This window comes from Serratia sp. CMO1 (genome assembly GCF_015689115.1).
Taxonomy (GTDB): Bacteria; Pseudomonadota; Gammaproteobacteria; order Enterobacterales; family Enterobacteriaceae; genus Serratia; species Serratia marcescens.
Window position 1 is genome coordinate 2,611,242 of sequence record NZ_CP065032.1, and the last position, 57,671, is coordinate 2,668,912.

Annotated in this window: 51 protein-coding genes, 1 pseudogene and 1 other annotated feature (2 of these 53 cut by a window edge); of the genes and pseudogenes, 26 read left to right on the plus strand and 26 right to left on the minus strand. The window is 58.4% G+C overall.

The features are described 5' to 3' along the window. Together sapD and sapF are read left to right on the plus strand one after the other, a co-directional pair. Positions 1 to 754, plus strand: partial view of a putrescine export ABC transporter ATP-binding protein SapD gene (gene sapD, locus IT763_RS12430; protein ID WP_016927551.1) — the 3' portion only. It extends 239 nt beyond the left edge of the window; the window shows 754 of its 993 coding nt (coding positions 240-993); its start codon lies beyond the left edge, outside the window; it ends in the stop codon at positions 752 to 754. A gap of 1 nt (position 755) precedes the next feature. Next, positions 756 to 1,568 carry a putrescine export ABC transporter ATP-binding protein SapF gene (sapF, locus tag IT763_RS12435; protein WP_016927550.1) on the plus strand — a complete coding sequence of 271 codons (813 nt, stop codon included), beginning with the start codon at positions 756 to 758 and terminating at the stop codon, positions 1,566 to 1,568. Positions 1,569 to 1,714: 146 nt separating this feature from the next. On the opposite strand, the gene IT763_RS12440 is transcribed toward sapF, so the two are convergent. Further along, positions 1,715 to 1,972 carry a hypothetical protein gene (locus tag IT763_RS12440; RefSeq protein ID WP_049299383.1) on the minus strand — a complete coding sequence of 86 codons (258 nt, stop codon included), beginning with the start codon at positions 1,970 to 1,972 and terminating at the stop codon, positions 1,715 to 1,717. A 17-nt stretch (positions 1,973 to 1,989) separates the two neighbouring features. Here IT763_RS12440 and IT763_RS12445 point away from each other — a divergent pair, with 17 nt between their 5' ends. Both IT763_RS12445 and IT763_RS12450 read left to right on the plus strand, forming a co-directional pair. Beyond that, positions 1,990 to 3,174: a carboxymuconolactone decarboxylase family protein gene (locus tag IT763_RS12445; RefSeq protein WP_049299384.1), complete on the plus strand. Its 1,185-nt coding sequence runs from the start codon at positions 1,990 to 1,992 to the stop codon at positions 3,172 to 3,174. 462 nt (positions 3,175 to 3,636) lie between these two features. Further along, on the plus strand, positions 3,637 to 4,185 hold the full coding sequence (locus IT763_RS12450; protein WP_015378018.1) for an inclusion body family protein: 549 nt from the start codon (positions 3,637 to 3,639) through the stop codon (positions 4,183 to 4,185). A gap of 87 nt (positions 4,186 to 4,272) precedes the next feature. On the opposite strand, the gene IT763_RS12455 is transcribed toward IT763_RS12450, so the two are convergent. Together IT763_RS12455 and dacD are read right to left on the minus strand one after the other, a co-directional pair. Beyond that, positions 4,273 to 5,178: a LysR family transcriptional regulator gene (locus IT763_RS12455; RefSeq protein ID WP_004930593.1), complete on the minus strand. Its 906-nt coding sequence runs from the start codon at positions 5,176 to 5,178 to the stop codon at positions 4,273 to 4,275. Positions 5,179 to 5,243: 65 nt separating this feature from the next. Continuing rightward, entirely contained in the window at positions 5,244 to 6,413 is a 1,170-nt protein-coding gene (gene dacD, locus IT763_RS12460) for a serine-type D-Ala-D-Ala carboxypeptidase DacD (RefSeq protein ID WP_206194757.1), read from the minus strand. A gap of 282 nt (positions 6,414 to 6,695) precedes the next feature. On the opposite strand from dacD, the gene IT763_RS12465 reads away from it, so the two are divergent. After that, positions 6,696 to 9,002: an FdhF/YdeP family oxidoreductase gene (locus IT763_RS12465; protein ID WP_016927545.1), complete on the plus strand. Its 2,307-nt coding sequence runs from the start codon at positions 6,696 to 6,698 to the stop codon at positions 9,000 to 9,002. 15 nt (positions 9,003 to 9,017) lie between these two features. On the opposite strand, the gene IT763_RS12470 is transcribed toward IT763_RS12465, so the two are convergent. Further along, entirely contained in the window at positions 9,018 to 9,872 is an 855-nt protein-coding gene (locus IT763_RS12470) for a LysR family transcriptional regulator (protein ID WP_033640155.1), read from the minus strand. Positions 9,873 to 9,971: 99 nt separating this feature from the next. Between IT763_RS12470 and gloA the strand changes: the two genes are divergently transcribed. Both gloA and IT763_RS12480 read left to right on the plus strand, forming a co-directional pair. Then, a complete protein-coding gene (gloA, locus tag IT763_RS12475; RefSeq protein WP_016927543.1) occupies positions 9,972 to 10,499 on the plus strand; it encodes a lactoylglutathione lyase in 528 nt (175 codons plus the stop codon). A 187-nt stretch (positions 10,500 to 10,686) separates the two neighbouring features. Next, complete coding sequence (locus tag IT763_RS12480; protein WP_206194758.1) at positions 10,687 to 12,621, plus strand: exoribonuclease II; 1,935 nt, start codon at positions 10,687 to 10,689, stop codon at positions 12,619 to 12,621. Between the two features lie 76 nt (positions 12,622 to 12,697). Here IT763_RS12480 and IT763_RS12485 read toward each other — a convergent pair whose 3' ends face one another. Continuing rightward, positions 12,698 to 14,008: an MFS transporter gene (locus IT763_RS12485; protein ID WP_049299387.1), complete on the minus strand. Its 1,311-nt coding sequence runs from the start codon at positions 14,006 to 14,008 to the stop codon at positions 12,698 to 12,700. Positions 14,009 to 14,038: 30 nt separating this feature from the next. After that, on the minus strand, positions 14,039 to 15,202 hold the full coding sequence (locus tag IT763_RS12490; RefSeq protein WP_206194759.1) for a M20 aminoacylase family protein: 1,164 nt from the start codon (positions 15,200 to 15,202) through the stop codon (positions 14,039 to 14,041). A gap of 385 nt (positions 15,203 to 15,587) precedes the next feature. Between IT763_RS12490 and IT763_RS12495 the strand changes: the two genes are divergently transcribed. Further along, the gene (locus IT763_RS12495; protein WP_049299390.1) at positions 15,588 to 17,654 is read left to right on the plus strand and encodes a carbon starvation CstA family protein; all 2,067 of its coding nucleotides are present in this window, start codon (positions 15,588 to 15,590) and stop codon (positions 17,652 to 17,654) included. A gap of 48 nt (positions 17,655 to 17,702) precedes the next feature. On the opposite strand, the gene fsa is transcribed toward IT763_RS12495, so the two are convergent. Further along, the gene (gene fsa, locus IT763_RS12500) at positions 17,703 to 18,368 is read right to left on the minus strand and encodes a fructose-6-phosphate aldolase (RefSeq protein ID WP_015378028.1); all 666 of its coding nucleotides are present in this window, start codon (positions 18,366 to 18,368) and stop codon (positions 17,703 to 17,705) included. Between the two features lie 149 nt (positions 18,369 to 18,517). Here fsa and IT763_RS12505 point away from each other — a divergent pair, with 149 nt between their 5' ends. The 4 genes from IT763_RS12505 (at position 18,518) to osmB (ending at position 23,141) form a co-directional block, all read left to right on the plus strand. Beyond that, the gene (locus IT763_RS12505) at positions 18,518 to 19,417 is read left to right on the plus strand and encodes a glycyl-radical enzyme activating protein (protein WP_049299393.1); all 900 of its coding nucleotides are present in this window, start codon (positions 18,518 to 18,520) and stop codon (positions 19,415 to 19,417) included. A gap of 4 nt (positions 19,418 to 19,421) precedes the next feature. Continuing rightward, positions 19,422 to 21,854, plus strand: a complete 2,433-nt coding sequence (locus IT763_RS12510) for a formate C-acetyltransferase/glycerol dehydratase family glycyl radical enzyme (protein ID WP_049299395.1) — start codon at positions 19,422 to 19,424, stop codon at positions 21,852 to 21,854. A gap of 50 nt (positions 21,855 to 21,904) precedes the next feature. Further along, positions 21,905 to 22,651, plus strand: a complete 747-nt coding sequence (locus IT763_RS12515; protein WP_004930631.1) for a DNA-binding transcriptional regulator YciT — start codon at positions 21,905 to 21,907, stop codon at positions 22,649 to 22,651. A 271-nt stretch (positions 22,652 to 22,922) separates the two neighbouring features. After that, positions 22,923 to 23,141 carry an osmotically-inducible lipoprotein OsmB gene (gene osmB / locus IT763_RS12520; RefSeq protein WP_004945176.1) on the plus strand — a complete coding sequence of 73 codons (219 nt, stop codon included), beginning with the start codon at positions 22,923 to 22,925 and terminating at the stop codon, positions 23,139 to 23,141. 188 nt (positions 23,142 to 23,329) lie between these two features. Here the strand turns inward: osmB and yciH are convergent, their stop codons facing one another. Both yciH and pyrF read right to left on the minus strand, forming a co-directional pair. After that, positions 23,330 to 23,656, minus strand: coding sequence for a stress response translation initiation inhibitor YciH (gene yciH, locus IT763_RS12525; protein WP_049299396.1), 327 nt, complete (start codon positions 23,654 to 23,656; stop codon positions 23,330 to 23,332). Between the two features lie 10 nt (positions 23,657 to 23,666). Continuing rightward, complete coding sequence (gene pyrF, locus IT763_RS12530) at positions 23,667 to 24,395, minus strand: orotidine-5'-phosphate decarboxylase (protein ID WP_028127463.1); 729 nt, start codon at positions 24,393 to 24,395, stop codon at positions 23,667 to 23,669. A gap of 329 nt (positions 24,396 to 24,724) precedes the next feature. Here pyrF and IT763_RS12535 point away from each other — a divergent pair, with 329 nt between their 5' ends. Together IT763_RS12535 and IT763_RS12540 are read left to right on the plus strand one after the other, a co-directional pair. Further along, positions 24,725 to 24,985: a YdgH/BhsA/McbA-like domain containing protein gene (locus tag IT763_RS12535; protein ID WP_016927533.1), complete on the plus strand. Its 261-nt coding sequence runs from the start codon at positions 24,725 to 24,727 to the stop codon at positions 24,983 to 24,985. A 173-nt stretch (positions 24,986 to 25,158) separates the two neighbouring features. Beyond that, entirely contained in the window at positions 25,159 to 25,458 is a 300-nt protein-coding gene (locus IT763_RS12540) for an Arc family DNA-binding protein (protein ID WP_004930644.1), read from the plus strand. 68 nt (positions 25,459 to 25,526) lie between these two features. Here the strand turns inward: IT763_RS12540 and lapB are convergent, their stop codons facing one another. From lapB to pgpB, 3 genes are all read right to left on the minus strand, one after another. Continuing rightward, entirely contained in the window at positions 25,527 to 26,699 is a 1,173-nt protein-coding gene (gene lapB / locus IT763_RS12545) for a lipopolysaccharide assembly protein LapB (protein ID WP_016927532.1), read from the minus strand. A 6-nt stretch (positions 26,700 to 26,705) separates the two neighbouring features. Then, complete coding sequence (locus IT763_RS12550; RefSeq protein ID WP_004930650.1) at positions 26,706 to 27,008, minus strand: LapA family protein; 303 nt, start codon at positions 27,006 to 27,008, stop codon at positions 26,706 to 26,708. Between the two features lie 298 nt (positions 27,009 to 27,306). Next, positions 27,307 to 28,071 (minus strand): phosphatidylglycerophosphatase B, encoded by a 765-nt coding sequence (pgpB, locus tag IT763_RS12555; protein WP_197758325.1) that lies wholly within the window; start codon positions 28,069 to 28,071, stop codon positions 27,307 to 27,309. Between the two features lie 279 nt (positions 28,072 to 28,350). On the opposite strand from pgpB, the gene ribA reads away from it, so the two are divergent. Further along, positions 28,351 to 28,944, plus strand: a complete 594-nt coding sequence (gene ribA, locus IT763_RS12560; protein ID WP_004930678.1) for a GTP cyclohydrolase II — start codon at positions 28,351 to 28,353, stop codon at positions 28,942 to 28,944. 56 nt (positions 28,945 to 29,000) lie between these two features. On the opposite strand, the gene acnA is transcribed toward ribA, so the two are convergent. Beyond that, complete coding sequence (gene acnA / locus IT763_RS12565) at positions 29,001 to 31,673, minus strand: aconitate hydratase AcnA (RefSeq protein WP_206194760.1); 2,673 nt, start codon at positions 31,671 to 31,673, stop codon at positions 29,001 to 29,003. Between the two features lie 301 nt (positions 31,674 to 31,974). Between acnA and IT763_RS12570 the strand changes: the two genes are divergently transcribed. From IT763_RS12570 to IT763_RS12580, 3 genes are all read left to right on the plus strand, one after another. Then, the gene (locus IT763_RS12570) at positions 31,975 to 32,832 is read left to right on the plus strand and encodes a DUF6216 family protein (protein WP_143779057.1); all 858 of its coding nucleotides are present in this window, start codon (positions 31,975 to 31,977) and stop codon (positions 32,830 to 32,832) included. A 152-nt stretch (positions 32,833 to 32,984) separates the two neighbouring features. Beyond that, positions 32,985 to 34,151, plus strand: a complete 1,167-nt coding sequence (locus IT763_RS12575) for a site-specific integrase (protein WP_223307149.1) — start codon at positions 32,985 to 32,987, stop codon at positions 34,149 to 34,151. Between the two features lie 174 nt (positions 34,152 to 34,325). Further along, positions 34,326 to 34,574, plus strand: coding sequence for a hypothetical protein (locus tag IT763_RS12580; protein WP_206195458.1), 249 nt, complete (start codon positions 34,326 to 34,328; stop codon positions 34,572 to 34,574). A gap of 124 nt (positions 34,575 to 34,698) precedes the next feature. Here the strand turns inward: IT763_RS12580 and IT763_RS12585 are convergent, their stop codons facing one another. The 7 genes from IT763_RS12585 to topA all read right to left on the minus strand — a co-directional run bounded on the left by IT763_RS12585 (position 34,699) and on the right by topA (position 43,312). Then, a complete protein-coding gene (locus tag IT763_RS12585) occupies positions 34,699 to 35,316 on the minus strand; it encodes a hypothetical protein (RefSeq protein WP_176602515.1) in 618 nt (205 codons plus the stop codon). 77 nt (positions 35,317 to 35,393) lie between these two features. Further along, positions 35,394 to 35,765, minus strand: a complete 372-nt coding sequence (locus IT763_RS12590) for a hypothetical protein (protein ID WP_141240937.1) — start codon at positions 35,763 to 35,765, stop codon at positions 35,394 to 35,396. 1,162 nt (positions 35,766 to 36,927) lie between these two features. After that, entirely contained in the window at positions 36,928 to 37,821 is an 894-nt protein-coding gene (locus tag IT763_RS23360; protein WP_241005472.1) for a hypothetical protein, read from the minus strand. Positions 37,822 to 37,841: 20 nt separating this feature from the next. Next, complete coding sequence (locus tag IT763_RS23365; RefSeq protein ID WP_241005473.1) at positions 37,842 to 38,990, minus strand: tape measure protein; 1,149 nt, start codon at positions 38,988 to 38,990, stop codon at positions 37,842 to 37,844. Positions 38,991 to 39,378: 388 nt separating this feature from the next. After that, positions 39,379 to 40,353, minus strand: coding sequence for an HTH-type transcriptional regulator CysB (gene cysB / locus IT763_RS12600; protein ID WP_004930690.1), 975 nt, complete (start codon positions 40,351 to 40,353; stop codon positions 39,379 to 39,381). Positions 40,354 to 40,574: 221 nt separating this feature from the next. Then, a complete protein-coding gene (locus tag IT763_RS23450) occupies positions 40,575 to 40,709 on the minus strand; it encodes a hypothetical protein (protein ID WP_255253503.1) in 135 nt (44 codons plus the stop codon). A gap of 5 nt (positions 40,710 to 40,714) precedes the next feature. Then, positions 40,715 to 43,312, minus strand: a complete 2,598-nt coding sequence (gene topA, locus IT763_RS12605) for a type I DNA topoisomerase (protein ID WP_004930691.1) — start codon at positions 43,310 to 43,312, stop codon at positions 40,715 to 40,717. A 427-nt stretch (positions 43,313 to 43,739) separates the two neighbouring features. On the opposite strand from topA, the gene IT763_RS12610 reads away from it, so the two are divergent. Next, a complete protein-coding gene (locus IT763_RS12610) occupies positions 43,740 to 43,991 on the plus strand; it encodes a YciN family protein (RefSeq protein WP_004930700.1) in 252 nt (83 codons plus the stop codon). Between the two features lie 51 nt (positions 43,992 to 44,042). Here IT763_RS12610 and sohB read toward each other — a convergent pair whose 3' ends face one another. Then, the gene (gene sohB, locus IT763_RS12615; RefSeq protein WP_016927527.1) at positions 44,043 to 45,089 is read right to left on the minus strand and encodes a protease SohB; all 1,047 of its coding nucleotides are present in this window, start codon (positions 45,087 to 45,089) and stop codon (positions 44,043 to 44,045) included. Between the two features lie 359 nt (positions 45,090 to 45,448). Here sohB and IT763_RS12620 point away from each other — a divergent pair, with 359 nt between their 5' ends. Together IT763_RS12620 and cobO are read left to right on the plus strand one after the other, a co-directional pair. Next, on the plus strand, positions 45,449 to 46,210 hold the full coding sequence (locus IT763_RS12620) for a YciK family oxidoreductase (protein WP_016927526.1): 762 nt from the start codon (positions 45,449 to 45,451) through the stop codon (positions 46,208 to 46,210). A gap of 13 nt (positions 46,211 to 46,223) precedes the next feature. After that, a complete protein-coding gene (cobO, locus tag IT763_RS12625) occupies positions 46,224 to 46,814 on the plus strand; it encodes a cob(I)yrinic acid a,c-diamide adenosyltransferase (RefSeq protein WP_016927525.1) in 591 nt (196 codons plus the stop codon). Between the two features lie 39 nt (positions 46,815 to 46,853). On the opposite strand, the gene rluB is transcribed toward cobO, so the two are convergent. The 5 genes from rluB to IT763_RS12650 all read right to left on the minus strand — a co-directional run bounded on the left by rluB (position 46,854) and on the right by IT763_RS12650 (position 50,884). Then, entirely contained in the window at positions 46,854 to 47,750 is an 897-nt protein-coding gene (gene rluB, locus IT763_RS12630) for a 23S rRNA pseudouridine(2605) synthase RluB (RefSeq protein WP_015378049.1), read from the minus strand. 162 nt (positions 47,751 to 47,912) lie between these two features. Then, positions 47,913 to 48,710, minus strand: a complete 798-nt coding sequence (locus IT763_RS12635) for an alpha/beta fold hydrolase (RefSeq protein WP_033640137.1) — start codon at positions 48,708 to 48,710, stop codon at positions 47,913 to 47,915. A 149-nt stretch (positions 48,711 to 48,859) separates the two neighbouring features. After that, the gene (locus tag IT763_RS12640) at positions 48,860 to 49,219 is read right to left on the minus strand and encodes a Rap1a/Tai family immunity protein (RefSeq protein ID WP_016927523.1); all 360 of its coding nucleotides are present in this window, start codon (positions 49,217 to 49,219) and stop codon (positions 48,860 to 48,862) included. A 115-nt stretch (positions 49,220 to 49,334) separates the two neighbouring features. Next, positions 49,335 to 49,955 (minus strand): L-threonylcarbamoyladenylate synthase, encoded by a 621-nt coding sequence (locus IT763_RS12645; RefSeq protein WP_016927522.1) that lies wholly within the window; start codon positions 49,953 to 49,955, stop codon positions 49,335 to 49,337. A 47-nt stretch (positions 49,956 to 50,002) separates the two neighbouring features. Continuing rightward, on the minus strand, positions 50,003 to 50,884 hold the full coding sequence (locus IT763_RS12650; protein ID WP_049299405.1) for a PHP domain-containing protein: 882 nt from the start codon (positions 50,882 to 50,884) through the stop codon (positions 50,003 to 50,005). 239 nt (positions 50,885 to 51,123) lie between these two features. After that, positions 51,124 to 51,227, plus strand: a sequence feature (Trp leader region). A gap of 24 nt (positions 51,228 to 51,251) precedes the next feature. Between IT763_RS12650 and IT763_RS12655 the strand changes: the two genes are divergently transcribed. From IT763_RS12655 to trpA, 5 genes and pseudogenes are all read left to right on the plus strand, one after another. After that, a complete protein-coding gene (locus IT763_RS12655; RefSeq protein ID WP_060444691.1) occupies positions 51,252 to 52,814 on the plus strand; it encodes an anthranilate synthase component 1 in 1,563 nt (520 codons plus the stop codon). Continuing rightward, positions 52,814 to 54,410, plus strand: a pseudogene (trpD, locus tag IT763_RS23370) (bifunctional anthranilate synthase glutamate amidotransferase component TrpG/anthranilate phosphoribosyltransferase TrpD). Before IT763_RS12655 ends, trpD begins: the two are co-directional and overlap by 1 nt. 3 nt (positions 54,411 to 54,413) lie before the next feature. Beyond that, positions 54,414 to 55,775, plus strand: coding sequence for a bifunctional indole-3-glycerol-phosphate synthase TrpC/phosphoribosylanthranilate isomerase TrpF (gene trpCF, locus IT763_RS12670; protein WP_206195459.1), 1,362 nt, complete (start codon positions 54,414 to 54,416; stop codon positions 55,773 to 55,775). A 41-nt stretch (positions 55,776 to 55,816) separates the two neighbouring features. Beyond that, entirely contained in the window at positions 55,817 to 57,007 is a 1,191-nt protein-coding gene (trpB, locus tag IT763_RS12675) for a tryptophan synthase subunit beta (RefSeq protein ID WP_016927517.1), read from the plus strand. Continuing rightward, positions 57,007 to 57,671 carry the 5' portion of a tryptophan synthase subunit alpha gene (gene trpA, locus IT763_RS12680; RefSeq protein ID WP_016927516.1) on the plus strand. Its footprint extends 142 nt past the window's final position, so 665 of the gene's 807 nt are visible here — the first part of the coding sequence; the start codon lies at positions 57,007 to 57,009; the stop codon falls past the right edge of the window. The genes trpB and trpA overlap by 1 nt, the downstream gene beginning before the upstream one ends.

Consider the following 57,671-nt stretch of genomic DNA (forward strand, 5'->3'; position numbering starts at 1 on the left):
GCGCGAGCGGCGCAAGCTGGTGGGCCACAACGTCTCAATGATCTTCCAGGAGCCGCAGTCCTGTCTCGACCCTTCCGAGAGCATTGGCCGCCAGCTGGCGCAGGCCATCCCGGGCTGGACCTACAAGGGCCACTGGTGGCAGCGCTTCAACTGGCGCAAACGCCGCGCCATCGAGTTGCTGCACCGCGTCGGCATCAAGGATCACGACGACATCATGGGCAGCTTCCCCTACGAGCTGACGGAAGGCGAGTGCCAGAAAGTGATGATCGCCATCGCGCTGGCCAACCAACCGCGCCTGCTGATCGCCGATGAACCGACCAACGCCATGGAACCGACCACGCAGGCGCAGATTTTCCGCCTGTTGGCGCGTCTCAACCAGAACAACAACACCACCATTCTGCTGATCAGTCACGACCTGCAGATGATGAGCAAGTGGGCCGACCGGGTGAACGTCTTGTACTGCGGGCAAACGGTGGAAAGCGCCCAGTGCGAAGAACTGCTGGCGGCGCCGCACCACCCTTACACCCAGGCGCTGATCCGCGCCATGCCGGACTTCGGCCGCTCGCTGCCGCACAAGAGCCGTTTAAACACGCTGCCGGGCGCCATTCCTTCGCTGGAACACCTGCCGATCGGCTGCCGCCTGGGGCCGCGCTGCCCTTACGCACAGAAGAAGTGCATCGAAACGCCGCGCCTGCGCCCGGTCAAAAACCACTTCTTCGCCTGCCACTTCCCGCTGAACATGGAGGAGCAATAACATGGAAACGCTGTTGGAAGTGCGCAACCTGAGCAAAACCTACCGCTATCGCACCGGGCTGTTCCGCCGCCAGCACGTCGAGGCGGTGAAATCGGTCAGCTTTACCCTGCGCGAAGGCCAGACGCTGGCGGTGATCGGCGAGAACGGCTCCGGCAAATCCACGCTGGCGAAGATGCTCTCCGGCATGGTGGAGCCGACCGCCGGCGAGCTGTTGATCGACGATCATCCGCTGGCGTTCGGCGATTATCGCTATCGCAGCCAGCGCATTCGCATGATTTTTCAGGATCCGAGCACCTCGCTCAACCCGCGCCAACGCATCGGCCAGTTGCTGGATGCGCCGCTGCGGCTGAACACCGATCTGGAACCCGCCGAGCGCGAGCAGCGCATCAACCAGACGCTGCGCCAGGTCGGCATGCTGCCGGATCACGCCTACTACTATCCGCACATGCTGGCTTCCGGGCAGAAACAGCGCGTCGCGCTGGCGCGTGCGCTGATCCTGCAGCCGAAAGTGATCGTCGCCGATGAGGCGCTGGCCTCGCTGGACATGTCGATGCGCTCGCAAATCATCAACCTGATGCTGGAGCTGCAGGAAAAACACGGTATTTCCTATATTTATGTCACCCAACATCTCGGCATGATGAAGCATATCAGCGACCAGGTGCTGGTGATGCATGAAGGGGAAATCGTCGAACGCGGCAGCACCGCCGAGGTGTTGGCGGCGCCGCTGCACGAATTGACCAAGCGTCTTATCGCCAGCCACTTCGGCGAGGCGCTGACCGCCGACGCCTGGCGGCGCGACGGCGGCCGTTTTTGAGTCGCGCCGTCACCGCCAAACCCGCTGCGGCGGGTTTTTTATTGCGGTACGCGCCTGCCGCTTAGCAAGAAAACGCACATACAAATTACATTCTTGTTATATATCCTTATATTTTATTCCTTTCAGTTATTGATTAGTCCGTAACATTATTTTATCTCGCCAGGGCGATCGGTGAGGATATCCCCTACGTTGCACTTCTCATACGACAGGATATCGCACTGATGAACAGCATTCACCATCGCCGCCTTACGCAGTTTCTGCTCACGTTGGCAGCCGGTTTTTCTGTTTACGGCCACGCCCTCTGCTGTGATGAGCTGCGCTAAAACCGCCTTTCGCCCCGCCTGCGGGCATGTTGCCTCTTTGTCCAGCCGACGCTGCCGCGCGCAGCGGCGGCTGTTGATCATGATTAAGGATTGACCCTATGGAACGACTCCGTCGACAACATAATGCCCAGTGGTATCACGAAACCCAAAGCAGCGTGCGGGGCGATGCGCCGCTGGAACCGCAGGCGGCCACCCTTCGCGATCGCTTTCTGCTGGGGCTGGGCGCCTTCGCCGATGAAGCCTTAAACAATGCGCTCAGCGCTCGCGCCGGCGTGTTCAGCGCCTCGTTGGCCGGCTACCATGCCCTGTTTCCCGACCAGGTGCCGCTGTCACGATACGTGACATTGTCACCCTACGATCGCCTCAGCACCGCGTTGACCGTCGCTCAGGTGACGGGCGTGCAATCGCTTTGTAGCCACTACGCCGCTCGCCTCGCCCCTCTGCACAGCCCGGACGCCTCCCGGGAAAGCAATATCCGCCTTGCTCAGATCACCCAATATGCCCGCCAGCTTGCCAGCCAGCCCACGCTGATTTGCCGCAAGGCGCTGCAACAGCTCGCCGACGTCGGGCTGAGCCCGGCGGATATCGTCACCTTTTCGCAGGTGATCGGTTTTGTCAGCTATCAGGCGCGCGTGGTCGCGGGTGTCGCGGCGTTGGCCGGCCGGCCGGCGGTGGTGGTGCCCGGCTTCCCTAACGTCGAAGACGCCGATGGCGTCGCGTTCAGTGCCGAAGAGTTAAGCTGGACCGCGCGTCTGCCGCCAATCGACACGGAAGCCGCCGCCGCCGAACAGCTTGATGTGCTGGATCAGAGCCACCCGCAGGCGCGCGCCGAATCTTATTATCTGCTGTTGGCGCACGATGCCGCCGCACTGCGCGAGCGTAACGGGGTGTTCAACGGCATCAATGCCGAAGGATATGGGTTATCGAGCCGCCTGAAGGCGCTGGCGACGCTGGCGGTCTCGCGCATCAACGGCAGCCATTACTGCGCGGCCACCGTCGCGCAAGAATTGCAGGATGAGGGATTGGTTCAGGCGCTGTTCGCCGGGCTGCCTCAGGGACTGGCGTATACCGAAGACTCGGTAAAACTCGCGGTGATGCGCACTGCCGCCGAGCTGACTCGCGCACCGGAGAAGTTCACCCCGCAGAGCGTGCAGCCGTTGTTCAACAGCGGCCTGAATCAGGCGCAGGCGCTGGAAGTGATCCTCACCGCCGCGCTCTACGCCTGGGAAAATCGCCTGCGCCAAACGCTGGGCGATGCGGAACCGGCGCAACCGGCGCCGTGATCTGTCATCACTGAGTTGACGGCTAGCGTCCTTCGCCGTTAACTCACCCTTCTCTGTTTCGGCGAAAAACTTCACCAAAATATAAATTGATAAAGCAAAAATCCAAACACACTTCATTTATCAGGATTATGATTCGTTTTGTTCTAGCATCGGCGAAAAACAGGGTTCGTCAAAATTATGTCTGCAAACAAAGCAATAGGCAGATTGCGCCATCGCTCAATTCTGTAACCGTTCTCATCGCATAAGCAGTAAAACAAGGTTTTAACCCTGCTAATTAATAGATGAACTCATTAACACTCCTAACCTTTCAGCAGTGGTCGTCTTGCTATTTCGTTTCTATGATTAAGCCGATAGCGGCGTTGTGATGCCCCCTTTTAAATATTCAACAAAGATAAACGCTCGCCGTTATTCCCATTATTTTAATTTTCTATCACAGCAAAAAAAATATTGTGAGGTAACCCTATGTCTGAACAAGAACTTAAATCCAGCAACAGTATCGTTAACGTGATTGTCGTCATCGATACCGATGCCCTGATAGAAGCATTCGAGAATAACAACCCCAGCCAGGACGCCGGCAACCCGACGGGCATTGGCCATCAATACGCCTATATGGTCGTCACCTCCGAACAGGTGATCGGCGGCTCCGGTACGGCGGACCTGAATTTTAAAGCCAATGTCGGCGACGTCATTCGCTGGACCGGCACCTCGGAATCCGCCAATTTCGACGCCAGCGTGCTGATCTACGGGCTGCCGCAGTTCGGCAGCGGCACCCAGGTTTTCTCCAACCCGACCTTCAAAATGTATACCCGCAGCTCGATGATGCCGGCGCAAAATACCGTATTCCCCGTCAGCTTCACCAACCAAACCTATTGGTTTATACAGGCGGACATTACCAATACCGGCACGGAAAACTATTGCATCCAATTTGGCCTTTATTATCGGCCAAACGGCGGCGATCAGAAATTACTGGGTTATTTCTATTGGGATCCGACCATTACCATCAGTAATTAACATGATTTCATCGGCCGTTAGAGAAAACATGATTATGGCCCCGTGGGGCCATAATCATGGGGGAACATCGGATAAACTTAAACGTCTCTATTCCTTTTGCCGACGCAGCCACTCGCTGGCGGCATCGAAGAATTTTTGCGCCAACGGCGTGGCGCGCTCCGCCATATCAACCACCACCGCCGCATGGCGCGGCATGGCGGCGATGGCCACCGGCCGCCGCTGCAGTTCCGGCATCAGCGGCGATTGCAACTGGCCGCGCGGGAACAACCCGCAACCCAGGCCGACGAAAATCCCTTCCAGCAGTTGGAAGATCGAAGCGGTTTCCAGCCGCGGGTGCAGCGTCAACCCGGCGTCGCGGAAATGCTGATCGAGATAGCGGCGAAAATACCGCGTCGGCTCGGCCAGGCACAGCGGCAAGGCGGCCACCGCCTCCAGCGGCAACGGTGTGTCGCCCACCAGCTTAGGGAAGTGTTGCGGATGAAATACCAGCTCAACGCCGGTTTCCACCAGCGGTTGTGATTGAAAATGCAGTTCCTTCAGCGTCGACAGCTCGAAAAAGCCGATGCCGATGTCGACGGTATGCGCCGTCAACGCCTCCAGCAGTTGATCGGCGCTCAGCACCGCCAGCCGGTAATCAAGATGCGGATAACGCTCGCTGACCGCCTTGAGCATTTCCGCCACCGAGATGCTGCACTGCGGCACCACGCCAAGGCGCAACGTGCCGTGCAAACCGTGCTTGAGCGACTCCACCTCCAGCTTCAGCCCCTGGTAAACCGAGACAATCTCACGCGCCCACGCCAGCACCCGCTCGCCTTCGGCGGTAAAACCACCGAAATGGTTGCCGCGGTTAATCAGCGAAACGCCCAGCTCTTTTTCCAGGTTTTTCAATCGCATGGACAGCGTCGGCTGGCTGACGAAGCTGGCCTCCGCCGCCCGACCGAAGTGGCGTTCCCGTTCTAAATTACACAAATAAATCAGTTGTTTAATATCCATAGCGCGGCTCAATGATCGGCATTCGCGCTCAGTATACCACCGGGCGTCGTCGCTCGCCCGGTGAGTCAGAGCTTCAGCTTCATGTAATCCATCAGGCGCGAGAACACGCCGCCCTGCGGCACCGCCTGCAGCGCCACCAGCGGCAGGGTTTTCACCACCTGGCCATTATCGCTGATGCGGATCTCGCCAACGGTTTGTCCTTTGTTGATCGGCGCTTCCAGCCGCGCGGCATTGATCACGTACTGCGCCTTCAGTTTGTCCGCCTCGCTTTTCGGCAGGCTGAGCGACTGTTCTTGCGCGCTGCCGACCGGCAAGCGGTGGCTTTCTCCGTACCAGACCGGTTCGTCCCCCAGGCTCTGGCCGGCGCTGAACAGGTGCACCGTGGTAAAGTCGCGCAGCCCCCACGTCAACAGCTTACGCGCCTGTTCCTCGCGGCCTTTGGAACTTTTGCCGCCCATCACCACGGCGATCAGGCGGCGATCTCCTTCGGTGGCGGAGGCGATGATGTTGAAGCCGGCCGCGGCGGTGTGCCCGGTTTTCAGGCCGTCGACGTGCAGAGTCTTATCCCACAGCAGGCCGTTGCGGTTCTGCTGCGTGATGCCGTTCCAGGTCAGCGATTTCTCGCTGTACATGTGGTATTCCGCCGGCTCGCTCATGATGATGGCGCGCGCGATCACCGCCAGATCGCCGGCGGTGGTGAACTGCCCTGGCGCATCCAGCCCGTGCACCGTCTCAAAATGGGTGTTCTGCAATCCCAGCTGGGCGCTCTTCTCATTCATCAGCTTGACGAAGTTGGCCTGGCTGCCCGCCACATAGTCCGCCATCGCCACGCAGGCGTCGTTGCCGGAATCAATGATGATGCCGCGGCTGAGATCGCGAACAGTGACCCTGTCACCAGGCTTCAGGAACATCAGCGAGGAGCCTTTGAACACCGGGTTGCCCTGCGCCCAGGCGTCTTTCCCCACGGTGACGACATCGTCGAGGCCAATCTTGTGCTGGTCGAGCGCGTGGTCGATCACCAAGCCGGTCATCAGTTTGGTCAGGCTGGCCGGATTGCGCCGCTCGTCGGCATTGCCGGCGGCCAGCACCTGGCCGGTGGTGTAATCCATCAAAACGTAAGAGGCGGCGTCTATCGCCGGTGGCGTCATGGTGGGAAAATGAGGCGTCATTTCCGCCGCCTGCGCCGCCAAAGGCAATAACATACCACCGATCACTACTGATACTGAACGCTTCACGCTGTGTTCCTCAGGCCCGCAGGCTAAATAAAATGCCAATATAATCCGCGAGATAGACTGCATGAATTCACTTTCAGACGAAACCTTTACTCTTTTGCAGCGGGTGTCTTTATGCAACCATTTGTTTAGGTCAACATCCATCTGCGATAGATATGCTCTATGCCGCCATTGCACCATTCGATTAGACGCCCGCCTGCCGCGCTCCTAAACTTGTGACATAAATACGCAAAACGCATAAAAAAGCGTTTACTTTTTAGCTACAACCACCTGCGAAGTGTCACCATGAAATTCAAACCGTCAATCAAGCCTTATACCGGCCCGGCGGGCGGCTGGGGTTCGCTTGAAGCCACCACCCGCTTTGTCCTCGACAGTAAACAAACGCTAAAAAACATGCGCAACCTGATGCGCGTCAACAAGGCACGCGGCTTCGACTGCCCCGGTTGCGCCTGGGGCGACGACAATCACAGCACCTTCAGCTTTTGCGAAAACGGCGCCAAAGCGGTCAGTTGGGAAGCGACGCGCAGCGCCGTGGAGCCTGAGTTCTTCGCCGCCCACAGCGTCAGCACCCTGCAGCAGCAGAGCGACTATTTCCTCGAGTATCAAGGGCGTCTCACCCATCCGATGCGCTACAACGCCGAAACCGACCACTATGAGCCTATCCATTGGCCGGACGCGCTGGCGCTGATCGCCAAACACATCAACGGCATGGACAACCCGAACCAGATCGAGCTGTATACCTCGGGCCGCGCCAGCAACGAAGCGTCGTATCTTTATCAGCTGTTTGGCCGCATGCTCGGCACCAGCAACTTCCCCGACTGTTCCAATATGTGCCACGAAGCGAGCGGCGTTGGGCTGAAGCAGAGCATCGGCGTCGGCAAAGGCACCATTCGCATCGATGACTTCGAAAAGGCCGACGCCATCTTCGTGTTCGGTCAAAATCCCGGCACCAACCACCCGCGCATGCTGCACAGCCTGAAAAACGCCGCCCGACGCGGCGCGCGCATCGTCAGCTTTAATACCCTGCGCGAACGTGGGCTGGAAAGGTTCGCCGATCCGCAGGATCCGGTGCAGATGCTGACGCCAAAATCCTCGCCGATCAGCTCTTCCTATTACCAGCCGAATCTGGGCGGCGATATGGCGGCGGTGCGCGGCATGGTGAAAGCCCTGCTGGAAACCCACCGTCAGCGCCTCGCCGCCGGTGAACCCGCCCTGTTTGACCTGGCGTTTATCGAACGGCACAGCGTCGGCGTAGAGGCTTATCTGGCGCAGGTGGACGCCACCGAATGGCGGACCATTACCGCGCAATCGGGCCTGAGCGAAGCGCAATTGCGCCAGGCGGCGGCCACCTACCAGGGCGCCGAACGGGTGATCTGCACCTGGGCGATGGGCGTGACTCAGCATAAGCACTCTATTGCAACGGTGCGTGAAATCACCAACCTGCAGTTGTTGTTCGGGCAACTGGGCAAACCGGGCGCCGGTTTGTGCCCGGTACGCGGCCACAGCAACGTCCAGGGCAACCGCACCATGGGGATCGATGAGAAGTCGCCGAAGGCGCTGCTCGACAGCCTGGAACGCCACTTTAACTTCACCGCCAATCGCGCGCTGGGCCACAACACGGTGGAAGCGATCGAAGCGATGCTGCGCGGCGAAGTGAAAGTGCTGATCGCGCTGGGCGGCAACCTGGCCGCCGCGGCGCCGGACACCGAGCGCACCGCCCGCGCCCTGCGCAACTGCGATTTGACGGTGCATATCAGCACCAAGCTTAACCGCAGCCACCTGGTGACCGGCAAAGACGCGCTGATCCTGCCGACGCTCGGCCGCACCGAACTGGACATGCAGGCCAGCGGCTCACAGTACATCACGGTCGAGGACTCGTTCAGCATGGTGCACGCCTCGGAAGGCATCGGCAAACCGCTGGCGGACACTCAACGTTCGGAGACAGCGATCGTCTGCGGCATCGCCGACGCCGTGCTGGGTACGCAACAGCTGGACTGGCTGGAATTGGCCGACGACTACTCGCTGATCCGCGATCACATCGCCGCCACCATTCCCGGCTTCGAGGATTTCAACCGGCGCTGCGAGCAACCCGGCGGCTTCTACCTGGGCAATGCCGCCGCCGAACTGCGCTTCGCCACGCCAAGCGGCAAGGCGGAATTCAGCGACGCCGCGCTGCCGACCACCCTGTTCCCGCAGCTGGGCGGCGAGCAAGCGCCGTTTACCCTGCAGACGCTGCGCTCGCACGATCAGTACAACACCACCATCTATGGTCTGGATGACCGCTACCGCGGCGTTTACGGTCAGCGCGAAGTGCTGTTCATCCATCCGGAAGATCTGGCGGCGCTGGGCCTGCAGGATGGCGAACGGGTAGAGATAGAAACCCTGTGGAACGACGGCGTGGTACGTAAGGTGGATGGATTCAAGCTGGTGAGTTACGACATTCCGCGTGGCAACCTGGCGGCCTACTACCCGGAAACCAACCCGCTGGTGCCGCTGGCCAGCTTCGGCGACGGCACCGGCACTCCGACGTCGAAGTCGATCCCGGTGGCGATTCGCCGCAGCGAGCAGCAACCGTCGCTGCGCATCGCCTGAAAACGCGCGCCCGGTTCACGCCGGGCGCGCCAATATTTCCAGGATAGTCTGCAATTCCTCGGACAGCTGATGCCGCCGCCAGACGAAATAGAGATCGCTCACGCCCTCCTCGCCCATTTCCACCACCTTCAGCCCCGGCGCCGGCAAGATCAGCGGCAGCAACGAGCCGGGCACGCAGGCGACGCCGCAACCATCCTTCACGCAGGCTGCCATCGCGGCATAAGATTCCATTTCCAGCGTCATGCGCGGTTTCAGCCCGCGCGAGGCCAGCCAGTGATCGACCTTCAGCCGGAACGAGCACTCGCGGCTGAACGTGTAAAACTCCAGCGGCGCCAGCGTGGCGGCGTCGGGTTGCCCGACATCCGCCGGCATCAGCAGCACCAGCCGTTCGTCAAACGCCTTTTGGCTGGCCAGCAGCGGATGCTCAATCGGGCCGTCGGTGATCGCCAGATCGAGATCGCTGTCGATCAACATGCGTTCCAGCACCAGCGAGTCGCGGCTCAGCACGTTGATGTGCAAATGGGGCTGTAAACGGCGCAGCCGGGCGATGCGCGCCGGCAAGTGACTGACCAGCGAAAAATCCAGCGCCCCGAGGTTCAGCAGCCCATGCTGTTGCTCGCCGGCGAACAGCTGTTTGCTGCGCTCGGCCTGCGCCACGATGTCGCGCGCCTGCTGGTAGAACAGCCGGCCTTTGGGATTCACGTACAGCCGGTTCTTGTCGCGGAAAAACAGCTCGCCGCCCAGCGACTCTTCCAGCTCGCGCAGCCGCAGCGTGACGTTGGAAGGCACGCAGTGCAGCTCACGGGCGGCGGCGGCGATGGTTTTGTGTTCCACCACGGTGCAGAAAAACTTCAGCTGGCTCAGCTTCATCTATCCTTCACTTTTAGTTAGCGTTTTACTTAAAAACAATCACTTTAGATTAGCATCGATTTCACCTACAGTCTGTCGACACCCTGAGGAGGATCACTGATGCCACTGAATGACTTACTGACGCTGCCCGGCGTGGCGGCCCAACCGGATACGGTAACCGACGGTTACGTGTTCAACCACACCATGATCCGCGTGAAAGACCTGACCAAAGCGTTGGATTTCTATACGCGCGTGCTGGGCTTTACCCCGGTCTATCTGGAAGAGTTCAAAGAAGCCGCCTTCACCATCTGCTACCTGACGCGCAGCCCGCGCGAGCAGATCCCGCAGGATGACGACGAACGCAAACGCTGGGCGCTGAGCCAGCCGGGCATTCTCGAGCTGACCCATAACCACGGCACCGAAAATCAGGCGGATTTCCATTACCACAACGGCAACGGCGAGCCGCGCGGCTTTGGCCACCTGTGCGTCACGGTGCCGGACGTGCGCGCCGCCTGCGAGCGGTTTGAGCGCCTGGGCGTCACCTTCCAGAAACGCCTGCATGAAGGCCGCATGAACTACGTGGCGTTCATTCGCGATCCGGACGATTACTGGATTGAAATCCTGCAGCCGACGCCGCTGCGGGACTGATTGTCCCACGCCTTTCACCCCGGCCTGCGCGCCGGGGTTTTTCATCGTTCGCCCTTCGATTGACCATTCTTGCGCAAAATCGCGCGGCAACGCGGGGTTCCGTGACGTTAGGCTTGCTCGCAGCGGGTGATTCGCGTAAAACTGTCAGCCGCAAATCTTGCCACTCACAACCCATTCACTGGACGATATGTTTCAAGATAACCCGCTGCTGGCGCAGCTTAAACAGCAACTTCACTCTCAGACCCCGCGCGTTGAAGGCGTCGTGAAAGGGACTGAGAAAGGCTTTGGCTTTCTTGAAGTAGACGGTCAAAAAAGCTACTTCATTCCACCGCCGTACATGAAGAAAGTCATGCACGGGGATCGCATTATCGCCACCCTGCACACCGAGAAAGAGCGCGAAATCGCCGAGCCGGAAACCCTGGTCGAACCGTTCCTGTCGCGCTTCGTCGGCCGCGTGCAAAAGCGCGACGATCGCCTGTCCATCGTGCCCGATCATCCGTTGCTGAAAGAGGCGATTCCGTGCCGCCCGGTGCGTGAACTGACCCACAACTTCCAGGCCGGCGACTGGGCGGTGGCGGAAATGCGCCGTCATCCGCTGAAAGGCGATCGCGGCTTCAACGCCGACCTGACCCAGTTTATCACCGACGGTGAAGACCATTTCGCCCCGTGGTGGGTGACGCTGGCGCGTCACAATCTGGAAAAAGAGGCGCCGGAGATGCAGGCTCTCAGCGAGCCGGACGCTGCGCTGGTGCGTGAAGATCTGACCGCGCTCGAATTCGTCACCATCGACAGCGCCAGCACCGAAGACATGGACGATGCGCTGTACGTGACCGACAACGGTGACGGTTCGCTGCAGTTGACCATCGCCATCGCCGATCCGACCGCTTATGTCGAGCAAGGCAGCAAGCTGGACGATATCGCCCGCGTGCGCGCCTTCACCAACTATCTGCCGGGCTTCAACATCCCGATGCTGCCGCGCGATCTGTCGGACAACCTGTGCTCGCTGCGCCCTAACGAGCGCCGTCAGGTGCTGGCTTGCCGCGTGACCATCGCCGCCGACGGCGCGCTGGGCGAAGATATTCAGTTCTTCGCCGCCGAGATCGAATCCAAAGCCAAACTGGTGTACGACGAAGTCTCCGACTGGCTGGACGGCATTGCCGGCTGGCAACCGCCGAGCGACGCCATCGCGCAACAGATCACCCTGCTGAAACGCGTTTGCGACGCGCGTAACGCCTGGCGCCACCAGCATGCGCTGGTATTCAAAGATCGCCCGGACTACCGCTTCGTATTGGGTGAAAAAGGCGACGTGCTGGAGATCGTTACCGAGCAGCGCCGCAGCGCCAACCGTATTGTTGAAGAATGCATGATCGCCGCCAACGTCTGCGCCGCCATCGTGCTGCGCGATCGCCTGGGCTTCGGCGTGTACAACGTGCACACCGGTTTCGATCCTGCGCTGGTTGAGCAAGCGGTCACCGTACTGCAGGCCAACGGCGTCGAAGCCGAAGCCGAGAAGCTGCTGACCCTCGACGGTTTCTGCGAATTGCGCCGCCACCTGGACGCGCAGCCGACCCAGTTCCTCGACAGCCGCATCCGCCGCTTCCAGACCTTCGCCGAGATCAGCACTACGCCGGGGCCACACTTTGGTCTGGGTCTGGAGGCTTACGCCACCTGGACATCGCCGATCCGTAAATACTGCGATATGGTCAACCACCGCCTGCTGAAGGCGATCATCAACCAGCAGTCGGCGGAAAAACCGCAGGATGACGTGACGGTGCAGCTGGCGGAGCGCCGCCGCCTGAACCGCATGGCGGAACGCGACGTCGGCGACTGGCTGTACGCCCGCTTCCTGCAGGACAAGGCCGGCACCGATACCCGCTTCAACGCCGAGATTATCGACGTAACCCGTGGCGGCCTGCGTGTGCGCCTGCTGGACAACGGCGCGGTTGCCTTCATCCCGGCGCCGTTCATTCACGCAGTGCGTGACGAGATGCAGTGCAGCCAGGAAACCGGCACCGTGCAGATCAAAGGTGAAGTGGTTTACCGCCAAAGCGACACCTTGCAGGTCACCATCGCTGAAGTGCGCATGGAAACCCGCAGCGTGATCGCCCGCCCTGCGGTCTGACGGTAGGATAGCGTGCGGTAACAAGCGTCAAGCGCCGGCGGTGAAAACCGCCGGCGCTTTTTTTGCCCCGCGTCTGCTAGCGCAGCGGATCGCCGCCGGTTTCACGCAACAGCGGCAACGCGGCCAGCGAGATCAGCGTCGCCAACATCAGATAGCCGGCGGGCGCCAGCAGCGAACCGCTGAGTGCGATCGACTGTGAAGCGATGTATTGGGCAAAGCCGCCGAAGATTGCGACGCCAAGGCTATAAACCAACGCAAACCCCAGCGCGCGCACGCGCTGCGGAAACAGCTCGGAAATCACCAACAGCGTAGGAACAGACCCCAACGTCGTTAGCCCAACCATCAGCGCAACCACGCTCAGCAACACCGCCGGATACGGCGCCACCGTCAGCAACCAGAAAACCGGCAACGCCAGCAGCAAAATGGCGATCCGCGCCCAGCGGATCAGCGGCAGACGGCCATAGCGATCGCACCAGCCCCCAACCAGCAAACTGCCGCCGAAAGTGATGATCCCGGCCAGCAGCATCGCGGCATAGCCGTAAGTCTGCGCCATGCCCAGATACTTCACCGCAAAGGTACCGAGATAATACATAGAAATGTACGTGGCAACCGTGGCGCCGATGGTCAACATCACGCCGAGTACCACCGCTCGCGAGTGCCGGCGCAGCTGCGCAGGCGGCTCCTGAGTGCGCGGCATCGGCGGACGGTCGCTTTCCAGCCCGAGGCGCAGCCAGCAACCGAGCGGAGCAAGCGCCACGCCGATAAAGAAAGGAATGCGCCACCCCCATTCAGCCATCGCGTTCGGTTCGCCCGAAAGCAGCGGCAGCGCGGCGCTCAACCCCAGCGCTGTCACACCGCCAATCACGCTGGCGATACCCTGCGTCGCCAGTGACCAGCTGGAATAGAAGCCGCGCCGATTAGGCGGCGCCGACTCCACCAGCAACGACATCGACGCCCCCACCTCTCCACCCGCCGCCACACCCTGGATAAGGCGCGCCGCCACCAGCGTGACGGTTCCCCAATAGCCGGCGCTGGCGTAGGTCGGCGCAAAACCGATCATCGCCGTACCCAGGCTCATCAACGAAATCGTCAGGATCATCGCCGGTTTGCGGCCGCGGCGATCGGCATAGGCGCCGATCAAAATACCGCCCAGAGGCCGCATAATAAAACTGACGCCGAACGTGGCGAACGCCAGCAGCAACGCCAGATTAGGATCGCTCGACGGCGGAAAGAACAGCACACTAATATAAATGACGAAGAAGTTATAAATGCCGAAGTCGAAAAATTCCAGCGCATTACCGAAGGAGGCGGCAAATATCACTTTCTTGCCGCCCGCCTTCGACGGCGTGTTTATTTCTGATTGCGTCACCGCCGTATTTTCACTCATTATTATCTTCCCTGTTATTATTTTTCTGACTTATTTTAAATACGCTTCCGCCAGCGCGCCCCAATAATGGCTGCCCGCCGCCAGGCATTCATCGTTAAAGTCATATCCCGGGTTATGCACCATACAGCTTCCTTCACCGTCGCCATTGCCGATCAGCAGATAGCACCCCCGCGGCTGCGCCTCAAGCATGAAGGTGAAATCTTCGCTGCCCATCAGCGGCTTAGCGCCGTAGTGCGCGCGCGCGGCACCAAACTGCTGCTGCGCCACCTGATGCGCGAAGCGCGTCATAGCCTCATCGTTAACCAATACCGGAGCGCCGTTGATGTGGTTCACGATTGCCGTGGCGCCGAAGCTTTGCGCCTGCGCCTGAATCAGCGCAGGAATGCGCGTTAACAGCGTTGTTCGCCACTCGCGCCCCAGCGATCGCACGCTAAGCCGCATTTCCGCGCTGTCCGGGATAACATTGGCCGCCTCACCGGCCTTAATGCTGCCGACGGTGATCACCGCCGCCTCCAGCGGATCGGTATTACGCGAGACGATGCTTTGCAGCGCGACGACGATATGCGAGGCCACCAGCACCGGATCGACGGTCAGATGCGGCATAGCGCCGTGCCCACCGCAGCCTTGCACGGTAACGACGAATTGGTCCGTCGAAGCCATAAAGGCGCCGTGACGGAAGAAAAACTCGCCCACCGGCAGACCCGGCATGTTGTGCATGGCGAAGATGGCGTCACAGGGAAAGCGTTCGAATAACCCTTGCTCCACCATCAACGCGCCGCCGCCCAGCGTCTCTTCCGCCGGCTGAAAAATCAGATGCAGCGTGCCATTGAAGCGGCGGGTTTGCGCCAGGTAACGCGCAGCGCCGAGCAACATGGTGGTATGGCCGTCGTGGCCGCAACCGTGCATGCGGTTGGGCACGCTGCTGCTCCAGGATTTGCCGTTGTTTTCTTCGATCGGCAGCGCATCCATATCGGCGCGCAGCCCGAGACGCTTCGCACCGGCGCCCGCTCGCAGCGTACCGACGACGCCGGTGCCCGCCAATCCGCGGTGCACCTCATACCCCCACGAACTCAGATAATCCGCCACCAAATCGCTGGTACGAAACTCCTCGAAGCCAAGCTCCGGGTGCTGGTGAATATCATGACGAATCGCCGTGAGCTGCGGTAAATACCCTTCAATAACTTTATTTATCATAATTAAATCCCTTTTCTTTCCCTATTATTTATTTAATGAATGAATAAACAGGCGGATGAAAATAAAGGTATAACACGATGCGTGCCATTTTATTCCGGCACACCTCTACAGATGAAATAATAAGCCGACAAACGCCGCACCCAGATAAAAAACGGCGATGATTCGCTGCATGCGCAGTAAAAGTGCAGAATGAAAATCTGTTCGGAAATGCGTGGGCGGCAGCCTGCGCCAACGGCGTTTCATCGCCTTGTTTTTACACCAAAACCCCACCTGCTTCACATTTCTCATCCGACCTGCCGCGGTTCAGCGGCAAAACTTCTACTGTTAAAACGTCATCCCTAATAACAACGTCAATTTCTACCTCTGTACGCCAAGGAGTTGTTTCATGAAAAACATCAGGTCCGGACTTATCTGGCTGCTGGTGGCGTTGGTCGGCGCTTTCGCCTTCGCCATGCTGGCGCTCAGCCGCGGCGAACACGTCAACGCCGTCTGGCTGGTGGTCGCCGCCGTCGCCTGCTACAGCATCGCCTACCGCTTCTACAGCCGGTTCATCGCCGACAAGGTCTTTGAACTGGATGACCGCCGTCTTACCCCGGCCGAACGCCACAACGACGGCCTGGACTACGTGCCCACCAACAAATGGGTGCTGTTCGGCCACCACTTCGCCGCCATCGCCGGCGCCGGGCCACTGGTGGGGCCCATCCTGGCCGCGCAGATGGGCTTCCTGCCGGGGACCATCTGGATCCTGGTCGGCGTTATGTTGGCCGGCGCGGTGCAGGATTTTCTGGTGCTGTTCATCTCCACCCGCCGCGACGGACGTTCGCTGGGGGAGATGGCCAAGCAAGAGCTGGGGGCGTTCGCCGGGGTGATTACCATGCTCGGCGCGCTGGGGGTGATGATCATCATCCTGTCGGCGCTGGCGCTGGTGGTGGTGAAGGCGCTGGCCGACAGCCCGTGGGGGTTGTTCACCATCGCCGCCACCATCCCGATCGCGCTGTTCATGGGCGTCTACATGCGCTTTATCCGGCCGGGCAAAATCGCTGAAATCTCAGTGATCGGCTTCGTGCTGATGCTGCTGGCGATCGTTTACGGCGGCAACGTGGCGCAAGATCCCTACTGGGGGCCGTTCTTCACGCTGCACGGCACCACCCTGACCTGGGTGCTGGTGATCTACGGCTTCGTCGCCTCGGTGCTGCCGGTGTGGCTACTGCTGGCGCCGCGCGACTACCTTTCGACCTTTATGAAGATCGGCGTCATCATCGGTCTGGCCATCGGCATCGTCTTCGCCATGCCGGAGATGAAAATGCCGGCGGTTTCGCGCTTTATCGACGGCAGCGGCCCGGTGTTCGCCGGCGCCCTGTTCCCATTCCTGTTCATCACCATCGCCTGCGGCGCCATTTCCGGCTTCCACGCGCTGGTTTCCAGCGGCACCACGCCCAAACTGGTGGAGCGCGAAAGCCACATTCGCTTTATCGGTTACGGCGCCATGCTGATGGAGTCTTTCGTCGCCATCATGGCGCTGATCTGCGCCTCGGTGCTGGATCCGGGCGTTTACTTCGCCATGAACTCGCCGGCGGCGCTGATCGGCACCACGGTGGAAAATGCTTCGCAGGTCATTAACAGCTGGGGCTTTATCGTCACACCGGAAACGCTGGCGCTGATCGCCAAAGAGGTGGGTGAGAATTCGATACTGTCGCGCGCCGGCGGCGCCCCGACCTTCGCCGTGGGCATGGCGCACATCATCAGTGAGGTGTTCAACAGCCGGGCGATGATGGCGTTCTGGTACCACTTCGCCATTCTGTTCGAAGCGCTGTTCATCCTGACCGCCGTCGACGCCGGCACCCGCGCCTGCCGCTTTATGGTGCAGGATCTGGTAGGCGTGGCGGTGCCGCAGTTGGCCAACAACCGCTCCTGGTTCGGCAACCTGGCGGGCACCACGGTGGCGGTAGCCGGCTGGGGCTTCTTCGTGTATCAAGGCGTGGTCGATCCGCTCGGCGGCATCAATACCCTGTGGCCGCTGTTCGGCATCGGCAACCAGATGCTGGCGTCGATGGCGCTGATCCTCGGCACCGTGGTGCTGTTCAAGATGAAGAAGCAGCGCTACGCCTGGGTCACCATTCTGCCGACCGCCTGGCTGTTCGTAACCTCCATGACCGCCGGCTGGCAGAAGATCTTCCATGAAAAACCGAGTATCGGTTTCCTGGCGCAGGCGAAGAAATTTTCAACCGGCATCGAGCAAGGCACGATCATTGCGCCGGCCAAGTCGCTGAAGGACATGGAGACCATCGTGTTCAGCAACCAGATCAACGCCGCGCTGTGCGGGTTCTTTATGCTGGTGGCGGTGACCATGCTGATCGCCGCCTTCTTCGCGATCCGCAGGGCGCTGCGTTCCGAACAACCGACGGCGCACGAGGTGAGCGCCGCGCTGCGGGAGGAGACCGGCCGCGGCTAAACGAACCGAGCATCAAGCAAGGGCGCCGCGGCGCCCTTTTTACTGGCTTTAGCCTAACAGCGTCGAGCCGAACGCCCCCTGCCAATCCTGCTCGAACTTCTCGACCGCGGCCTGTACGGCCGGCGCATTCAGGAACTGCTCCGCCACGTCCACCGGCAGCGTGATGGCCTGACAGCCCGCGAGCAAGCACTCCAGCGCCTGGCGCGGCGTTTTGAAGCTGGCGGCCAGCACCTGCGCCGACGGCGCATGCAGGCTCAACAGCTGCTGCAGCTCGTGCACCATTTCGATGCCGTCGCCGCCCTGCGCGTCCACGCGGTTGACGTAAGGCGCCACATATTCCGCACCGGCCAATGCCGCCAACAGCCCTTGCCCGGCGCCGTATACCGCCGTGCCCAGCGTCGGGATGGACATCGTTTTGAGTTTCTTGATCGCCGCCAACCCTTCGGCGGTTGCCGGGATCTTGACCACCAACCCCGGTACCCGCTGGCTGAGCAGCGCCGCCTCCGCCACCATACGTTCCGCATCGGCCGCCATCACCTGCGCAAACAGCTTGCCGGTGCCGCCGAGGGCGTCGCGCAGCGCGGGCAGCACTTCCCAGATCGGCTTGCCTTCCTTCGCCACGATGCTCGGGTTGGTGGTGACGCCGTGCAGCGGCAGAATGCGCGCCAGGCGTTTTACCGCGGTCACATCGGCGGTATCGAGATAAAGCTCCATCACGGACTCCTGTGTCATGTTCTGTGGGCGGACTCAAACTCTGATCATCATAGGGCAAAAAAACTGCCAACCTTTGATCAAAATCAATTCAACTTTCATTCGAAACACCTTTAATGGCGAAAGATTCAGCAACGCCAAACGGGTGACTCATGTTCTTCAATCTGCAGCGCTACTCGACCCATGACGGCCCCGGCATCCGCAGCGTGGTCTTTTTAAAAGGCTGCCCGCTGAGCTGCCGCTGGTGTCAGAACCCGGAAAGCCGCTCGCGCCATGCAGACCTGCTGTTTGACGAACGCCTGTGCCTGAGCGGCTGCACGCTGTGCGCCGAGCGCTGCCCGCAAGGCCTGCAGCGTGACGAAGAGGCGTTGACGCTGCAGCGTGAAGTCATCAGCGCAAACGACTACGCGGCGCTGGCCGCCGCCTGCCCGACCGGCGCGCTCAGCCTGTGCGGCAGCCCGGTCAACCCCGACGATATCATGGCCGAGGTGATGCGGGATAAGCCTTTCTACCTGCGCAGCGGCGGCGGTTTAACGCTGTCCGGCGGCGAACCCTTTATGCAGCCGGAGGTTGCAGCGGAACTGCTACGGCGCGGCCGCGAAGCCGGCATCCACACCGCCGTCGAATCCTGCCTGCACGTTCCATGGCGTTACATCGCGCCTTCGCTGCCGTGGCTGGATCTGCTGTTGGCCGATCTCAAACACACCGACGAAGCGCGCTTTAGAGCCTGGACCGGCGGCTCCGCCCGCCGGGTGATGAACAATTTCCGCCGGCTGGCGGCGCACGGCGTGCCAATGACCGTGCGCGTGCCGCTGATCCCCGATTTCAACGCCGATCGTCGCTCTGTCCGTGCGATCGTCGACTTCGCCGCCGACGAGATCGGCGTGTCGGAGATCCACTTTCTGCCGTACCACACGCTGGGCATCAACAAGTACCACCTGCTCGGCGAGCCCTACCGTGCCGCCCGCACGCCGCTGGACGCGCCCGATCTGCTGGCCTTCGCCGAAGACTATGCCGGCGCCAAAGGCCTGACCGCCATTTTGCGAGGATAACGCCATGACCACGTTGGATTTGACCACCCTCAGCGCCCGCATTCAGGCGCATAAGAACGCGCTGATTCACATCGTCAAACCGCCGGTGTGCACCGAACGAGCACAGCACTATACCGAAGCCTATCAACAGCATCAGGACAAGCCGCTGCCGGTGCGCCGCGCGCTGGCGCTGGCTAACCACCTGGCGAAACGCACCATCTGGATCGCCAACGACGAGTTGATCGTCGGCAACCAGGCCAGCGAACTGCGCGCCGCGCCGATCTTCCCCGAATACACCGTCGGCTGGATAGAAAACGAAATAGACCAGTTGGCCGACCGGCCGGGCGCCGGTTTTTCGGTCAGCGAAGAGAACAAGGCGATTTTGCATCGCCTGTGCCCCTGGTGGCGCGGCCAAACGGTGCAGGATCGCTGCTACGGCATGTTCACCGACGAGCAAAAAGCGCTGCTGGCCACCGGCATCATCAAGGCCGAGGGCAACATGACCTCCGGCGATGCTCACCTGGCGGTCAACTTCCCGCTGTTGCTGGCGCTAGGTCTCGACGGCCTGCGTGAAAAAGTGAACGCGCGCCGCAGCCGCCTGCGCCTGACCGAGTGGGAAGACCTGCACAAAGCACAGTTTCTCAACGCTATCGACATCGTGCTGGCGGCGCTGAGCGAACACATCCTGCGCTTCGCCCGCCTGGCGCGCGACATGGCGCAAAACGAACCGCGCACTGGCCGGCGTACCGAGCTGCTGGCCATCGCGGATAACTGTGAACAGATCGCCCATCGCCCGCCGCAAACCTTCTGGCAGGCGCTGCAGCTGTGCTATTTCATCCAGCTGACGTTGCAGATCGAATCCAACGGCCATTCGGTTTCCTTTGGCCGCCTCGATCAATACCTCTATCCCTGGTATCGGCGTGACGTGGAGCTGGAGCAAAAGCTGGCGCGAGAAGACGCCATCGAGCTGTTGCACAGCTGCTGGCTGAAGCTGCTGGAGGTCAACAAGATCCGCTCCGGCTCGCATTCCAAGGCTTCCGCCGGCAGCCCGCTGTACCAGAACGTCACCATCGGCGGACAGAAGCTGATCGACGGCCGGCCGTGCGATGCGGTCAACCCGCTGTCCTACGCCATTCTCGAGTCCTGCGGCCGCCTGCGCTCCACCCAGCCCAACCTCAGCGTGCGTTACCATGCCGGGATGAGCGCCGACTTCCTCGACGCCTGCGTGCAGGTGATCCGCTGCGGTTTCGGCATGCCGGCGTTCAACAACGACGAAATCGTCATTCCCGAATTCATCAAGCTGGGGGTTGAGCCGCAAGACGCCTACGACTACGCCGCCATTGGCTGCATCGAGACCGCCGTCGGCGGCAAATGGGGCTATCGTTGCACCGGCATGAGCTTCATCAACTTCGCCCGCGTGCTGCTGGCAGCGCTGGAACAGGGCCGTGACGCCACCTCCGGGCAAATATTCATGCCGCAGGAACAAGCGCTGTCCAAAGGAAACTTCGTCGATTTCGAGCAGGTCTTAGCCACCTGGGATCGGCAAATCCGCTACTACACGCGCAAGTCGATCGAGATCGAATGCGTGGTGGACAGCGTGCTGGAAGAGAATGCCCACGATATCCTCTGTTCCGCGCTGGTGGATGACTGCATCGAACGCGGTAAAAGCATCAAGCAAGGCGGCGCCAAATACGATTGGGTTTCCGGCCTGCAGGTCGGCATCGCCAACCTGGGCAACAGCCTGGCGGCGGTGCGCAAACTGGTGTTCGACCAGGGGGCGATCGGCCAGCAGCAGCTGGCGACCGCGCTGGCCGACGACTTCGCCGGGCTGGATGGCGAGCAGCTGCGCCAGCGGCTGCTCAACGCCGCGCCCAAATACGGCAACGATGTGGACGAGGTCGATCGGCTGCTGGTGCGCGCCTACCAAACCTATATCGAAGAACTGAAGCAGTATCGCAACACCCGCTTCGGCCGCGGGCCGATCGGCGGCGGTTACTACGCCGGCACCTCGTCGATTTCGGCCAACGTGCCCTTCGGCGCCGCCACTCTGGCCACGCCCGATGGACGTAAGGCGCACGCGCCACTGGCGGAAGGCGCCAGTCCGGCGTCCGGCACCGACCACCTGGGGCCGACGGCGGTGTTCAATTCGCTCGCCAAGTTGCCGACCGAGGCGATCCTCGGCGGCGTGCTGCTCAACCAAAAGCTGAACCCGGCGACGCTGGACAACCCGCGCGATCGGGAAAAGCTGATGCTGATGTTGCGCACCTTCTTCGAGAGCTACCGCGGCTGGCATGTGCAGTACAACATCGTGTCGCGCGAAACGCTGCTGGCGGCGAAGCAACACCCTGACCAATATCGTGATTTAGTGGTTCGCGTAGCTGGCTATTCCGCCTTCTTTACCGCATTATCCCCTGAGGCGCAGGATGATATTATTGCGCGCACAGAACATACTCTTTAAACCTTTGACTCTTAGCGGCCGCGCCTTGGCGGCCGCATCATCAGGCCGATATGAATTTACGACAACAGACCATATTGCAGTTGGTTAACGATCGCCGGCGGATCAGCGTCAATGAGCTGGCGCGCGCCTCGGGCGTCTCGGAAGTCACCATCCGGCAGGATCTCAACCTGCTGGAAAAGCGCAGTTATCTGAAGCGGGTGCACGGCTCCGCCGTGGCGTTGGAGAGTGATGACGTCGACGCCCGCATGATGTCCAATTTCACCCTCAAGCAGCGGCTGGCGCAATACGCCGCCGCGCAGGTCAACGACGGCGAGACGATCTTTATCGAGAGCGGCAGCGCCAACGCCCTGCTGGCGCGCTACATCGCCGAACGCAAGCGCATTACGCTGATCACCGTCAGCCACTACATCGCCAACCTGCTGAAAGAAACCGACTGCGACGTGATTGTGCTGGGCGGCATGTACCAGAAGAAAAGCGAGACCGTGGTCGGCCCGCTCACGCGGCTGTGCATTCAGCAGGTGCATTTCAACAAGGCGTTTATCGGCATTGACGGCTTTCAGGCCGAAACCGGCTTTACCGGCCGCGACATGATGCGCGCCGACGTGGTCAGCGCGGTGCTGGCCAAGGGCGTGGAGAATATCGTGCTGACGGATTCCAGCAAATTCGGCCAGATCCAGCCTAACCCGCTGGCGCAGCCGGGGCAAATCAGCCGGGTGATCACCGATTCGCGTTTGGCGCTGGAGTATCAGCATCAGCTGAAACGTCAGGGCGTACAGGTGGAATTGGTCAACGAATAACGCAGATCACCGCCGCACCGCGCGGGCCACGCCGCGCGTCTTTCCCCTTGCACCGCAGGATTTTAAGACTATTTACCTGTTTATCCTTCCCGAGAAACCTATACTCAGTTTCGGCGACTTTTGGGCCGTAACCTGCTAATTATTCGGCCGTTAACAAAAAATGCCATTTTTTATATCGATACTGTACGGGAATCAACAGCAGGCCTGATTTATGGTTAACGCCTATACTTATAGGGCACTTCCATATAGCCAATGCTAAGGAGAAGTCATTATGATGATTATCAATAAACGTTTCGCCACCGCCGCTCTGGCACTGACTCTGGCGTTTTCACTCAGTGCCTGTTCCAACATGTCCAAACGCGATCGCAACACCGCTATCGGTGCCGGCGCAGGTGCAGTCGGCGGCGCAGTGCTGACAGACGGCAGCGCGTTGGGTACGCTGGGCGGGGCTGCGGTAGGGGGCATTATCGGTCACCAGGTTGGTAAATAACCTGACCGAGCGCCCTCGGCCGACAGGCTGGCAAAAGCGCTTTGGCGCTTTGACGTATTAACCAATAACGATGATTTCAGGTCTGTTTTACTTTAAGTCTATGGTTCTTTTGCCGTTAACGGGCTAATCCCCGGCAGCAACAACCTCAAGCCATGCCACGGCATTGCACCGCGGCATGGCGATTCACCTCAACCGCCCGCCAGTTTGACCTTCATGCCTTTGGCTTCCAGCAGTTGCTTGAGCAGATCGCGTTTATCGCCCTGGATCTCGATGACCCCGTCTTTCACCGAACCGCCGCAGCCGCATTTCTTTTTCAGCTCGGCCGCCAGTTTGTCGAGCGCAACATCATCCAGATCGACGCCGGCGATCAGGCATACGCCCTTCCCCTTGCGGCCGCTGGTCTGACGCTGGATGCGCACGATGCCGTCGCCCTTGGCGCGTTGCGGTTTAACCTCTTCCTGCTTGATGCGGCCGGTGTCCGTGGAATACACCAGGCGGCTGTTATCGTCATTCATCGGCGGTTCCTCAGGCCAAAGAGGCGCGGATCGCGCGCAGCGTCGCGGCCGGATCGGCAGATTGGGTGATCGGACGCCCAATCACCATGTAGTCCACGCCGGCGGCCTGCGCCTGCACCGGCGTCATAATACGGCGCTGATCGCCCGCCGCGCTGCCTTCTGGGCGGATCCCCGGCGTAACCAGTTGGAAAGCCTGCCCGCAGGCCGCCTTCAGCCGCTGCGCTTCGTGTGCCGAACACACCACGCCGTCCAGCCCGCAGTCGCGGGTCAGACGCGCCAAGCGCTCGGCGTGTTCCGCCGGGCTGGCCTCAATGCCGATGCCGCGCAGGTCTTCTGCTTCCATGCTGGTCAACACCGTCACGGCAATCAACAGCGGCGCATCCGCCCCGAATGACGCCAGCGCTTCTTTAGCGGCGGTCATCATGCGCGCGCCGCCGCTGGCATGGACGTTGACCATCCAAACGCCCAGTTCGGCCGCCGCCGCGACCGCATGCGCGGTGGTATTGGGAATATCGTGGAATTTCAGGTCAAGAAATACGTCGAAGCCGCGCCCATGCAGATCGCGCACCAATTGCGGCCCAAACAGCGTGAACATTTCTTTGCCCACTTTCAGCCGGCAGTCTTGCGGATCGATACGGTCGGCGAACGCCAGCGCGGCGTTCTTATCGGCGTAATCTAACGCCACAACGATTGGAGATGATTTTAAGTCATTGTTATTAGTGTTATTTTCAGACTTCATTTCTTCTACCTTCTGTAAAATAGACATAATCAGGGACTCACCCGCGAAACTGACCGCCGCATTCTACATGCCGAAGGCCAGAAATCCCAGCCGCAGCGCGCACCGGCGCTCTGTCATGTTACCGCTCACCTTTGTCATGGCGCGTCAACGAAAGCGCGTTAGCGATAAACCACGCAGCGTAAAACGCCGTAAAGATGCGTAAATTGTTGATCAGATATTTTGAATGAATTACTCAGCATTATCAGATTTTCAATCGACGTAGATGCTTTATTATTCAACCCATCGGAAGCGAATGGCTTCCTTCCTAAATAAACAGACTGGAGTCACCTATGAAAACCATCAAATATTTTGCAACCGCTGCCGCTATCGCACTGACCTCTTTCGCCACTTTCGCCGCTGAACCGATCAATAGCCAGCAGGCCGATAACCTGACCGCCACCGGCATCGTTTCCGCAGGCCACGCGACCACCCTCAGCAGCCTGGAAAAAAAGCTGGCCGCTAAAGCCGACGCTCAGGGCGCCAGTAGCTACCGCATCATCTCCGCCGGCGGTAACAACATGCTGAGCGGCACCGCGATCATCTACAAATAATGTTTCCGGTACAGGGCCCGCACGCTCGGGCCCTGCCTCTGTTTCTCGCCTAAAAAAACCCGCGTTTGCCCCGCCCTCATTTGTTACATAAATATTAAATTTTTATTACACACTAGACACCCGATCGCCAGTGGCTTAGCTTGAAGGCATCTTCCTGCAGAAAGGCTTTCAAAATGAGCGAGATATCGACACTTACCATTAAAATTCCTCTGGAACTCAAGGAAAAAATCCGCGCCGCCGCCGCTGAAAACGAATTTTCGTTGAGCGTGGAAGTGTGCCAGCGCCTGGAAAGCAGTTTCAGCGCGCCCGCCACCAAAGCAGAAAAACCGGCCAAAAAGGCGGATGACCTGCACCACGGCGAGATCGACAATCAAAGCACCGAAGAAGAAATTGAACAGCCGCTGAGCCAGAAAGAGCTGAAGAAACTCCGCCAGCTGTTGAAAACCGGCGCCAAAGGCGGCAAGAAAAAATAAGCGACGAACAGACGAACATAAAAAACGGGGCGATAAATCGCCCCGTTTTGTTTTGTCGCCCCGCCGCATTATTGGCCGTCCAGACCGCGGATCGGTTTAACCGATGACCAGGCGCGGCACGACGGGCAATGCCAATAGAGCGAGTGCGCGGTGAAGCCGCATTTGTGGCAGCGGTAACGCGGCTTGGTGCGAATTTGCTCGCCGACCATATCGCGCAACAGCAGCAGACTCTCTTTCGCCCGGCCGTCTTCGGCGTCCGCCAGGTGATAATCCATCAGCCGGTAAAACACCCGCATGGTCGGATGGCGTTGCAGCTGGCGGTTGATATAGACCTGCACCACGTCGCGCCCTTCGTGCTGCTCGATAATCTCGGCCAGCATCAGATCGGCGGTGGCGCCGGTATTCTCTTCCACGCAGCGCTTCAGGAATTCAGCCCAGTTGTGCTGTTGTTCCGGCAGATGCGTGTAGCATTCCTGCAGCATCGGCAGCGTCTCGCTGACCAACTCTTTATCCTGGCTCAGAACGCGTTGCAGCGACTCTGCCGCTTTGGCGTAGTCGTTTTGCGCCATGTAGATGCGCCCGAACATGATGGACACGCGCGCACACTGTTTATCGGCGGCGGCCGCCCGTTTGAGCAGGCTCATCGCCCGATCGAGATCGTCGCTGCCCATCGCCTGCAGCGCCAACTCACAGTAAAAGTGCGCGATCTCGACGCGTTGCTTCTCTTTGCCCAGCTTGACCAGCTTTTCCGCCACGTCGATCGCTTTCTGCCAGTCGCTGGTCGCCTGATGGATCACCAGCAGTTGCTGCAGCGCCGAGACGCGAAAATCCGCTTCGTCAGTCAACTGGCTGAACATGTCTTCCGCGCGATCGTACAGCCCGGCCGCCATATAGTCGCGGCCCAGTTGCTGCACCGCCAGCAGGCGCTGTTCGAAGGTCAGAGAGGCGCTTTCCATCAAGGCCTGATGGATGCGGATGGCGCGGTCGACTTCGCCGCGCGAGCGGAACAGGTTACCCAGCGTCAGGTGGGCTTCAACGGTGTTGCTGTCCTCTTTCAACATGTCGAGGAACAGATCGACCGCCTTGTCCTGCTGGTTGGAAAGCAGAAAGTTCACCCCTGCCACATATTCGCGCGACAGGCGGTTGGCTTCTTGCTGTTTATCCTGCTGAGCGCTTCTGCGCCCCATGTACCAACCGTACGCGGCAGCCACGGGCAGCAACAGAAACAGCAGTTCTAACATAGAGGATTATTCCTTGCTGACAACAGGCTGAGCCGCCGGTTCTGCGGGCTGCTCAAGCTGCAGCTCCAGCCTTTTGATTTTGCGCTCGGCGCGACCCAGCGCAATACGCGTACGCAGGTAGAACAGGCCGCAAATGATCCAGCCGAGAACGAAACCGGCGCCAAACAGCGTGGCCAACAGGGTCGATACGCGATAATCCCCCTGCGCAACCAGATAGTTAAAATTGACCACCTGATCGTTATGCGCACCCAAGGTGACGGAAATCACGAAGATCACCAGAACCAACAAAAAAATCAGCAAATATTTCACATTCTTTCCCGCGATGCCGAGTGAATCGGATAAACGATGCCAAAATGTGGCGTCCCTAACCCTTAAGTTAGCATTTCCCGCTGCGGCAGGGAAACCCTGCCGCACGATAAAACCACATATCTGCTGGCATATTCGGCAGTAAACGGTCTTAGCGAACAAATTGATGAGAAAGCTTCTCAAAACGTCGAATTTATAAGGATATGGGGGCAACCGGGCGAATTGCAATGGCAGGAAAATGTAAGCGGTTAATGCGGCACCGGTCCGATGCCGCCTATTTTGTGACGCGGTCACATATCGATCATATCTCCGGCTTGCGCGCCGCGATTTCCTGCTGCTCTTTTGGCGGCGGCGTCAGCGGACCGAACCAGCGCTGCGCCAGCCAGCAGGTGATCACCACCAGCAGCCAACTGATCAGCGTAGCCATCGCCAGATCGCGCGGCCAGTGCATGCCCAGCAGCAGACGGCTGCCCATCACCCCCGTTGCCCACACCATCAGCAGCGCGACGGTTTTATAATGGCGGCGCGGCCACAGCAATCCTACGCCCAGCAGCGCCCAAGTGGCGGCGAACATCGTATGCCCCGACGGGAAAGCGAAGCCGGTTTCAAACTGCCAGTGCTTGCGCAGCCAGTTCGGCACCAGCGTCTGGTCTTGCAGTTGCTCGCGCACCAGCGCGCTGCGCTCTTTACGATGCAGCGAATAGAAATATTTTCCGTCCACGCCGTGGGTTTGCTCGAGCCATACCACAAACGGCCGCGGTTCTTGCACCCGATCCTTGATCAACGACTTGACCCCCTGCCCAATCACCAACGCGGCGGAAAGCAGGATCGCCAGACCGATGGCCGCTTTCAGCCGAAAGCGCAGGCACCACAAAAACCAACCGCAAAGGATAGCGCTGGTCAGAATGCCCCACGGCGAGGTCACGGTTTCGGTCACCCAGAACAGCGCTTTGAGCAGCCGTTCATTGCCGCCGGGCTGCCAATGCCAGCCGGATGCCCATACGACCAGCGGCATCAACAGCAGCAGCAGCGCGCCGCCCGCCGTACGTTTTGCTATCTCATACATTCCCGTTTTCCTCTGCGTGAATCAGGCTGCAGTGTAACAAGAGTGCAATATTGATAACACGCGAAAAATTAAACAGATAGGAAACCTATCGCAATAATAGGTGGCCAGAAAACGCCATCTGCTGGTTTGCTGAGCACCGCCCGGCAAGAAGTTGTGGCAAAATAGCCGATAATTAACGAAATAGAGATCGGCGTAGCACGTTTTAGTCTTGGTCAATTTACTGAACCGGACTTAGGATGCGCGACAATGATTGAATCGTAGGTTTTTGTGGAGAGTGACATGCAGCTGAAACGGGTGGCAGAGGCTAAACTGCCGACACCTTGGGGCGATTTCCTGATGGTAGGATTCGAAGAACTGGCGACCGGACATGACCATCTGGCACTGGTATTCGGTGATATTTCCGGCGAAGCGCCGGTGCTCGCACGCGTGCATTCCGAATGCCTGACCGGCGACGCGTTGTTCAGCCTGCGCTGCGACTGCGGTTTTCAACTGGAAGCCGCACTGGAGCAGATTGCGGAAGAAGGCCGCGGCATCCTGCTTTATCATCGCCAGGAGGGCCGCAATATCGGCCTGTTGAACAAGATCCGCGCCTACGCCCTGCAGGATAAGGGCGCAGACACCGTGGAAGCCAATCACCAGCTCGGCTTCGCCGCCGACGAGCGCGACTTCACCCTGTGTGCCGACATGTTCAAACTGCTGGGCGTCGACGCGGTGCGTTTGCTGACCAACAACCCGAAAAAGGTCGAGATCCTGACCGAAGCCGGTATCAATATCAGCGAACGCGTGCCGTTGATCGTCGGTCGCAACCCGAAGAACGAACGCTATCTGGCCACCAAGGCCGCCAAAATGGGCCATTTGCTCGACCAGAAGTGATCGCCACCGCCGCGGAAACAATCAGGGCGCCTTACGGCGCCCTTTTTATTGATTAATTACAGCATTTTCCTGATCACATAGTGCAGGATACCGTCGTTTTCGTAGTAAGTCAGCTCATTGCCGGTATCGATGCGGCACCGGGTGTCGACCACTTCCTTGCGCCCGTCGGCATAGGTGATGTGCACCGGCACCGTCTGGCCCGGCTGCAGCTGTTGCAGGCCGCCAACGCTGATCTGCTCATCCCCGGTCAGCCCCAGGGTTTTGCGCGTCACCCCCTGCGGGAACTCCAGCGGCAAAATCCCCATGCCGATCAGGTTAGAGCGGTGAATACGCTCGAAGGATTCGGCAATCACCACCCGCACGCCCAGCAGGCGCGGCCCCTTCGCCGCCCAGTCGCGGCTGGAGCCGGAACCGTACTCTTTACCGGCGATCACCGCCAGCGGCACTTTCTCCTGCTGGTACTGCATGGCGGCGTCGTAGATAGACAGCTGCTGTTGTGACGGAATATGGCGGGTATAGCCGCCCTCCACGCCCGGCACCATTTCGTTGCGGATGCGAATGTTGGCGAAGGTGCCGCGCATCATCACTTCGTGGTTGCCGCGGCGTGAACCGTAGGAGTTGAAATCCTGCGGCGCTACGCCATGCTCGCTCAGGTAACGCCCCGCCGGGCTGTCGCGCTTGATGTTACCCGCCGGCGAGATGTGGTCGGTGGTCACCGAGTCGGCCAGAATCGCCAGAATGCGCGCGTCTTTGATGTCCTGCACCGGATCCGGCTTCACCTGCATGGTGCTGAAGAACGGCGGATGGCGGATATAGGTAGAATCCTCCTGCCACTGATAGGTCGCCGAACCGGTCACCTGGATCGCCTGCCAGTTGGCGTCGCCGTCGAACACTTCGCCGTATTCCTTGTGGAACATCTCGGTGCGCACTTCTTCCACCGCCTGAGCGATGTCCTGGCTGCTCGGCCAGATGTCCTTCAAATAGACCGGCTGACCGTCATTACCCTCGCCCAGCGGCTCTTTGGTCAGATCGATCTTCATGCTGCCCGCCAGCGCATAAGCCACCACCAGCGGCGGCGAGGCCAGCCAGTTGGTTTTCACCAGCGGGTGGATGCGCCCTTCGAAATTACGGTTGCCCGACAGCACCGCGCCAACGGTCAGATCGCCCTCTTTGATCGCCTGCTCGATAGGATCCGGCAGCGGCCCGGAGTTGCCGATACAGGTGGTACAGCCATATCCCACCAGGTTGAACCCCAGCTCTTCCAGATAGGCGGTGAGTTTGGCGCTGTCGAAGTAGTCGGTCACCACTTTGGAACCCGGCGCCAGCGAGGTTTTTACCCAGGGTTTGCTACGCAGCCCTTTCTTGACGGCGTTTTTCGCCAGCAGGCCGGCCGCCATCATCACGCTCGGGTTGGAGGTGTTGGTGCAGGAGGTGATCGCCGCGATCACCACTGCGCCGTCGCGCAGTTCGTGCTGCTGCCCGTCCAGCGTAAAGGTTTTGCTGTCTGTCTTGGCCTTGTGACCGCCGACATCCAGCTCGGTAGCAGCCTTGAACGCCTGCGGCACATTCGGCAGCGCCACGCGATCCTGCGGGCGTTTCGGCCCGGCGAGGCTCGCCTCCACCGTCGACATATCCAGCGCCAGCGAGCTGGTGAATACCGGCTCATCTCCCGGATTGCGCCACATGCCCTGCGCCTTGGCGTAGGCTTCCACCAGCGCGATTTGTTCGGCGCTGCGGCCGCTGAGCTTCATATAGCCGAGCGTAACGTCATCCACCGGGAAGAAGCCGCAGGTCGCGCCGAACTCCGGCGACATGTTGGCGATGGTCGCCCGATCGGCCAGCGGCAGATCGGCCAGGCCGTCGCCGTAAAACTCGACGAACTTGCCGACCACGCCGTGTTTGCGCAGCATTTGGGTGACGGTCAGCACCAGATCGGTGGCGGTAATGCCCTCGCGGAGCTTGCCGGTCAGCTTGAAGCCGACCACGTCCGGGATCAGCATCGACACCGGCTGGCCCAGCATCGCGGCTTCCGCTTCGATGCCGCCCACGCCCCAGCCGAGGATGCCCAGGCCGTTAATCATGGTGGTGTGGGAATCGGTGCCCACCAGCGTATCCGGATAGGCCACGCGGCGGCCACTTTCGTCGCTGTGCCACACCGTTTGGCCAAGGTATTCGAGGTTAACCTGGTGACAAATGCCGGTGCCCGGCGGCACCACGCGGAAGCGGTTGAAGGCCTTCTGCCCCCAGCGCAGAAAGGTGTAGCGCTCGTGGTTGCGCTGCATTTCGATACGCACATTGTCTTCGAAGGCGTTGTTATCGCCAAATTCATCGACGGTAACCGAGTGGTCAATCACCAGATCCACCGGCGACAGCGGGTTCACCTGCTCGACATTGCCGCCCAGTCGCCGTACCGCTTCGCGCATCGCCGCCAGATCCACCACCGCCGGGACGCCGGTAAAATCCTGCATCAGCACGCGCGCCGGACGGTAGGCGATCTCACGGTCAGCATGGCCGGTTTGCAACCAGGCGACGATGGCCTTGAGGTCGTCAACCTGCACGGTATCGCCATCCACATGACGCAGCAGGTTCTCCAACAGCACTTTCATCGATTTCGGCAACCGGTCGATAGCACCCAGCTGCTTCGCCGCCAGCGGCAGACTGTAGTAGTAATATTCGCTATTCAGCGCAACCAGCTTATCCAGACTTGTTTCACGAAGATCGGACGACATAGCTCCTCCATTTCTTATTGTGACTAAAACAGGGTAATCAGTGAGGTCTTGTTTAAAGATACCACAAAGACAAGTTAACGTTTTGATAACAACACGATTTGATCACAACGATAGGCGGGAACAATCACAGAAGTTAATGTGAAGAGTGTCAGCGAGTTACCTTAACCGCCGCTCCTTGCCTAAAACGCCAAAGCAGCATGAAACGGTTTCATCGAACATGCGCGATAATTTCAATCGGCATTTCCCGACACATCAGCGATATTGAACATTCTGACAATAAAGCACGCGCATGGAGCACATTTTGAATATCACCATCGATCCAACCTTCCAAAATCTAATGGTCGTGGCTACATCACTCATACCGTTGATTTTGTTTATCATTATTATCTACCGCACGCGCTCTGGTTATATTCTGCTCAAATTCTTGTGGGATAAAGTTCTGCGCGGTAAGGGCAGCCAGTATGAGAGCATCAAAACATTCGACAGTGAACAGTATGAGGTGCATCGCTTTATTTACCATTACGGCATCAAGGTAAGAAACCTCACGGAAATTGAGGCAACGCTGCGTTGGATGAAGAACAAAGACGTCGCAATGCATGAGTTGCGGCGCATAAAGGACAGATTTACCCCTAAAGATCAGAAAATTAGGCTGGCAAGCACGATGGAGTTTGCCATCCTTGCTGTATCTATCGTGCTTTTGTACTTCATTACCATTGCCGCAACGAAACTCACAATCACCAATGAAGCCTGGTATGAGTTCAAACAGACCACGCACAGTTTTCTGTTGGGCAAAGACTATGCGAAAAACTCAGATCTGTTTATTCCGTTTATATCAGACAAAAAATGGGAACTGACACGAGAGCAATGCGGCGCCCGTGATGCTTTTCAACGCGCCGCCGAGGTCGGTCTATTGGAAAGTGAGGTACAATCAATCTGTTATAAACTCACCAACGGTGATGACAGTGAACGGCGCGCCGATGTAAAAATACAAAAGAGAATAGGATGGACGCTTTTGGCATCAAGCCTTTATCTCCTTTACCTGGCTGTTATAACGATCGTCGCCGCCAAACGGGCCAAAACGTTGGATAAGCGTATCAATCAAGACGCTAACGCTTTACCTCAGTCTCAACCCCCGACGAATAACCAAGATGTGCCGTAAGCGGCAGCATACAAAACAGGAGGGACACCCCCTCCTGTTTTGGCCGACGCGCCACCAACCTGAACTTATTTAATCGGCAGCTTGATGTCCTTGAACATCGCTTCAATTTCTTCGTGTCGCTCTGCATAAGGCTTTGCGGGGTATAACTGATCATGGCAAACAGGATCGAAACAGGAATCAAACAGGTTTTTCAGCGTCCAAACGGGCTATTCGTGTTCTGCAAGCACCACAAAAACACCAATATCCAAATCGCATTGAGTACACGGGACGCTTTCATGGCTGTTCTGATGGCCCGTAACCTGATGATGGTCTATCTGCAACATCAGGATGAGGAGTTGGAAAGCATCCGTTCGCGGCTGTACGCCTGCCGAACTCAACTCCAGAAAGCACAGCTCGTTGGCTATGCTCCCGTGGCATTGGCCGCAGTGGCAACAACCCCCCTAGCCGATCCCACAGAGAAGAAAGCGGCAGCGCCGAAGCGAAAACGTAAACGCCTAACCCTATCAACGGTGCTCGAGGAGTATTTGAAGTGCCAGAAGGCAGAATGGCGAGGTAAAACTTACTCTGCGAATGAGGCCAAATGTCGCTACTTCATCACCCTTATTGGGAACAGGCTGATCACCGATATCAGTAAATCGGATGTGTCAGACTTTAAACAGCACCTGATTGATAGAGGGTTTAGCCCAAATACCTGCAATGACTACTTCATCAAGGTTACGGGTCTTTTCACCTTCGCAGCTACTCAGCGTGAGTACCTCACACGCTCCCCATTCGACGGTATGGGATTCAAACGGGTAACCAATCTGAAGCCACGGAGAGGTATAAAGAATGCAGAACACCAACAAGCTATTAACGGCTTTCCAGAACGATCGCAAAATTGGTGGCTGCTACAACTGCTCTATTATACCGGGTGCAGAATCAGTGAGATCGTCCAACTAACCCCAAGGGACTATCGTCAGATTGATGGCGTTTGGTGCATATCTATAAACGATGATGGAGTCAAAACTATCAAGAACGAAGCATCGCGGCGAAACATCCCTATCCACCATGATCTGATAGCGTTGGAAGTTTTAGAGGATAAACCTACCTTCTCGTATACCCCTGATCGGGCATCTCAATTGGTTAGCTCTATCTATACCGGCTTAGACGTCACCGCACATAGTTATCGTTACGGAATGAGTGACCGCCTGCGCAATGTAGAAGCTTCGGACTATGTTAGGTTCGCCCTGCTTGGGCATGCTCACAAAACAACTACTGATCGTGTGTATCGCTCGGATGGCGCTTTGGAACGCTTAAGAGAAGCTATAGATAAAACTTAGAATCGAAAGAACCTAACTACGGTCAGGTAAGGGGAAAAATTTACTGCCACTCCCCCTATACCCTCTTGACCTTGCATCTGTGTGGATATACAGTAAACACAACATATGGTGCATTTGGATTTCACTAAACACCATATGGGCATCTGTATCCAAAACAAAAATAGGTATATGAAAGTGGCAAATAATACAAAACAAACCTCAAAATCAGTCGCCTCGAAGGCGGCGCAAACGCTGAACAACCCTAATGCTTCAGCAATCCAAAAGAGCCTAGCCGGCTCAGCCTTGGCCCAGTCCAGCACGAACAAGCAAACTGGCAAGGCGATGGAAGCTAAGGCCTCAGCAGCTCTAGAAAATCCACGTTCTGCGGATCTCACTAAGAGCTTGGCCGGGACTGTAGTTTCACAGGCAAACAAGAACCGTTAAGGCATTATCTAATGGGGGAAATATCTATTACCCCCATTTAATTAAGTTATATAACTCGAACATTTTCACCAAGAGTAACTATTTACACCATATAATTAACCATTTATTTATACAGGTCGCAAAATCACCTATTGGAACGATATTCTTTTAGAAATCTAGCAGATGATCCTGCACAATAATTTATCAATTTCTTAACGTCGTTTTCATACATTGGCAAGTCTTTCCCGAAAACAATATACTCGGGAAAGGCAGACTTGCTATCATTAACTCTTTTTAGTTTTATAACGCCTTTTTCCCGATCCTCATTGATCAACCTTAACTCAGCAACAGTCTCCATACTCCCATTATGTAGCTGTTTTACTATAAATTTTCTATCAACGAAAAAATTTAATATATTTGGCGAGGTACTTTCTATTGAAATAACCCACGTTAATGGCATGGCATCGCATATCCTTTCACTAAGGATCTCACCATAAACTTGACCACTGTTACCGTTATTCAAGGCCATTATGATGTCAGGTTGTCCAACCAGAAGTCCTTTATCAGTTCCATCAATTAGGTATTCTAAGTTAGTAGACCATTTGCCACTAAGAAATGACTCGTCGTAAAGATATGTTTTTTTAAACTCTTCGTACGAGTTAGGTATATCGCTAATGCTTCTCAATCCGCCGCTAAAATTCGTTATGAAACCAGCAATAAAGAAAAGTGCATATTTTACCACGGACCAAATTTTATTTCTCACAAAGTCCCTCACCTAAATAAAACGCTGAGCATTGTATTAAAAAGACAAGAAATCGAAGAGTATATTTACAGAAAGCTTCACTTTTCAGCGATACTAACAGATTCTAGTGTTACTTGGACCAACATTTTTTGAAACTCCAATGCATCAATGTCACCATCTCTTTGATATTTCTCCTCAGCATCTTTTAATTCCGCCTCCATTCCTATACGTATATTTTCTGCCTTTGCCTTCCCTGTCTTTATCGCTTTGACAATACTTTTACAAAGAACCTCAGAATTATACATGGTATCTTGAAGATCTTTTAAATCCTCTTTGTTTTTCAAAAACATTGGTCCAGCATCACTATCAAGAACAACTCGTGTTGCCATTTTTCTGCATTCTGATTTAGCCGCAGTGAATCCAGAATAAACACTAAGAATTATAGCTACTAATGTCAATTTTCCACACATTAAAACACCTTCCTTGTCTAATTTAAGCCTTTAAAAGATCTCAAAATCCGTACATCTTCTTTTGAAATATCCTAGCATACCTATACCTCTACTTAACACCTTCTCTACCCCCTGAACCTTTTTCTCGAGCTATTTTCAAATATCAGTGGGGTAATTCTCTAACACCCTCTCAGACCTCTTGTGCAGCCCCGTATTGAATCCATCTTGAATCTAAATACAATCCATAGCTTAAACTTTAAATCTCTCACAAGTCGATACCAACCGATCTGGCGTGTCTGTCTTGCCTGCCCGGCTCCCGGTGCACAGTTGGTGCGTAGCTGATTAGCCTCTTTAGGCTCCCCTACCCACGTAGACCGCGTAAACACTGGGTTTTGATCTGGGGATTGGTTGATTTTTGAATAGCAATTTAACATAATGACTCTTAAACGCACCTTTGTAACAACCCCAACCAGTTACCTTTCCTCTATCTCAAGTCATTTGGTAACGCTACGCCAATTCTGAGACAACAACGAGAGGCAGAACACGCCAGATTCCACAGAGAAGATTGTGAGTGTGGATAACTCGATCAGTCTGTGGGTAAGTCTAACCAAAAATACCGATATTCGACCTTTTGGACACTTCGCCCCGTATTCAGCCGTAAGGCTCATAAACGCCTTTTTGGGCGCGGCTGCGCCTCTTTATCGGCAAGACTACCTTCAAGGGGCTACGCCCTGCATCGGTACGATGCACCCGTGCACGGGCGGTAGTGCCACACAGCTGCAAAGACCAAGGAGGCCCGGAGGAGCCGACTGGTGAGCCTCTTTAGGCTCTAAAACAGGCCCTTTTTTGGGCAAAATAAAAATAAGCGCGAAAAGCGTGTTTGGTTTAGAACCCTATCTTTTCTACCTCGCTGCAAAATAACTTGCACGCGGCTGTAAGGCCCGCCCCACAAGGGTTAATCCGTTTTTCGGAATATTTATATCTTCAATTGGGCAAGGTCTACCCCCTCCGATTTTGGGCAATAGTGGCGTTTAGTAGGCTCATTAATTGGGCACTTGTGGACCATTTAACGGCTTTAACCCCTATTTATTTTTGGTCAAATTTAGACGGATTACAGGCAAAAAGAAAGGGGCCGAAGCCCCTTTGTGTTAATGACCAACTGTCTGTTAGTGTCCAACCTGTATTAGTGTCCACCGCCGATCATCATGTTGATTTGGCGTCCGTCGAAGTCTTCAATCTCTTCACGTACCAAACCTTTCACGGCCCCATCCTGAACCTTGACCACCGAAGTTACTTCGATCTGGTGCTTTTGGGTTGCAGCTTCAACAGGATTGCGGTAAGTGTTCATGAAGGCACTGCCCGAATAAATACTACTCAGGTCGATTGTAGGCTGTGGTCTGAGTGCCGGAGGTGGCGCGATAGAGTCGGCTAGTTGGTACATTCCAGCGGCCCGGCCTGCGGCCTCCAGCCAAGGATTAGTAGGCTTACTGTCGAGTCTGGCTTGATTGATCCGTTCAGTTGGATCACCAAACTGGGATTGACCTACTTCCCATGCTGAATACAGCGTTCCCAGAGGCCCCAGAAGCTTACCGGCCTTACCTACCATGCCGACCTTAGAGGCCGCCCCGGCAACGCCGCCTGTCGTCTTGGAGGCTGTCTTAGCAACACCGCCAGCGGTAGCCGCTTCCACTCCGCCGAGTGCGCTGATTGACTTCAGCACACCAAGCAATTTTGTTAGTGGGTGAAGGAAGCCGATGATCCACTTCAGCGCCCCGCCCAACTTCCACATGCTGCCCGCAAAAGCTGTTACGCCCAATGCGTAGGCCGCCATTTCTCCCCAGCCTTTAAGACCTTCGAAAGAGATCCCCATCTGTTCAAGGTAATGACCGCCAACAGATGCAACAAATACGATCGTGTCATAGAGGTATGCGAAGGCGTCTGTGGCTCCGTCGATTACGTTACCAGCCAAATCACCCCAGAACTTGAACGAATCCGCGTTATTGTTCAGCGCAGCGGAAATGGTGTCGAATGCGTTGGTAAGAGCACTACCGAAGCCACCATCGAAGAATTCTCCCATTGACGCCTGCATTGCGGTCTTCAGTCGCTGGAAGCTTGCCCTATTCGAGTTGACCGCTCGATCGAGAGCGCCACATTGCGGGCGAGTGCCTTGAACTCATCAGCGACGGCCGGGAGGATGTCCTTAGACATCAGCTTGCCCTCTTCCATCATCTTAAACAGGTCTTTGGTAGTCAGGTTGACGTTATTTTGGGTCTTCTGAAGAGCCTTGACGAATACGTCTACTGCGCCGGGGAGGCTCTCAGAAAGTTGTCCCTTGAGCTCTTCGCTCATTATTTGACCTTTTGACGCCATCTGGTTAAGCGCTTTCAATGCCCGGGATTGCTCATCGGCAGAAGCACCTAGGACGGTCCCATATTCAGAAACGCCCTCGAAAAGGTTCCTAACCTGACCGTCAGACATTGAGGATTTAGCCGCCGCGTAGAAGGAAGTGTAATCCTTGCCAACTTTGATCAGGTCAAGGCCCAGACGGTTGGACTGATCACGAAGATACTGCATTTCCTTCGCTGCTTTGTCGGCTGAACCGGTAACAGCTGTAAGGCCCGACTCCATCGATTGCAGGTCTTGGCCCGCTGTCATGATGGACTTCCCGACGGCGACCGTGGCGGCAATGGTGATTGCACCCTTCGCACCTTCGATCATTGAAGTGTCCAACTTGGTGACCTTGGCAGTAACTGGCAGTGTCTGGCCTTTCATGCCCACACGGCCCTGTTTCCGCATATTGGTTTGCAGCTTGCTTACGGCGGCGTTGTACTCACCCACAGCAATCTTCCCGGCGTGGAATTGACGAGTCAGATCACCAAACTGGGAGAGGGATTCCGTTCTCTGCTTGCCGGTCAGGTTGTAGCTGCTGGCGGCAGTAGAGAAGCGGATAGACTTGGCGCGGATCTGTTGAATCTTACGCTCTGCTTGCAGCTGTTCGCGTGCGGCCTGTTTGGCTGCGGCTGCTTCTGCACGGGCGGCTTTAGTGCGTCGTGTATACTCGGATTGCTTGAAGCGTTCAGCGCCCGGCGGGGTCACTTTAGAGGTGGCAGCTTTCATCTTGCTAGCTGTCTTATCCCACTCTTGACCGATGCTCTTGATCGCTTTCTTTGCCTTGGCAAAGCTGCCCCGATCGACTTCCCAGCTTACGACGTTCTTTGTTGATGTAATGATCACATTGCTGCTCATGCTTCACTTCCTTGTTTTAGCTCTTGGATTGCATAACTGACAGCAGCAACGACCATCCGATTAATGTTTGTCTGGGGGCGATTATAGTGTACGAGAAAAAGAACGGGTTTGAACGCGCCCTAAAACACTTCATCGCTGAGGCTCGCAAGGCTAAAGCTGAATAAGAGAAAGGCCCCGCCGTAATTGGTTGGGGCCTTTTTTGTTTTAACGTGGTCGACAGCGCGGTTAAGAGACGCTCCAACGAGTAGCGAAACAAGGAGGGATTGAATTCCCCTCCTTGATGAGGCAAGCTCACCGTCTGTGTAGATCAACAGGATCGAAACAGGATACAAACAGGTGAGCGAACACCAGAGAATCGAAGCCTGCTGTAAGTCGTTAATTTTACGGCTTACTTAATCGGCAGCTTGATGTCCTTGAACATCGCTTCAATTTCTTCGTTGGAGCGCAGCGCCACTGCGCTGTCGACCACGTCGCGCGTCAGGTGCGGCGCGAAGCGCTGAATGAAGTCGTACATGTAGCTGCGCAGGAAGGTGCTGCGGCGGAAGCCGATTTTAGTGGTGCTGTAGGTGAAGATGTCGCGCGCATCCACCGTCACCAGATCCGGATCCTGCACCGGATCCACCGCCATGCTGGCGATCACCCCTACCCCCAATCCCAAACGCACATAGGTTTTAATCACGTCGGCGTCAGTGGCGGTAAAGACGATGCGCGGCGTCAGGCCGGCGCGGTTGAAGGCGGTGTCCAGCTCCGAGCGGCCGGTAAAGCCGAAGGTGTAAGTGACGATCGGGTAAGCCGCCAGTTCTTCGATGCTGATGCTGCTTTTTCCCGCCAAAGGATGATCGGGCTTCACCACCACCGCACGGTTCCAGTGGTAGCACGGCAGCATGATGAGGTCGTCGTACAAGTGCAGCGCCTCGGTGGCGATGGCAAAATCGGCGGTGCCCTTGGAGACCGCTTCGGCGATCTGCGTCGGCGAGCCCTGATGCATGTGCAGCGAGACGCGCGGGTAACGCTCGATGAAGCCTTTGATCACGTTTGGCAATGCGTAACGAGCCTGAGTGTGCGTGGTGGCGACGTACAGCGAGCCTTTGTCCGGGTAGGTGTGTTCACCGGCGACGGCCTTGATGGCGTCTACCTTGGACAGCACTTCACGCGCGATGCGAATGATTTCCTGGCCGGCGGGGGTGACCTGGGTCAGATGCTTGCCGCTGCGGGCGAAAATCTGGATGCCCAGCTCATCTTCGAGCATGCGCACCTGTTTACTGATGCCGGGTTGAGAGGTATAGAGCCCTTCTGCCGTCGAGGAGACATTCAGGTTGTGGTTAACCACTTCCACAATGTAACGAAGCTGCTGCAATTTCATATCTTATACCATCCTAGGTTAAACACTGCGGCTTACCCGCAGCCAGGTATATCGGTGTCGCCCCGGTATGCTGAAACTCACAAGCCATAAACCCCGTGTTCTACCCTGATGGTGAAGAAAACGCCGTTGTTAATAAGCTTTAATAATAAAAAAACTTTTTATATAACCACTATACCACGATGCAGCTTCAAGTATAGATCCGCGTCACACTATGATAACGATTATTTTGCATTGGTATCAACGTGAAACGGCGGTGTCGGAGGGATAAAAACAGCAAAGGATAGATCCGTTTGCCCCTTTTCACCAATAAAAAAACCAGCCGCCAGGGCTGGTTTTTCATCTTGCAGGCAGGACATCGCCCTTACTTCTTGCCTTCGACCCACTTGCCGTCCACGTAGAACGCGGACCAACCGGTCGCCTTGCCGTCTTTTTCAGAGGAGACGTACTGCTGCTTGGTTTTACGGCTGAAACGCACCAGCGTTTTGTTGCCTTCGGCATCCGCCACCGGCGCATCGGCCAGGTAGCGCAGTTTCTCCGGCAGACGATCCTTGAAGCGAGCCAGCTCCTCCACCAACGGCGCGCGGGTCTCGCGCGATTTAGGGAAGGTGTTGGCCGCCAGGAACACGCCGGCAGCGCCGTCACGCAGCACGAAATAGGCGTCGGACTTCTCGCACGGCAGCTCCGGCAACGGCACCGGATCTTCCTTCGGCGGCGCCACATCGCCGTTACGCAAGATCTTGCGGGTATTTTTGCAGTTCTCGTTGGTGCAGCCCATGTACTTGCCGAAACGCCCCATTTTCAGGTGCATTTCCGAACCGCACTTGTCGCACTCCACCACCGGGCCGTCATAACCTTTCAGGCGGAACTCGCCCTCTTCGATCTCATAGCCGTCACACGCCGGGTTGTTGCCGCAGACGTGCAGCTTGCGCTGGTTGTCGATCAGATAGCTGTCCATCGCCGTACCGCATTTCTGGCAGCGGCGGCGGGCGCGCAGCGCGTTGGTTTCCGCGTCGTCACCTTCGAGGATGTTGAGCACTTCCGCTTCAGGCACCAGGTTGATGGTGGTTTTGCAACGCTCCTTCGGCGGCAGCGCGTAGCCGGAACAGCCGAGGAACACGCCGGTGCTGGCGGTACGGATGCCCATCTTGCGGCCGCAGGTCGGGCAGTCGATGCTGGTCATCACCATCTGGTTAGGCCGCATGCCGCCTTCTTCCGGATCCTTCTCCGCCGTTTCCAGCTGCTCGCTGAAGTCGACGAAGAACTCGTCCAGCACCGCTTTCCACTCGGCCTGGTTGTTGGCGACCTCATCGAGACCATCTTCCATGCGCGCGGTGAAGTCATAGTTCATCAGCTCGCGGAAGTTTTCTTCCAGACGATCGGTGACGATCTCACCCATTTTCTCGGCATAGAAGCGGCGGCTTTCCACCCGCACATAACCGCGATCCTGAATGGTTGAGATAATGGAGGCGTAGGTGGACGGGCGGCCAATGCCGCGTTTTTCCAGCTCTTTCACCAGCGAGGCTTCGCTGTAGCGCGCCGGCGGCTTGGTGAAGTGCTGGCTCGGGATCAGTTTCTGCAGATCCAGCTCGCTGCCGATTTCGACGTATGGCAGGGTGCGATCTTCATCGCCCTTGCGCAACGCCGGCATCACCTTGGTCCAACCGTCAAAGCGCAGCGTACGGCCCTTGGCGCGCAGCTGATAATCACCGGCTTTCACCGTCAGCGTGGTGGAATCGTACTGCGCCGGCGTCATCTGGCAGGCGACGAACTGGCGCCAGATCAGCTGATACAGCTTCTGCGCATCCGCTTCCATGTCTTTCAACTGCTCGGCGAGCACGTTCACGTCCGAAGGACGGATCGCTTCGTGCGCTTCCTGCGAATTCTCTTTGCTGCTGTACTGATTCGGCGCCTTCGGCAGGTATTTATCGCCGAAGTTGTCGCCGATGTAGCCACGCACCATGTTGAGCGCATCCTGGCTCAGGTTGGTGGAATCGGTACGCATATAGGTGATGTGGCCGGCTTCATACAGCCGTTGCGCCATCATCATGGTTTTCTTCACGCCGAAGCTCAGGCGGGTGCTGGCGGCCTGTTGCAGCGTGGAGGTAATGAAAGGCGCGCCCGGCTTGCTGCTGGTCGGTTTGTCTTCGCGATCCAGCACCGTGTAGCGGGCTTTTTCCAGCAACTTGACCGCGGCGTGAGTCTGCTCGCGGTTGACCGGCTTGAACGGTTTGTCGTGCGCGTGGGTCACTTCCATCTGCAGCGCGGTTTCACCCTTCGCCAGCAGATCGGCATGCAGTTCCCAGTACTCTTCCGGCACGAACGCCTTGATGTCGCGTTCACGCTCAACCACCAGACGCACCGCCACCGACTGCACACGGCCGGCGGACAGGCCGCGGGCGATTTTCTTCCACAGCAGCGGCGAGACCATATAGCCCACCACGCGGTCCATAAACCGGCGCGCCTGCTGCGCGTTGACGCGATCAATGTTCAGCTCGCCCGGCTGTTTGAACGCCTGCTGGATCGCGTTTTTGGTGATTTCGTTAAACACCACGCGGCTAAAGCGTTTGTCATCTCCACCGATCACTTCCCGCAGGTGCCAGGCGATGGCTTCCCCTTCGCGGTCAAGGTCGGTTGCGAGATAAATGTGGTCGGCGTTTTCCGCCAACGATTTTAACTCGGCGACCACTTTTTCTTTACCCGGCAGGATTTCATAATGCGCTTTCCAGCCGTGGTAAGGGTCGACGCCCATGCGATTTACCAGCGCCGCCTTCTCATCTTTTTTAACTTTTTTCTTGGCTTTGTCTTCGGTTGAGTCAGCGCTCTTTTTGCTGGCTGAGCCACTGGTCGGCAAATCACGGATGTGACCGACGCTGGACTTCACCACGTAGTCACTTCCTAAATATTTATTAATAGTTTTGGCTTTTGCCGGGGACTCAACTATTACGAGAGCTTTACCCATATTTACCTTTACCTAATTTATTTCTTCTAAAAAGAAGTCTTTTATCTCGCCGTGCCGCGGCAATTCGTGTCTCTTTTTTTATATTGCGGCAGTCTGGCAAGAGATCAACAGATTTTTTTCTTTTGGTTGCCCAACTGCTCAACCTGAACGCAAGTTGTTGATCCTGCCTGCTATTCACCCATGCCCCAGAAGTATGGCTGTGTGAGTTTTATTCATGGCGTAAACAAAACCTTCCACCCGACGCCGCAAAATCCCACACTGTACCTGATAAAAAGCGTCACGCAACCTAATTAGCATGGAAAGTCCGATTTCGCCAACCGGCGGCCGCCCATGGCCATCCAGACGGCAAATAAACCTTAGTCGGTTTGCGGATAAAAGCGAACCGGCGTTAGAATATGCGCAGAGTTTTTAGTTTGGAGTCTAATAAATGCGCACGAATACTGCACCTATCGGCCGCGAGGCCCTGCTGGCGGAAGCAAATAACATCATCCGCCAACACGAAGATTATCTGCACGGCATGATCGCCACCGACGTTGAACAAAAAAGCGGCGTTTTAGTTTTTCGCGGCGAATACTTTTTGGATGCCGATGGATTGCCCACCGCCAAAACCACCGCGGTATTTAATATGTTTAAACATTTGGCTCACCTGCTTTCGGAAAAATACCACCTGGTCGATTAAGACAAGAAAACGGGGGCGCCTGGCCCCCGTTGATTCACGCTCTCGTTGCCGTTACAACAACGGCTTTTCCCCACGCTGCCACCAGCGCAGCAGCAAACGATCGACGCTTTCCGCCGCGCTGCCGGTGAAGCGATCCATCAGGCGTTTGCGGCGCGTATAGCGCACAGCGATCACTTCGTGGTTATCCAGCTCGGCGATCAGCAAATCATCGCTGGTGCCGATGGCGTCGACCAGGCCCTTCTCTTTCGCCTGTGAACCGAACCAGTGCTCACCGGTGGCGACGCTGTCGATATCGAGCGACGGGCGCTGCTCATGCACGAAGCGCTTGAACAGTTCGTGGGTTTCGTTCAAATCTTCGCGGAACTTCTCGCGCCCCTGTTCGGTGTTTTCACCGAACAGCGTCAGCGTGCGTTTAAACTGCCCGGCGGTGTGCAACTCCACGTCGATGTCGTTCTTCTTCAGCAGACGGTGGAAGTTCGGGATCTGCGCCACCACGCCGATGGAGCCGATGATGGCGAACGGCGCCGCCACGATGCGATCCGCAACGCAAGCCATCATGTAGCCGCCGCTGGCCGCCACTTTATCCACCGCGACCGTCAGACGAATACCGCCTTTGCGCAGGCGCTCCAACTGCGAAGCCGCCAGGCCGTAGCCGTGCACCACCCCGCCAGGGCTTTCCAGGCGCAACAGAACTTCATCCTGCGCCGACGCCACCGCCAGCACCGCCGAGATCTCTTCGCGCAGCGAGGTGACCTCGTGCGCGTCCATGCTGCCCTTGAAATCCAGCACATACAGGCACGGCTTGGCCACTTCCACCGCGCCGGACTTGGCGCGCTGCTTCTTCAATTTGTCATCAGATTTGGTCTGCTTCTTGAACTGTTTCAGCCAAACCTTCTGCTCGGCGGCATCCATGCGCGCCAGGCGCATATCGCGCTGCATCTCGCGATACTGTTCGCCGAGATCGGTCAGCTGCAGCTCCCCTTTCTGGCGGCTCTTGCGTTGCCCCAAACTGACCGCCAGGATGGCCAACGCAGCGATGGCGAGCACCACCGTGGCGACCTTGGCCAAAAACAGGCCATAAACAGATATAAACTCCACAGATTCCGCCTTTATTTACAGGTTGTTAGTATGCTTATTTCCATTTTAGCCAACCGCAGCGGCTGCTGTCGCGGCTAAATGAAAATTCATTGCGCACAGAGCATCACTATGGGGACGATTTACGGCCGAACCAAGCCGCCACCGCCGCGCTTTTGTTACAAAAGAATGCCATTTCAGCCTGCTACGCATTGAAAATGCCTGCGGATTAAGGCATATAACACCCATTATTCATCAATATGATGAGACGGATTCGCTGCGCGGCCCGCAGACGGTCGAGCCTTCGCTCCCGCCCCGGCCGCGCGTTTCACCCTTGCTCCCCGATATCCGCGGGAGAACAGCCACCCAGGCGAGGATTTATCGTGCATTACCAACCCAAACAAGATCTGCTCGAACAACGTATCATTTTGGTCACCGGCGCCGGCGACGGCATCGGCCGCGAAGCGGCGCTGACCTACGCGCGCTTCGGCGCTCAGTTGGTGCTGCTGGGGCGCACCGAGAGCAAACTGCTGGCGGTACAACAAGAGATCGCAGCCCTGGGCGGCGCCCCGGCCCTGGTGGTCACGCTGGACTTGCTGCACGCCACTCAGGAGCAATGCCGGCAGATAGCCGACGATCTGGCGCGTCAGATCCCCCGCCTTGACGGCGTGTTGCACAACGCCGGCCTGCTCGGCGACATCGCGCCGATGGCCGACCTGTCGATAACCATGTGGCAAGAAGTGATGCAGGTTAACGTCAACGCCACCTTTATGCTGACTCAGGCGCTGCTGCCGCTGCTGCTGAAATCCCACGCCGGTTCACTGGTGTTCACCAGCTCCAGCGTCGGGCGTACCGGCCGCGCAGACTGGGGTGCCTATGCGGTGTCAAAGTTCGCCACCGAGGGCATGATGCAGGTGTTGGCCGACGAGTATAAAAACCGCAATCTGCGGGTGAACTGCATCAATCCGGGTGGCACCCGCACCAAAATGCGCGCATCTGCCTTCCCGCACGAAGACAAGAACAAGCTGAAAACCCCGGCCGATATCATGCCGCTGTATCTGTATTTGATGGGCGAAGACAGCCGCCGCAAAACCGGCATGAGCTTCGACGCGCAGCCGAACCGCAAACCCGGCGCAGCCGAATAATCAGGAGCGTTTCATGGCGGAAGATCGTCATCAACAGCGCCAGCAGCGCCTGAAAGAACAGGTCGATGCGCGCATCGCCGCGGCGCAGGACACCCGCGGCCTGCTGCTGGTGTTTACCGGCAACGGCAAGGGTAAAACCACCGCCGCCTTCGGCACCGTCACCCGCGCGGTCGGCCACGGCATGCGCGCCGGGGTGATCCAGTTCATCAAGGGCGAATGGCCCAATGGCGAAAAGAATCTGCTGCAGCAACACGGCGTTGAATTTCAGGTGATGGCCACCGGTTTCACCTGGGAAACGCAAAACAAGGCCGGCGACACCGCCGCCTGCCAGGCGGTGTGGCAGCACGGCAAACGCATGCTGGCCGACAGCGGCCTGGATCTGGTTCTGCTGGATGAAGTGACCTACATGCTGACCTACGGCTATCTGGAACTGGAAGAGCTGAAGGAAGCGCTCCTGCAACGCCCTGCGCATCAAACGGTGATCCTGACCGGGCGCGGCTGCCATCGCGATCTGCTGGAACTGGCGGATACGGTCACGGAGATGCGGCCGGTGAAACACGCATTCGACGCGGGCGTGAAGGCGCAACAGGGGATCGATTGGTAACAAAACGTTCTGGCCCCGAACGGGGCCAGAATGGCGGGATTAGCTGCGTTTGCTTGGCTTGCCCGGTTTGCTGCCTGGCGCACTGCGGCGGCCGCTGCCGGCCACCTGCGAGTGGCGCTTGACCGCACGGCGGATCTGGTTGGCCTTCACGCGGCGGCGCTCACGCTCCACCGGCATTTTGCTGACCGTTTCCGGTTTCAACTCCACCAGCTCGCGCAGGTAGTTGATCGCCGGCAGATCCAGTTCAGCCCAGCCGCCGCGCGGCAGGCCTTTCGGCAGATCGATGTCGCCGTAACGCACGCGGATCAGGCGGCTCACTTGCACGCCCACCGCTTCCCACAGGCGACGCACTTCACGGTTGCGGCCTTCGGTCAGGGTCACGTTGTACCACTGGTTGAGGCCTTCACCGCCCTGGAAGCTGATGGTGCGGAAGGCGGCCGGGCCGTCTTCCAATTGCACGCCTTTGCTCAGCTGCTTCACTTTCGCATCGTCAACCTGGCCGAACACGCGCACCGCGTACTCGCGCTCCACTTCACGGCTCGGGTGCATCAGACGGTTGGCCAGTTCGCCATCGGTGGTGAACAGCAGCAGACCGGAGGTGTTGACGTCCAGGCGCCCTACCGCCACCCAGCGCGAACCGCGCAGCTTCGGCAGGCGATCGAACACCGTCGGGCGGCCTTCAGGATCGCTGCGGGTACACAGCTCGCCTTCCGGTTTGTAGTAAGCCAGCACCCGGCAAACCACCTCTTCGGATTCTTTGATCGACAGGACATGGCCATCCAGACGGATTTTCATCGCCGGCGTCACTTCAACGCGATCGCCGAGCTTGGCAACCTTGCCGTCGACGCTGACGCGCCCGGCTTCAATCATGGTTTCGATTTCACGACGCGAGCCATGCCCGGCGCGCGCTAAAACTTTCTGTAACTTTTCGCTCATTGAGCAACCTCTAATGTCGCCTTCACAGGCGTCGGGGGGATACCGCCGCGGCCAAGCGCCACGACGGTCATAATACGCTTATCAGGATCGAACCGCGTATTATACAGGCTTTCTAAGGTGTTGAAACCCACTTTATCGGCGGTGGCCCCCTTCAGACAGCGTTCACGGCGCCAAAAAATCCTCCACCGCCCACAGCACCGCGTCGGGCCGTTCCAAAATGCCGAGGTGAGTGCGAGCCTCGCCTAGACGCACCACGGAGAAAAACGGCTGTTCGGCGGCAAACGCCTGCTGTTGCCGCAGGTAGTCGTCGCGGCGATCCAACGAGTAGATGTGCCGACACGGCGGCGGCGCGCTCATGCCCGCCAGGCGTTGCAGCGGCGAGCCGTATTGCCGATAGGCCTGTTCGATGGCCACGCCGGCGGCACGCCAGAGCCGGTAATCTTCCTGCGCCATCTCGACCTCCAGATGGCGTTTGACCCGATCGTGACGGATGCCGCCCTGCCAGAAGTCGAACAAGGCGTCGCGCGCCGCCAGCCACTGCTGCGGCTGCTGCATGCGGCTCACCGCCGTAAAGAACGCCGGCTCCGGCTGCGTCATGATCCAGTCGAGAAACACCATGCCCCGCACCCGCTGCGGCAACGCTTCGGCCAACGCCACCGCCAGCCAGCTGGCGTGCGCCACCGACAGAGTGACCGCGTTATCCAAACGCAGCGCCGTCAGCAGTTGGCGCACATCCTCCAGCAAGTCGTCCGCCGTCAGCGACATCTCCGTGGCTTTTGACGACAGGCCATGGCCGCGCCAGTCGATGCTGATCACCCGATAGCGTTCGGCCGCCAGAGCGATGAACGGCTCAAACACGGTTTTCGGTTCGCACCAGCCGGGCAGCAACACCAACGTGAGCGGCCCTGAGCCGATATCCTGATAATCGAGCATCATGTTGGCACTGTGAAATGCGGTCATATTACCTCCTGCGCGTCTCTCCCCGACCCGTTCGGGGAATACCGACGGGGATAAGGTGACAGCGCAGCAGGTATTGATCTATTGAAGTTCGTGCGGAAAGTCCCCTGGGCGCACCTTATGAAAAAATGCGCACTAATTGGAATGGGAACTTAATGGCGCACGCAGGGATAGGCGGCGCTTAACGCCAGCATGATCACCGACGGTGCGGAATAATGCAGTTGCTCAGGATGCTCGTTCAAATACTGCATCACCGCGTCGGCGGCTACGCCGATGCTCATCCCGGCTTCCGGGCAGATATTGCGATTGCCCTGCATGGAATAAGTATCGAATACGCCGGCGACGTATCCCATGAACATGCCGCCATTCAGCGCTTCGGCCACGGTGGCTTCACCGCTTTTATTTTTTACGTAACCGCCGGATTCCGCCAGCAAACCGCTGCCTGAATAAAACCCCGCATTTGCCATTGAGGAAAATAATAAGGCCGCTAAAAAAGAAACCTGTTTAATCATTGCTGCGCATCCTGCCCATTATCAATTCTGAAGTAGTCAAGAATAGCGGCTTTCACGCGAAATAGCCTCGCTTCAGCCGATTTTCAGACAATGGGCAAGGTGGCAACCTTTTACATCAGCGGAAAGGCGCCGCGTCGCCCGCCCCTTCGCGCACCACTTCCGGCGTGGATTCGGTCAGATCGATAACCGTGGTCGGCTGTTGGCCGAGGAAGCCGCCGTGGATCACCAGATCGACCACCTTGCCCAAATGATCGCTGATCTCTTCCGGATCGGACTCGGCAAAATCATTGCCCGGCAGCATCAGGGTGGTGGACATCATCGGTTCGTTCAGCGCCTCCAGCAGCGCCAATGCGATCGGGTTCGACGGCACGCGCAGGCCGATGGTTTTGCGCTTTTCATTCATCAGGCGGCGCGGCACTTCTTTGGTCGCCTTCAGAATGAACGTGTAGTGGCCCGGCGTATTGTTTTTGATCAGGCGGAAGGCCGTATTATCGACGTGCGCATAGGTCGACAATTCGGACAGATCGCGGCACATCAGGGTAAAGTTGTGGTTGCCGTCCAGTTGACGGATGCGGCAAATGCGCTCCATCGCCGCCTTCTCTTCCAGCATGCAACCCAGCGCGTAGCCGGAATCGGTGGGATAAACGATCACTCCGCCCTTGCGCAGCACCTCGACCGCCTGGTTAATCAAACGCGGCTGTGGGTTGTCCGGATGAATATAAAAAAGCTGACTCATGACTTGCTCCTAAAATAATGCCCGCGCGCGTTGCCACGCGCGTAAAATCAGACCGCCTGGCCCGGTTGCGGCCAATCGCGCCACACTGGCTCGACGCCGCCCGGCAGCCACAGCTTGCGCCCCAGTTCGATCCACGAACAAGGTTGATGGAAATCAGAGCCTTGCGAGGCCAACAGGTGGTAGTCCTGCGCGTACTTCGCCAGCTGCGCGCGCTCATGCGGCGCCTGCTGACACTGCGCCACTTCCATGGCGTCGCCGCCGTGTTCGGCGAAATGCGCCAGCAAACGTTTCAACCACTTCGCGGTCAGATCATAACGGCCGGGGTGCGCTATCACCGCCTGGCCGCCCGATTGATGAATCGCATCAATGGCTTGTTCTATTGTACACCACTGCGGCGGCACGTAGCCGGTTTTGCCTTTGGCCAGATATTTCTTGAACACCTGCGCCATGTTGTCCGCCACGCCAATCTCCACCAGGTAACGGGCGAAATGGCCGCGGGTCACCGCACCGTCCCCCGCTAACCGCTGGGCGCCGGCATAGGCGTCGGGAATGCGCGCTTTACCCAGACGTGCGCCGATCTCCTGCGCGCGCCGATGGCGACGTTCGGTTTGTTCCGCCAATAGCGCCACCAGCGCCGGGTGCGCGACGTCCACGCCCAACCCAACAATATGAATTTCATGATTTTCCCATAGCGTCGAGATTTCCACCCCGTTGACCAGCCGCAGCGGCAACGCCTGCTCCGCAATAGCGGCGGCGGCCTCAGCCAAGCCTGCGGTGGTGTCGTGATCGGTGATCGCCAGCACGCCCACGCGCATCTCTACCGCCCGCAGCACCAGCTGCGTCGGCGTCAGGTAGCCGTCGGAGGCGGTCGTGTGGCTGTGGAGGTCGTACAGAGTAAAGGCGATGGATGGGGGGTTACTGTCTGTCAAAACGGCTATCCGGCAATGGCTTGGTTTTCTATCATACCCGCGATCGGCGGCCGGACGGAAATCTATTCTGCGCCAGGCAGACGATGAATAGAATTCACGCTGACCGCTAAAACATTGTGCAAAAAGAGGGTTGACTTTGCCCTCGCGAACCAGTTAACTAGTACACAAGTTCACGGCAACGGCCGTGTCGGATGAGAGTTAACAAAGAGAGTCTGCAAATGAACACATACATTTCTCTTCACGGTTGGTGGCGTACCTCCCTCTTGCGGGCGGTGTAATCGCGCATAGCTGTCATCTGACAATGCAGATTTCCTGAGCCCGCACCTGATGCGGGCTTTTTTATGGACAGAATTCACTGGAACCACCGATGATGAACACCAAACCACAACTGACATTGCTGAAGGCGCAAGCCAGCTACCGGGGCGATCCCACCACCCTTTTCCACCAGCTGTGCGGCGCCCGTCCGGCCACCCTGCTGCTGGAGTCGGCGGAAATCAACAGCAAACAGAATCTGCAGAGCCTGCTGGTCATCGACAGCGCGCTGCGCATTACCGCACTGGGCCACACCGTCAGCGTGCAGGCGCTGACCGCCAACGGCGCAGCGCTGCTGCCGCTGCTGGACGAAGCGCTGCCGCCCGAGGTGCGCAATCAGGCGCGCCCCAACGGCCGCGAACTGACCTTCCCGGCGATCGACGCGGTGCAGGACGAAGACGCCCGCCTGCGTTCACTGTCGGTGTTCGACGCGCTGCGCACGCTGCTGACCCTGGTGGACTCCCCGGCGGACGAGCGCGAAGCCGTGATGCTGGGCGGCCTGTTCGCCTACGATTTGGTCGCCGGGTTCGAGGACCTGCCGGCACTGCGCCAGGATCAACGCTGCCCGGATTTCTGCTTCTATCTGGCGGAAACCCTGCTGGTGCTGGATCATCAACGCGGATCGGCCCGTCTGCAGGCCAGCGTCTTCAGTGAGCAGGCGAGTGAAGCGCAGCGTTTGCAGCATCGCCTGGAACAGCTGCAGGCCGAGTTGCAACAACCCCCGCAGCCGATCCCGCACCAAACGCTGGAAAACATGCAGCTGAGCTGTAACCAGAGCGACGAAGAGTACGGCGCGGTGGTCAGCGAGCTGCAGGAAGCGATCCGCCAGGGCGAGATTTTCCAGGTGGTGCCGTCGCGCCGCTTTTCCCTGCCATGCCCGGCGCCGCTGGCGGCCTACCAAACCCTAAAAGACAACAACCCCAGCCCGTACATGTTCTTCATGCAGGATGATGACTTCACCCTGTTCGGCGCTTCGCCGGAGAGCGCGCTGAAATACGACGCGGGCAATCGCCAAATCGAAATCTACCCGATCGCCGGCACTCGCCCACGCGGCCGCCGCGCCGATGGTTCGCTGGATCTGGATCTCGACAGCCGCATCGAGCTGGAAATGCGCACCGACCACAAAGAGCTGGCCGAGCACCTGATGCTGGTCGATCTGGCGCGCAACGATCTGGCGCGCATCTGCCAGGCCGGCAGCCGCTACGTGGCCGACCTGACCAAGGTGGACCGCTATTCATTCGTCATGCACCTGGTTTCCCGGGTGGTGGGCACCCTGCGCGCCGATCTCGACGTGCTGCACGCCTACCAGGCCTGCATGAACATGGGCACCCTCAGCGGCGCGCCGAAAGTGCGGGCGATGCAGCTGATCGCCGCCTCCGAAGGCACGCGCCGCGGCAGCTACGGCGGCGCGGTGGGCTACTTCACCGCCACCGGCGATCTGGATACCTGCATCGTCATTCGCTCCGCCTACGTTGAAGACGGCATCGCCACCGTGCAGGCCGGTGCCGGCGTGGTGCTGGATTCCGTCCCGCAGGCGGAAGCCGACGAAACCCGTAATAAAGCCCGTGCCGTGCTGCGCGCCATCGCCACTGCGCACCATGCCAAGGAGGTGTTCTGATGGCCGATATCCTGCTGCTCGACAACGTCGATTCCTTTACCTACAACCTGGTCGATCAGCTGCGCGCCAGCGGCCACCAGGTGGTGATTTACCGTAATCAGATCGCCGCCGAGGTGATCATCGAGCGTCTGCAACAGATGGAACAGCCGGTGCTGATGCTGTCGCCCGGTCCCGGCACGCCGTCCGAAGCGGGCTGTATGCCGGAACTGCTGCAGCGTCTGCGCGGCCAACTGCCGATCATCGGCATCTGCCTCGGCCACCAGGCGATCGTCGAAGCCTATGGCGGCCAGGTCGGCCAGGCGGGCGAGATCCTGCACGGCAAAGCCTCGGCGATCGCTCACGATGGCGAAGGCATGTTCGCCGGTATGGCCAATCCGCTGCCGGTGGCGCGCTACCACTCGCTGGTCGGCAGCAATATCCCGGCCGATCTCACCGTCAACGCCCGTTTCGGCGAAATGGTGATGGCGGTGCGCGACGACCGCCGCCGCGTGTGCGGCTTCCAGTTCCACCCGGAATCGATTCTGACCACCCACGGCGCGCGCCTGCTTGAGCAGACCCTGGCCTGGGCGCTGGCGAAGTAATATAAGGAACACGACGATGCAACCTATTCTTGAGAAACTGTACCGCGCCGAGTCGATGAGCCAGCAGGAAAGCCAACAGCTGTTCAGCGCCATCGTGCGCGGCGAGCTGGAGCCGAGCCAACTGGCGGCGGCGTTGATCAGCATGAAAGTCCGCGGCGAGCGCCCGGAAGAGATCGCCGGCGCCGCCAAAGCGCTGCTGGACGACGCTCAGCCGTTCCCGCGCCCTGACTATCTGTTCGCCGATATCGTCGGCACCGGCGGCGACGGCACCAACAGCATCAATATTTCCACCGCCAGCGCCTTCGTGGCGGCGGCGTGCGGCGCGAAGATCGCCAAACACGGCAACCGCAGCGTCTCCAGCCGTTCCGGCTCTTCGGATCTGCTGGCGGCGTTCGGCATCCGCCTGGATCTGCCGGCGGAAGAAGCGCGCAAGGCGCTGGACGATCTCGGCGTGTGCTTCCTGTTCGCGCCGCAGTACCACACCGGTTTTCGTCACGCCATGCCGGTGCGCCAGCAGTTGAAGACCCGCACGCTGTTCAACGTGCTGGGCCCGCTGATCAACCCGGCGCGCCCGCCGCTGGCGCTGATCGGCGTTTACAGCCCGGAACTGGTGCTGCCGATTGCCGAAACCCTGCGCGTGCTGGGTTATCAGCGTGCGGCGGTGGTTCACGGCGGCGGCATGGACGAGGTGGCGATCCACGCTCCGACGCACGTAGCGGAATTGAACAACGGCGAAATCAGCAGCTACCAGCTCACGCCGCAGTCCTTCGGATTGGAAACCTATCCGCTGGAAGCCTTGCTGGGCGGCACGCCGGAAGAAAACCGTGACATTTTGGCGCGGCTGTTACAAGGTAAAGGCGAGCCGGCGCACGCCGCGGCGGTCGCGGCCAACGTCGCGTTGCTTCTGAAGTTATTCGGACATGAAGACCTGCGCCAAAATGCGCGGCAGGCACTGGATATGATCAACAGCGGGCAGGCCTATGAGCGTGTCATCGCACTGGCGGCAAGAGGATAAATGATGCAGGAAACCGTGCTACACAAGATTGTCCGCGACAAAGCGCAATGGATCGCGGCGCGACAACAGCAACAGCCCCTGGCCGGCTTTCAGAACGACATCGTACCGAGTGAACGCAGCTTTTATCACGCGCTGCAGGGCACCCGGACGGCTTTCATTCTCGAATGCAAGAAGGCCTCGCCTTCCAAAGGGCTGATTCGCGAAAACTTTGATCCGGTAGAGATCGCCACGGTGTATAAAGATTTCGCCTCGGCGATCTCGGTGCTGACCGACGAGAAAAACTTCCAGGGCAGCTTCGATTTCCTGCCGCTGGTCAGTAAAACCGTCAGCCAACCGGTGTTGTGCAAAGACTTTATCATCGATCCGTATCAGATTTACCTGGCGCGCTACTATCAGGCCGATGCCATCCTGCTGATGCTGTCGGTGTTGACCGACGACCAGTATCGCCAGCTGGCTGCGGTGGCTCACAGCCTGAATATGGGCGTGCTGACCGAAGTGATCAGTGAAGAAGAGCTGCAGCGCGCGATCGCGCTGGAAGCGCGCGTGGTCGGCATCAATAATCGCGATCTGCGCGATCTGAGCATCGATCTGGACCGCACTCGCCAACTGGCGCCGCGCGTGCCGCATGGCGTGACGGTGATCAGCGAGTCAGGCATCAACAACTATGGGCAGATCCGCGAGCTGAGCCATTACGCCAACGGTTTCCTGATCGGTAGCGCGCTGATGTCTGAACCCGATCTGCGCGCCGCCGTGCGCCGCGTGATCCTGGGCGACAACAAAGTGTGCGGCCTGACCCGTCCGCAGGACGCCGCCGCCGCGTATCAGGCCGGCGCCATCTACGGCGGGCTGATTTTCGTTGGCCGTTCACCGCGCTATGTGGATATCACCCGCGCCCGCGAAGTGATTTCCGGCGCGCCGCTGAAATACGTCGGCGTGTTCTGCGACGCCCAGGTCGATACCGTGGCGTTGACCGTTGAGCGCCTCGGCCTGCATGCGGTGCAATTGCACGGCGCGGAAGACCAGGCTTATATCAACGCCCTGCGCGCCCGCTTGCCGGCTGATTGCCGCATCTGGAAAGCGCTGAGCGTGAAAGATCGGGTGCCGGCGCGCGATCTGCAGCATGTCGATCGCTACCTGCTCGACAACGGCGCCGGCGGCACCGGCCAACGCTTCGACTGGTCGGTATTGCAAGGCGAAGATCTGACTAACGTGATGCTGGCGGGCGGCCTGCGCGCCGACAACTGCGTCGAAGCGGCCAAGCTCGGCTGCGCCGGGCTGGACTTCAACTCCGGCGTGGAAAGCGAACCGGGCATCAAAGATCCCGCGCGCCTGGCCTCGGTCTTCCAGACCCTGCGCGCCTACTGAATACGGCTCTATATTAATAACGGATAATAACGGGAACTCTCATGACGCTGCTTAACCCCTACTTCGGCGAATTTGGTGGCCAATACGTGCCGCAAATTCTGATGCCGGCCCTGAAACAACTGGAAGAAGCCTTTGTCAGCGCCCAGCGCGATCCGGCGTTTCAAGCGGAATTTATCGATCTGTTGAAGAACTACGCGGGCCGCCCGACGGCGCTGACGCTGTGCAAAAACCTCACCGCCGGCAGCAACACCAAGCTTTATCTGAAGCGTGAAGACCTGCTGCACGGCGGCGCGCACAAGACCAACCAGGTGCTGGGCCAGGCGTTGCTGGCCAAGCGCATGGGCAAAACCGAGATCATCGCGGAAACCGGCGCCGGCCAACACGGCGTCGCGTCGGCGCTGGCCTGCGCGCTGCTCGGCCTGAAATGCCGCATCTATATGGGCGCCAAAGACGTCGAGCGCCAGTCGCCGAACGTGTTCCGCATGCGGCTGATGGGCGCGGAAGTGATCCCGGTGCACAGCGGCTCCGCCACCCTGAAAGACGCCTGCAACGAAGCGTTGCGCGACTGGTCCGGCAGCTATGAAACCGCGCACTACATGCTCGGCACCGCCGCCGGCCCGCATCCGTACCCGACTATCGTGCGTGAATTCCAGCGCATGATCGGCGAAGAAACCAAAGCGCAGGTGCTGGAGCGCGAAGGCCGTCTGCCGGATGCGGTCATCGCCTGCGTCGGCGGCGGCTCCAACGCCATCGGTATGTTCGCCGACTTTATCGATGATGCCGATGTCGGGCTGATCGGCGTGGAACCCGCCGGTCTGGGCATCGAGACCGGCCAGCACGGCGCGCCGCTGAAGCACGGCCACGTCGGCATCTACTTCGGTATGAAAGCGCCGATGATGCAGACCGCCGAAGGCCAGATTGAAGAATCCTATTCAATCTCCGCCGGGTTGGACTTCCCGTCCGTCGGGCCGCAACACGCCTTCCTGAACAGCATCGGCCGCGCCGAATACGTGTCGATCACCGACGACGAAGCGCTGGAAGCGTTCAAGGCGCTGTCGCGCCATGAAGGCATCATCCCGGCGCTGGAATCCTCGCACGCCCTGGCGCACGCGCTGAAAATGATCCGTGAAACGCCGCAGAAAGAACAGATCCTGGTGGTCAACCTGTCCGGCCGCGGCGACAAAGACATATTTACCGTTCACGACATTTTGAAAGCACGGGGAGAAATCTGATGGAACGTTATCAGCAACTGTTCAAACGCCTGGAAAGCAACAAGGAAGGCGCCTTCGTCCCGTTCGTGACGCTGGGCGATCCTAATCCGACGCTGTCGCTGCAGATTATCGATACCCTGATCGAAGCCGGCGCGGACGCGCTGGAGCTGGGCATCCCCTTCTCCGATCCGCTGGCGGATGGCCCAACCATCCAGAGCGCGACGCTGCGCGCTTTCGCCGCCGGCGTCACGCCGACCCAGTGCTTCGAGATGCTGGCGGCCATCCGCCAGAAGCACCCGACCATTCCCATCGGCCTGCTGATGTACGCCAATCTGGTGTTCCATAAAGGCATCGATGCGTTTTACCAACGCTGCGCCGAAGTGGGCGTGGATTCGGTGCTGGTCGCCGACGTGCCGTTTGAAGAGTCTGCGCCGTTCCGCGCCGCCGCCGCTCGCCACGGTATCGCACCGATCTTTATCTGCCCGCCGAACGCCGATGACGATCTGCTGCGTGAAATCGCGTCGCACGGCCGCGGTTACACCTACCTGCTGTCGCGCGCCGGGGTGACCGGCACCGAAAGCCGGGCGCAGTTGCCGTTGCACCACCTGGTGAACACGCTGCGCGAGTATCACGCCGCGCCGCCGCTGCAGGGCTTCGGCATCTCCGAACCCGAGCAGGTGAAGGC

Coding starts and splice junctions, on each gene's coding strand:
- sapF (WP_016927550.1), top strand. CDS start 756: ATGGAAACGCTGTTGGAAGTGCGCAACCTGAGCAAAACCTACCGCTAT.
- IT763_RS12440 (WP_049299383.1), bottom strand. CDS start 1,972: ATGATCAACAGCCGCCGCTGCGCGCGGCAGCGTCGGCTGGACAAAGAG.
- IT763_RS12445 (WP_049299384.1), top strand. CDS start 1,990: ATGGAACGACTCCGTCGACAACATAATGCCCAGTGGTATCACGAAACC.
- IT763_RS12450 (WP_015378018.1), top strand. CDS start 3,637: ATGTCTGAACAAGAACTTAAATCCAGCAACAGTATCGTTAACGTGATT.
- IT763_RS12455 (WP_004930593.1), bottom strand. CDS start 5,178: ATGGATATTAAACAACTGATTTATTTGTGTAATTTAGAACGGGAACGC.
- IT763_RS12465 (WP_016927545.1), top strand. CDS start 6,696: ATGAAATTCAAACCGTCAATCAAGCCTTATACCGGCCCGGCGGGCGGC.
- IT763_RS12470 (WP_033640155.1), bottom strand. CDS start 9,872: ATGAAGCTGAGCCAGCTGAAGTTTTTCTGCACCGTGGTGGAACACAAA.
- gloA (WP_016927543.1), top strand. CDS start 9,972: ATGCCACTGAATGACTTACTGACGCTGCCCGGCGTGGCGGCCCAACCG.
- IT763_RS12480 (WP_206194758.1), top strand. CDS start 10,687: ATGTTTCAAGATAACCCGCTGCTGGCGCAGCTTAAACAGCAACTTCAC.
- IT763_RS12485 (WP_049299387.1), bottom strand. CDS start 14,008: ATGAGTGAAAATACGGCGGTGACGCAATCAGAAATAAACACGCCGTCG.
- IT763_RS12490 (WP_206194759.1), bottom strand. CDS start 15,202: ATGATAAATAAAGTTATTGAAGGGTATTTACCGCAGCTCACGGCGATT.
- IT763_RS12495 (WP_049299390.1), top strand. CDS start 15,588: ATGAAAAACATCAGGTCCGGACTTATCTGGCTGCTGGTGGCGTTGGTC.
- fsa (WP_015378028.1), bottom strand. CDS start 18,368: ATGGAGCTTTATCTCGATACCGCCGATGTGACCGCGGTAAAACGCCTG.
- IT763_RS12505 (WP_049299393.1), top strand. CDS start 18,518: ATGTTCTTCAATCTGCAGCGCTACTCGACCCATGACGGCCCCGGCATC.
- IT763_RS12510 (WP_049299395.1), top strand. CDS start 19,422: ATGACCACGTTGGATTTGACCACCCTCAGCGCCCGCATTCAGGCGCAT.
- IT763_RS12515 (WP_004930631.1), top strand. CDS start 21,905: ATGAATTTACGACAACAGACCATATTGCAGTTGGTTAACGATCGCCGG.
- osmB (WP_004945176.1), top strand. CDS start 22,923: ATGATGATTATCAATAAACGTTTCGCCACCGCCGCTCTGGCACTGACT.
- yciH (WP_049299396.1), bottom strand. CDS start 23,656: ATGAATGACGATAACAGCCGCCTGGTGTATTCCACGGACACCGGCCGC.
- pyrF (WP_028127463.1), bottom strand. CDS start 24,395: ATGAAGTCTGAAAATAACACTAATAACAATGACTTAAAATCATCTCCA.
- IT763_RS12535 (WP_016927533.1), top strand. CDS start 24,725: ATGAAAACCATCAAATATTTTGCAACCGCTGCCGCTATCGCACTGACC.
- IT763_RS12540 (WP_004930644.1), top strand. CDS start 25,159: ATGAGCGAGATATCGACACTTACCATTAAAATTCCTCTGGAACTCAAG.
- lapB (WP_016927532.1), bottom strand. CDS start 26,699: ATGTTAGAACTGCTGTTTCTGTTGCTGCCCGTGGCTGCCGCGTACGGT.
- pgpB (WP_197758325.1), bottom strand. CDS start 28,071: ATGTATGAGATAGCAAAACGTACGGCGGGCGGCGCGCTGCTGCTGCTG.
- ribA (WP_004930678.1), top strand. CDS start 28,351: ATGCAGCTGAAACGGGTGGCAGAGGCTAAACTGCCGACACCTTGGGGC.
- acnA (WP_206194760.1), bottom strand. CDS start 31,673: ATGTCGTCCGATCTTCGTGAAACAAGTCTGGATAAGCTGGTTGCGCTG.
- IT763_RS12575 (WP_223307149.1), top strand. CDS start 32,985: ATGGCAAACAGGATCGAAACAGGAATCAAACAGGTTTTTCAGCGTCCA.
- IT763_RS12590 (WP_141240937.1), bottom strand. CDS start 35,765: ATGTGTGGAAAATTGACATTAGTAGCTATAATTCTTAGTGTTTATTCT.
- IT763_RS23360 (WP_241005472.1), bottom strand. CDS start 37,821: ATGGGAGAATTCTTCGATGGTGGCTTCGGTAGTGCTCTTACCAACGCA.
- IT763_RS23365 (WP_241005473.1), bottom strand. CDS start 38,990: ATGAGCAGCAATGTGATCATTACATCAACAAAGAACGTCGTAAGCTGG.
- cysB (WP_004930690.1), bottom strand. CDS start 40,353: ATGAAATTGCAGCAGCTTCGTTACATTGTGGAAGTGGTTAACCACAAC.
- IT763_RS23450 (WP_255253503.1), bottom strand. CDS start 40,709: ATGTCCTGCCTGCAAGATGAAAAACCAGCCCTGGCGGCTGGTTTTTTT.
- topA (WP_004930691.1), bottom strand. CDS start 43,312: ATGGGTAAAGCTCTCGTAATAGTTGAGTCCCCGGCAAAAGCCAAAACT.
- IT763_RS12610 (WP_004930700.1), top strand. CDS start 43,740: ATGCGCACGAATACTGCACCTATCGGCCGCGAGGCCCTGCTGGCGGAA.
- cobO (WP_016927525.1), top strand. CDS start 46,224: ATGGCGGAAGATCGTCATCAACAGCGCCAGCAGCGCCTGAAAGAACAG.
- rluB (WP_015378049.1), bottom strand. CDS start 47,750: ATGAGCGAAAAGTTACAGAAAGTTTTAGCGCGCGCCGGGCATGGCTCG.
- IT763_RS12635 (WP_033640137.1), bottom strand. CDS start 48,710: ATGACCGCATTTCACAGTGCCAACATGATGCTCGATTATCAGGATATC.
- IT763_RS12640 (WP_016927523.1), bottom strand. CDS start 49,219: ATGATTAAACAGGTTTCTTTTTTAGCGGCCTTATTATTTTCCTCAATG.
- IT763_RS12645 (WP_016927522.1), bottom strand. CDS start 49,955: ATGAGTCAGCTTTTTTATATTCATCCGGACAACCCACAGCCGCGTTTG.
- IT763_RS12655 (WP_060444691.1), top strand. CDS start 51,252: ATGATGAACACCAAACCACAACTGACATTGCTGAAGGCGCAAGCCAGC.
- trpCF (WP_206195459.1), top strand. CDS start 54,414: ATGCAGGAAACCGTGCTACACAAGATTGTCCGCGACAAAGCGCAATGG.
- trpB (WP_016927517.1), top strand. CDS start 55,817: ATGACGCTGCTTAACCCCTACTTCGGCGAATTTGGTGGCCAATACGTG.